Source organism: Caballeronia eucalypticola, assembly GCF_047608185.1.
Classification (GTDB): domain Bacteria; phylum Pseudomonadota; class Gammaproteobacteria; order Burkholderiales; family Burkholderiaceae; genus Caballeronia.
Map to the genome: position 1 here is coordinate 228,338 of NZ_JBLKRU010000001.1, position 57,671 is coordinate 286,008.

The 57,671-nt window shown below is 60.2% G+C and carries 51 protein-coding genes (1 of these 51 cut by a window edge); 33 read left to right on the top strand and 18 right to left on the bottom strand.

What is annotated here, in order from left to right:
- Positions 1 to 17 precede the first annotated feature (17 nt).
- The 6 genes from ada (at position 18) to ACMX25_RS01115 (ending at position 7,755) form a co-directional block, all read left to right on the top strand.
- Complete coding sequence (ada, locus tag ACMX25_RS01090) at positions 18 to 1,127, top strand: bifunctional DNA-binding transcriptional regulator/O6-methylguanine-DNA methyltransferase Ada (RefSeq protein WP_414947721.1); 1,110 nt, start codon at positions 18 to 20, stop codon at positions 1,125 to 1,127.
- Positions 1,128 to 1,179: 52 nt separating this feature from the next.
- Positions 1,180 to 2,142: a DNA-3-methyladenine glycosylase family protein gene (locus tag ACMX25_RS01095; RefSeq protein ID WP_414947933.1), complete on the top strand. Its 963-nt coding sequence runs from the start codon at positions 1,180 to 1,182 to the stop codon at positions 2,140 to 2,142.
- A 270-nt stretch (positions 2,143 to 2,412) separates the two neighbouring features.
- Positions 2,413 to 4,032: a glutamate--cysteine ligase gene (gshA, locus tag ACMX25_RS01100; protein WP_414947722.1), complete on the top strand. Its 1,620-nt coding sequence runs from the start codon at positions 2,413 to 2,415 to the stop codon at positions 4,030 to 4,032.
- A gap of 231 nt (positions 4,033 to 4,263) precedes the next feature.
- A complete protein-coding gene (locus ACMX25_RS01105) occupies positions 4,264 to 4,857 on the top strand; it encodes a hypothetical protein (RefSeq protein WP_414947723.1) in 594 nt (197 codons plus the stop codon).
- A gap of 783 nt (positions 4,858 to 5,640) precedes the next feature.
- Positions 5,641 to 5,901, top strand: a complete 261-nt coding sequence (locus ACMX25_RS01110; protein ID WP_414947724.1) for a hypothetical protein — start codon at positions 5,641 to 5,643, stop codon at positions 5,899 to 5,901.
- 267 nt (positions 5,902 to 6,168) lie between these two features.
- Complete coding sequence (locus ACMX25_RS01115) at positions 6,169 to 7,755, top strand: efflux transporter outer membrane subunit (RefSeq protein WP_414947725.1); 1,587 nt, start codon at positions 6,169 to 6,171, stop codon at positions 7,753 to 7,755.
- Positions 7,756 to 7,786: 31 nt separating this feature from the next.
- On the opposite strand, the gene ACMX25_RS01120 is transcribed toward ACMX25_RS01115, so the two are convergent.
- The 12 genes from ACMX25_RS01120 to gspD all read right to left on the bottom strand — a co-directional run bounded on the left by ACMX25_RS01120 (position 7,787) and on the right by gspD (position 19,468).
- Positions 7,787 to 8,578, bottom strand: coding sequence for a type II secretion system protein N (locus tag ACMX25_RS01120; protein WP_414947726.1), 792 nt, complete (start codon positions 8,576 to 8,578; stop codon positions 7,787 to 7,789).
- Positions 8,575 to 9,078 carry a type II secretion system protein GspM gene (gene gspM / locus ACMX25_RS01125; RefSeq protein WP_414947727.1) on the bottom strand — a complete coding sequence of 168 codons (504 nt, stop codon included), beginning with the start codon at positions 9,076 to 9,078 and terminating at the stop codon, positions 8,575 to 8,577. Before gspM ends, ACMX25_RS01120 begins: the two co-directional genes overlap by 4 nt.
- Positions 9,075 to 10,376: a type II secretion system protein GspL gene (gene gspL, locus ACMX25_RS01130; RefSeq protein WP_414947728.1), complete on the bottom strand. Its 1,302-nt coding sequence runs from the start codon at positions 10,374 to 10,376 to the stop codon at positions 9,075 to 9,077. The genes gspM and gspL overlap by 4 nt, the downstream gene beginning before the upstream one ends.
- Before the next feature lie 79 nt (positions 10,377 to 10,455).
- The gene (gene gspK / locus ACMX25_RS01135) at positions 10,456 to 11,604 is read right to left on the bottom strand and encodes a type II secretion system minor pseudopilin GspK (RefSeq protein WP_414947729.1); all 1,149 of its coding nucleotides are present in this window, start codon (positions 11,602 to 11,604) and stop codon (positions 10,456 to 10,458) included.
- A 2-nt stretch (positions 11,605 to 11,606) separates the two neighbouring features.
- Positions 11,607 to 12,296 (bottom strand): PulJ/GspJ family protein, encoded by a 690-nt coding sequence (locus tag ACMX25_RS01140; RefSeq protein ID WP_414947730.1) that lies wholly within the window; start codon positions 12,294 to 12,296, stop codon positions 11,607 to 11,609.
- Positions 12,274 to 12,669, bottom strand: coding sequence for a type II secretion system minor pseudopilin GspI (gene gspI, locus ACMX25_RS01145; RefSeq protein WP_414947731.1), 396 nt, complete (start codon positions 12,667 to 12,669; stop codon positions 12,274 to 12,276). The genes ACMX25_RS01140 and gspI overlap by 23 nt, the downstream gene beginning before the upstream one ends.
- Positions 12,669 to 13,181: a GspH/FimT family pseudopilin gene (locus ACMX25_RS01150; RefSeq protein ID WP_414947732.1), complete on the bottom strand. Its 513-nt coding sequence runs from the start codon at positions 13,179 to 13,181 to the stop codon at positions 12,669 to 12,671. Before ACMX25_RS01150 ends, gspI begins: the two co-directional genes overlap by 1 nt.
- Positions 13,182 to 13,233: 52 nt before the next feature.
- On the bottom strand, positions 13,234 to 13,710 hold the full coding sequence (gspG, locus tag ACMX25_RS01155) for a type II secretion system major pseudopilin GspG (protein ID WP_414947733.1): 477 nt from the start codon (positions 13,708 to 13,710) through the stop codon (positions 13,234 to 13,236).
- A 217-nt stretch (positions 13,711 to 13,927) separates the two neighbouring features.
- Positions 13,928 to 14,341, bottom strand: coding sequence for a type II secretion system protein N (locus ACMX25_RS01160; RefSeq protein ID WP_414947734.1), 414 nt, complete (start codon positions 14,339 to 14,341; stop codon positions 13,928 to 13,930).
- Between the two features lie 13 nt (positions 14,342 to 14,354).
- Entirely contained in the window at positions 14,355 to 15,572 is a 1,218-nt protein-coding gene (gspF, locus tag ACMX25_RS01165; protein WP_414947735.1) for a type II secretion system inner membrane protein GspF, read from the bottom strand.
- Positions 15,573 to 15,578: 6 nt separating this feature from the next.
- The gene (gene gspE, locus ACMX25_RS01170) at positions 15,579 to 17,066 is read right to left on the bottom strand and encodes a type II secretion system ATPase GspE (RefSeq protein WP_414947736.1); all 1,488 of its coding nucleotides are present in this window, start codon (positions 17,064 to 17,066) and stop codon (positions 15,579 to 15,581) included.
- A complete protein-coding gene (gene gspD, locus ACMX25_RS01175) occupies positions 17,063 to 19,468 on the bottom strand; it encodes a type II secretion system secretin GspD (RefSeq protein WP_414947737.1) in 2,406 nt (801 codons plus the stop codon). The genes gspE and gspD overlap by 4 nt, the downstream gene beginning before the upstream one ends.
- Before the next feature lie 608 nt (positions 19,469 to 20,076).
- Between gspD and ACMX25_RS01180 the strand changes: the two genes are divergently transcribed.
- Positions 20,077 to 20,523 (top strand): lytic transglycosylase domain-containing protein, encoded by a 447-nt coding sequence (locus ACMX25_RS01180; RefSeq protein WP_414947934.1) that lies wholly within the window; start codon positions 20,077 to 20,079, stop codon positions 20,521 to 20,523.
- A gap of 183 nt (positions 20,524 to 20,706) precedes the next feature.
- Positions 20,707 to 21,864, top strand: coding sequence for a GTP-binding protein (locus ACMX25_RS01185; RefSeq protein WP_414947738.1), 1,158 nt, complete (start codon positions 20,707 to 20,709; stop codon positions 21,862 to 21,864).
- Between the two features lie 85 nt (positions 21,865 to 21,949).
- Here the strand turns inward: ACMX25_RS01185 and ACMX25_RS01190 are convergent, their stop codons facing one another.
- Positions 21,950 to 22,228, bottom strand: a complete 279-nt coding sequence (locus ACMX25_RS01190; protein WP_031364544.1) for an HU family DNA-binding protein — start codon at positions 22,226 to 22,228, stop codon at positions 21,950 to 21,952.
- A gap of 436 nt (positions 22,229 to 22,664) precedes the next feature.
- Between ACMX25_RS01190 and mnmC the strand changes: the two genes are divergently transcribed.
- The 8 genes from mnmC (at position 22,665) to ACMX25_RS01230 (ending at position 32,721) form a co-directional block, all read left to right on the top strand.
- Positions 22,665 to 24,500, top strand: coding sequence for a bifunctional tRNA (5-methylaminomethyl-2-thiouridine)(34)-methyltransferase MnmC2/FAD-dependent 5-carboxymethylaminomethyl-2-thiouridine(34) oxidoreductase MnmC1 (gene mnmC / locus ACMX25_RS01195; RefSeq protein WP_414947739.1), 1,836 nt, complete (start codon positions 22,665 to 22,667; stop codon positions 24,498 to 24,500).
- 749 nt (positions 24,501 to 25,249) lie between these two features.
- The gene (locus tag ACMX25_RS01200) at positions 25,250 to 26,452 is read left to right on the top strand and encodes a cation:proton antiporter (RefSeq protein ID WP_299704014.1); all 1,203 of its coding nucleotides are present in this window, start codon (positions 25,250 to 25,252) and stop codon (positions 26,450 to 26,452) included.
- A 162-nt stretch (positions 26,453 to 26,614) separates the two neighbouring features.
- The gene (locus tag ACMX25_RS01205) at positions 26,615 to 27,730 is read left to right on the top strand and encodes a YbdK family carboxylate-amine ligase (protein WP_414947740.1); all 1,116 of its coding nucleotides are present in this window, start codon (positions 26,615 to 26,617) and stop codon (positions 27,728 to 27,730) included.
- Positions 27,731 to 28,424: 694 nt separating this feature from the next.
- On the top strand, positions 28,425 to 29,069 hold the full coding sequence (locus ACMX25_RS01210) for a MarR family winged helix-turn-helix transcriptional regulator (RefSeq protein WP_213765045.1): 645 nt from the start codon (positions 28,425 to 28,427) through the stop codon (positions 29,067 to 29,069).
- Positions 29,070 to 29,293: 224 nt separating this feature from the next.
- Positions 29,294 to 30,013 carry a glutamine amidotransferase gene (locus ACMX25_RS01215; protein ID WP_414947741.1) on the top strand — a complete coding sequence of 240 codons (720 nt, stop codon included), beginning with the start codon at positions 29,294 to 29,296 and terminating at the stop codon, positions 30,011 to 30,013.
- A gap of 29 nt (positions 30,014 to 30,042) precedes the next feature.
- On the top strand, positions 30,043 to 30,753 hold the full coding sequence (locus ACMX25_RS01220; protein ID WP_414947742.1) for an MOSC domain-containing protein: 711 nt from the start codon (positions 30,043 to 30,045) through the stop codon (positions 30,751 to 30,753).
- A gap of 112 nt (positions 30,754 to 30,865) precedes the next feature.
- Positions 30,866 to 31,978, top strand: a complete 1,113-nt coding sequence (locus tag ACMX25_RS01225) for an NADH:flavin oxidoreductase/NADH oxidase (RefSeq protein ID WP_414947743.1) — start codon at positions 30,866 to 30,868, stop codon at positions 31,976 to 31,978.
- A gap of 287 nt (positions 31,979 to 32,265) precedes the next feature.
- Positions 32,266 to 32,721 carry an SET domain-containing protein gene (locus ACMX25_RS01230; protein WP_414947744.1) on the top strand — a complete coding sequence of 152 codons (456 nt, stop codon included), beginning with the start codon at positions 32,266 to 32,268 and terminating at the stop codon, positions 32,719 to 32,721.
- Between the two features lie 59 nt (positions 32,722 to 32,780).
- Here ACMX25_RS01230 and ACMX25_RS01235 read toward each other — a convergent pair whose 3' ends face one another.
- The 3 genes from ACMX25_RS01235 to ACMX25_RS01245 form a co-directional block, all read right to left on the bottom strand.
- Positions 32,781 to 34,226 (bottom strand): sensor histidine kinase, encoded by a 1,446-nt coding sequence (locus tag ACMX25_RS01235; RefSeq protein ID WP_414947935.1) that lies wholly within the window; start codon positions 34,224 to 34,226, stop codon positions 32,781 to 32,783.
- Between the two features lie 115 nt (positions 34,227 to 34,341).
- Entirely contained in the window at positions 34,342 to 35,031 is a 690-nt protein-coding gene (locus tag ACMX25_RS01240) for a response regulator (RefSeq protein ID WP_031364554.1), read from the bottom strand.
- Positions 35,032 to 35,604: 573 nt separating this feature from the next.
- On the bottom strand, positions 35,605 to 35,892 hold the full coding sequence (locus ACMX25_RS01245) for a 4a-hydroxytetrahydrobiopterin dehydratase (protein ID WP_414947745.1): 288 nt from the start codon (positions 35,890 to 35,892) through the stop codon (positions 35,605 to 35,607).
- Positions 35,893 to 36,004: 112 nt separating this feature from the next.
- Here ACMX25_RS01245 and ACMX25_RS01250 point away from each other — a divergent pair, with 112 nt between their 5' ends.
- A complete protein-coding gene (locus ACMX25_RS01250) occupies positions 36,005 to 36,502 on the top strand; it encodes an Lrp/AsnC family transcriptional regulator (protein WP_414947746.1) in 498 nt (165 codons plus the stop codon).
- 10 nt (positions 36,503 to 36,512) lie between these two features.
- Here ACMX25_RS01250 and ACMX25_RS01255 read toward each other — a convergent pair whose 3' ends face one another.
- Positions 36,513 to 37,031 (bottom strand): class IV adenylate cyclase, encoded by a 519-nt coding sequence (locus tag ACMX25_RS01255; RefSeq protein ID WP_414947747.1) that lies wholly within the window; start codon positions 37,029 to 37,031, stop codon positions 36,513 to 36,515.
- Between the two features lie 116 nt (positions 37,032 to 37,147).
- Complete coding sequence (locus ACMX25_RS01260; RefSeq protein ID WP_414947748.1) at positions 37,148 to 38,068, bottom strand: LysR family transcriptional regulator; 921 nt, start codon at positions 38,066 to 38,068, stop codon at positions 37,148 to 37,150.
- Between the two features lie 127 nt (positions 38,069 to 38,195).
- Here ACMX25_RS01260 and ACMX25_RS01265 point away from each other — a divergent pair, with 127 nt between their 5' ends.
- The 16 genes from ACMX25_RS01265 to ACMX25_RS01340 all read left to right on the top strand — a co-directional run.
- The gene (locus tag ACMX25_RS01265) at positions 38,196 to 39,872 is read left to right on the top strand and encodes a GMC family oxidoreductase (protein ID WP_414947749.1); all 1,677 of its coding nucleotides are present in this window, start codon (positions 38,196 to 38,198) and stop codon (positions 39,870 to 39,872) included.
- 334 nt (positions 39,873 to 40,206) lie between these two features.
- Positions 40,207 to 40,986, top strand: a complete 780-nt coding sequence (locus ACMX25_RS01270; RefSeq protein WP_414947936.1) for an ABC transporter ATP-binding protein — start codon at positions 40,207 to 40,209, stop codon at positions 40,984 to 40,986.
- The gene (locus tag ACMX25_RS01275) at positions 40,983 to 41,744 is read left to right on the top strand and encodes an ABC transporter ATP-binding protein (RefSeq protein WP_414947750.1); all 762 of its coding nucleotides are present in this window, start codon (positions 40,983 to 40,985) and stop codon (positions 41,742 to 41,744) included. The genes ACMX25_RS01270 and ACMX25_RS01275 overlap by 4 nt, the downstream gene beginning before the upstream one ends.
- A gap of 70 nt (positions 41,745 to 41,814) precedes the next feature.
- A complete protein-coding gene (locus ACMX25_RS01280; RefSeq protein WP_414947751.1) occupies positions 41,815 to 43,038 on the top strand; it encodes an ABC transporter substrate-binding protein in 1,224 nt (407 codons plus the stop codon).
- Positions 43,039 to 43,199: 161 nt separating this feature from the next.
- Positions 43,200 to 44,084: a branched-chain amino acid ABC transporter permease gene (locus ACMX25_RS01285; RefSeq protein WP_165092952.1), complete on the top strand. Its 885-nt coding sequence runs from the start codon at positions 43,200 to 43,202 to the stop codon at positions 44,082 to 44,084.
- Positions 44,084 to 45,055: a branched-chain amino acid ABC transporter permease gene (locus ACMX25_RS01290; protein ID WP_414947937.1), complete on the top strand. Its 972-nt coding sequence runs from the start codon at positions 44,084 to 44,086 to the stop codon at positions 45,053 to 45,055. Before ACMX25_RS01285 ends, ACMX25_RS01290 begins: the two co-directional genes overlap by 1 nt.
- A 590-nt stretch (positions 45,056 to 45,645) precedes the next feature.
- Positions 45,646 to 46,812, top strand: coding sequence for an ABC transporter substrate-binding protein (locus ACMX25_RS01295; RefSeq protein WP_414947752.1), 1,167 nt, complete (start codon positions 45,646 to 45,648; stop codon positions 46,810 to 46,812).
- 273 nt (positions 46,813 to 47,085) lie between these two features.
- The gene (locus tag ACMX25_RS01300) at positions 47,086 to 48,264 is read left to right on the top strand and encodes an ABC transporter substrate-binding protein (RefSeq protein WP_414947753.1); all 1,179 of its coding nucleotides are present in this window, start codon (positions 47,086 to 47,088) and stop codon (positions 48,262 to 48,264) included.
- A 159-nt stretch (positions 48,265 to 48,423) separates the two neighbouring features.
- A complete protein-coding gene (locus tag ACMX25_RS01305; protein ID WP_414947754.1) occupies positions 48,424 to 49,479 on the top strand; it encodes a branched-chain amino acid ABC transporter permease in 1,056 nt (351 codons plus the stop codon).
- 4 nt (positions 49,480 to 49,483) lie between these two features.
- Positions 49,484 to 51,268, top strand: a complete 1,785-nt coding sequence (locus ACMX25_RS01310) for a branched-chain amino acid ABC transporter ATP-binding protein/permease (protein ID WP_414947755.1) — start codon at positions 49,484 to 49,486, stop codon at positions 51,266 to 51,268.
- Positions 51,268 to 52,014, top strand: a complete 747-nt coding sequence (locus ACMX25_RS01315; RefSeq protein ID WP_414947756.1) for an ABC transporter ATP-binding protein — start codon at positions 51,268 to 51,270, stop codon at positions 52,012 to 52,014. The genes ACMX25_RS01310 and ACMX25_RS01315 overlap by 1 nt, the downstream gene beginning before the upstream one ends.
- A 225-nt stretch (positions 52,015 to 52,239) precedes the next feature.
- Positions 52,240 to 54,216, top strand: a complete 1,977-nt coding sequence (mnmG, locus tag ACMX25_RS01320) for a tRNA uridine-5-carboxymethylaminomethyl(34) synthesis enzyme MnmG (protein WP_414947757.1) — start codon at positions 52,240 to 52,242, stop codon at positions 54,214 to 54,216.
- On the top strand, positions 54,216 to 54,896 hold the full coding sequence (rsmG, locus tag ACMX25_RS01325; RefSeq protein ID WP_414947938.1) for a 16S rRNA (guanine(527)-N(7))-methyltransferase RsmG: 681 nt from the start codon (positions 54,216 to 54,218) through the stop codon (positions 54,894 to 54,896). The genes mnmG and rsmG overlap by 1 nt, the downstream gene beginning before the upstream one ends.
- 62 nt (positions 54,897 to 54,958) lie before the next feature.
- Positions 54,959 to 55,729 (top strand): ParA family protein, encoded by a 771-nt coding sequence (locus tag ACMX25_RS01330; RefSeq protein ID WP_414947939.1) that lies wholly within the window; start codon positions 54,959 to 54,961, stop codon positions 55,727 to 55,729.
- 37 nt (positions 55,730 to 55,766) lie between these two features.
- Positions 55,767 to 56,693 (top strand): ParB/RepB/Spo0J family partition protein, encoded by a 927-nt coding sequence (locus ACMX25_RS01335; RefSeq protein ID WP_414947758.1) that lies wholly within the window; start codon positions 55,767 to 55,769, stop codon positions 56,691 to 56,693.
- 48 nt (positions 56,694 to 56,741) lie between these two features.
- Positions 56,742 to 57,671 carry the 5' portion of an SLC13 family permease gene (locus ACMX25_RS01340; protein ID WP_414947759.1) on the top strand. 168 nt of this gene lie beyond the right edge of the window, so only the first 930 of its 1,098 coding nucleotides appear in the window; it begins with the start codon at positions 56,742 to 56,744; the stop codon falls past the right edge of the window.

Below are 57,671 nucleotides of genomic sequence, written 5' to 3' on the forward strand. Positions count from 1 at the left end.
GCAAACCGAGGATTGTGATGAAAACCGAACACAGTGCCGCTACTTTTTCCAACGATGAAACCCGTTGGAACGCGTTGTTGAGCCGCGATTCAAGCGCCGACGGCGAATTCTTCTATGCCGTTCGCACGACCGGCGTGTTTTGCCGCCCATCGTGCGCGTCGCGGCAGCCGAAGCGTGAAAACGTCGAATTCTTCGATACCCCCAAGCAAGCCGAAGCCGCCGGTTATCGGGCGTGCAAGCGGTGTCAGCCGGGCAGCCTGTCGCGCGAATTGGCGATCGTGGAGCGGGCGTGCAAGGTGCTCGACGCCGACCCGCAGCAACGCGTGACGCTCGCGGAATTGAGCCGCGCCGTGCATGTCAGCGCATTTCATTTGCAGCGGCTGTTTTCACGCGTGGTTGGCGTGTCGCCGCGGCAATACCAGGCCGCCCGCCGCGCGGATACATTGCGCGGCGCGCTCCAGCGTGGCGACGACGTGACGCGCGCGATGCACGACGCCGGCTTCGGTTCGACATCGCGTATGTACGAAGCGGCGCCCGCCGAGCTGGGGATGACGCCGTCGACGTATCGACGCAAAGGAGCAGGGTTGGTCGTGCATTTCGCGACGGCGCAAACGGCGCTCGGGATCGTGCTGGTCGCCGCAACGGCCAAGGGCATCTGCAAGATCGCTTTCGGCGATATCCCCGCCGCGCTCGAAGCTGAACTCGCTCAAGAGTTGTCGGACGCGGAACGGATCAAGGACGAGGCGCGGCTCGCACCGTTTATCGTGCAGATTGATGCGTATCTGCGTGGCACGCGTGAGCACTTCGAGCTGCCGCTCGATATCAGCGCAACGGCTTTTCAGCAGCGCGTGTGGGACGCGTTGCAGAGGATTCCGTACGGGCAGACGCGCAGTTATACGGATATCGCCGAAACGCTTGGATCGCCGCGCGCGGTGCGTGCGGTGGCGAATGCGTGCGCGTCGAACCCGGTGGCGCTCGCGATCCCGTGTCATCGCGTGGTGCATAAGGACGGCGCGCTCGCGGGGTATCGATGGGGCACGGCGCGCAAGGTCGCGTTGTTATCGGCGGAAAAGGAACATCGGGAAACTGCGCCGCTTGAAACCGTTGGCGCGGAGGATCTGGGTTGATGGCGCGCTGCGGGTTTGTGGCATCACAATTACGTTAAACGATACGATGCCGATCAGCATCCTCGTTGCCCGATCCTCCTTGCTTTCGAACGCGCCTAAATTGCCACAAACCGAACCGACTCGCCTCCAGCTTCCCTACGTTGAACCCTACGATTGGCCGCGCGTCCTGCGATTTTTCGCGGGACGCGCGACGCTTGGCGTCGAAGCGGTGGAGGACGGTTCGTATCGGCGGGCTATTGAGTGGCTCGGTGATTCAGGCACGCTCAGCGTGACACAACACGCCAGCAAACCGTGTCTCGTCGCGACGCTCGAAGGCGCCGCGCGCCGCCATGCGAAAGCGATCGGCGAGCATCTGACGCGCATGTTCGATCTCCAGGCCGACGCGCCCGCCATCGCTGCGCATCTCGCCAAAGACCCGTGGTTCGCGCCGCTGACGCGAGCCGTGCCGGGCTTGCGCGTACCCGGCGCGTGGTCGGGCTTCGAGCTGGTCGTGCGCGCGATCGTTGGTCAACAGGTCAGCGTGAAAGCGGCATCGACTATTGTGGGAAGGCTCGTGGAACGCGCCGGTACGCCGCTTACCGATCACCCGCACGCCGGCACGGCCTGGCGTTTTCCCACGCCCGCCGCGCTGGCCGCGGTCGATCTCGAGAAGATCGGCATGCCCGGCAAACGCGTGGCCGCGCTGCAGGGTTTCGCCCGCGAGGTCGCGGCAGGCGCGCTGCCCCTGGACGATCCGACCGCGGACCGCACCGAATTGAGGGCAGCGTTGTTGGCTATGCCCGGTATCGGGCCGTGGACAGTGGAATATGTCGCGATGCGCGCCCTTCGCGATGCCGACGCGTGGCCCGGCACCGACCTGATCCTGATGCAGGCGTTGGTTGCACGCGATCCGTCGATGGCGAAAGCGGCCACGTTGCGCGCCCGTGCCGAGGCGTGGCGTCCGTATCGCGCGTATGCTGCTCTGCATGTGTGGAACGAGATTGCCGACCGGGCGGGATCGGCGAAAGGCGGATGACGCGCGGCATCGTTACATTGGCCCGAAGCCGATCCTGAAACCCACCGCGCTCACTGCTGCTTACGCAGCCAAATCGCCAACCCCGCATCGTCTATTTAAACCTGCCGCGGCGAACCGGCCCCAAACCACGCGTCAAACCGCTCGAATTCGCGCAAACCCTTATCCGATAAGGGTTCAAGCACGTCTTACACTGAGATGTTAAAGTGCCCGCTACCCAAAAATCTGGTTCGGCGCATTCTGTTCGGCGCCAGACACGCAACCGTCGCAGCAATGGCAAATACGAATTTCTCATCTCCGTCCGACAGCGCCTTCCAGCGCCGCTTATCCGCGCTGACCAGCGGCCCGCAAGGCGCTGCGTTGCGCCAGGGGCTGCGCGGCATCGAGAAGGAAAGCCTGCGGGTGACGCGCGACGGGACGCTTGCCACCACGCCGCATCCGCGCACGTTCGGTTCCGCGCTCACGCATCCGCTTATCACCACCGACTACTCCGAAGCGCTGATCGAACTGATCACGCCGGCCGAGCACGACGTCGCGCGCACGCTTGAGCAACTGGACGACTTGCATCGTTTCGCCTACGCGCATCTGGGCAGCGAACTGCTCTGGAACGACTCCATGCCCAACGTTCTTCCCGCCGATCAGGACATCCCGATCGGCTGGTATGGGACATCGAATATTGGCATGTTGAAGCACGTGTACCGGCGCGGTTTGTCGTTGCGATACGGCCGGACCATGCAATGTATTGCCGGGATTCACTATAACTATTCGCTGCATGAAGACGTGTGGCGCACGTGGGCCGCGCTCGATAACCGCAGCGCCGTGCCGCTCGTCGATTTCCAGTCCGAACGATATTTCGCGCTGATCCGGAATTTTAGGCGGACAAGCTGGCTGCTGATGTATTTGTTCGGCGCATCGCCGGCGCTCAACGAGCAGTTCCTGCGCGGCCGGCCGAATACGCTGGAGACGTTCGACGCCGCCACGCGTTATCTGCCGTACGCCACCAGCCTGCGGATGAGCGATCTCGGCTACACGAACAACCCCGCGCAATCCGCGCTGCTGCCGAGCTACGACACGCTCGACGGTTACCTCGACGTGCTCGCGAAAGCGGTCAGCGAGCCGTATCCGGCGTATGAAGCCATGGGCACGCAGCGTGACGGCGAGTGGGTACAGATCAACACGAACGTGTTGCAGATCGAAAACGAGTTCTACTCGACCATCCGGCCGAAGCGCATCACGCAACCTGGCGAGCGGCCGTTGCACGCGTTGTCGTCGCGTGGCGTGCAATACATCGAAGTGCGTTGTCTCGATATCGACCCGTTCCAGCCGACCGGGATTTCGCTCGAGACCACGCGGTTCATGGACGCGTATCTGCTGTATTGCGCGATCGAAGACAGCCCGCTTTTGCCGCGCGCCGCCAACGAAGAAGCCAACGAAAACTTCGCGCGCATCACGAAGGAGGGGCGCAAGCCCGGCCTGACGCTGGCACGCGATGGGCGCGAAGTTCCGATGCAAGGCTGGGCTGATTCGTTGCTCGATAACATCGAACCGGTCGCGCAGGCGCTCGACGCGCTGCATGGTATCGATGAACACATGACTGCCTTGAAGGCCCAGCGCGCGCGACTGGCCGATGTCTCGCTGACACCGTCCGCCCGCGTGCTCGAGACCATGCGCGAGAAGCATCAAAGCTTCAACGAATTCGCCCTGGAACTGAGCGCGAAGCACGCCGATTATTTCCGTGGCCGTCCGCTCAGCGCTGAAGCCGAGCGCGAAATGGCGGCGCTTGCTACAAAGTCACTGGACGATCAGGCAAGAATCGAACGTGAAGAAGTGGGTTCCTTCGATGCCTTCGTCGGTGCTTATCGTGCTTACACGCTGAATCGCATTAGCGTTTGAAGCGGCTGGGCGCCGGGTTAAAAACCGACGCCCATCAATCCAGCAGGTTTTTCCTCGCCGCACGGCCTCAGCAGCGGCAACCCTTACTTGTTTTGCAACAGTGCGCAACGCGTGGAAACGCTCGCGTGCGGGTCAGGTCTGAAAATAGCGACGTATCAGCTGAATCGGACCGATCAGCAGCTGGCCGGGTTAATCGGCCGGCCTGGACACATATCAAGGAGAGGAAGAACAATGAGAAAAAACCTGTTGGGGAACGCAAGCTTCGCCAAGACCGCGGCGACGAGTACGGTAGCGGCGGCAATCGCCCTGCTGGCCGGCTGCTCGACAACCGGCCAGGTAGCCGGCGAAACCATGGAGCAAGCCACCGCGCCGCTCACGTGTACGAATAAGGCCGAATGTGACGCGTGGTGGGCACGCGCGCAGGTTTGGGTCAGTAACCATTCCGAGTACAAGCTGCAGACCGTGACGGATTCGATCATCCAGACCGCCGGCCCGTCTGGCGGCAAACGCGCGCTCGCGTACCAGATCACGAAGACGCCGAGCAACGAAGGCACGGCGACGATCGGTTTCGCTGCTCATTGCGACAACATGCTCGGTTGCGAACCGAATCCGTGGAAGGCCGGCGCGGACTTCAAGCAGTTCGTACGCGGCGGCCCATCGCAGATGGGCACGCCGGGAGGCGCGACGGCGACCGGCAACGCTTTGCCTCCGGTTGCTCCCGCCCCGCCGACGCGGCCGATGCCGCAAAACCTGCCCGTGCAACCGATGCCGCCTACGCTTCAAAATCAGCCGGGGCAATCTGGTCAGGATCTGACGCCGCAATAGGGTTTTATCGATTATTGATTGCGAAGGCCGCGCTCTCGTCAGGAGGCGCGGCCTTTTTTTTTTGCGATCGGCTGATTTGGCCATCAACGGCGCAAATGTGGCGGCTACATACTAATTAGTGCATCGACAGACTCGTTACTATCGGTTCGATAGCTAAAACCCTTGCATAGGCATTGTTTTAATCCGCAGAGGTAATGCCGTGTCTTTTCGATATCCGACGCGCTTCCGGCGGCTCCGCTAAGCGTAAAACATCGGTTGATCTACTGAGCTGGAAGTGTCCGGATTGGCGTTGAACACATTCATTGCCTCACGTCCCCTCAGCTCTATGTTGCACATACGACTTCGGACGGAACGTGGACTTTCCAATGCACGCCGGTTTCCCGTTCGAAGCCGACCGTTCACAAAAAGCCCCTGTTCTAACGGGCTAAAAGCCGCAATTACCAACCTCGACAGCTCCGACTAACGGAATTCGCACGACGCTCAGACGCCCCGAACGATCCAACGAAGCACTGCTGGACACGGTACGCAAAACGGCAGCGGTGAAAGTCCCCAAACCGGAATGACGCGCTTAATTCGCCGACCAAACGGTACTCATGCAACGCAAGTCCGACTCTCGCGACTGAAAAACAACACTGCAAAAATTTGCTAAGGAACGCATCTTGAAAATCGATTGCATAGTCAATATTATTCTAAGCAACGAGTTACGCGCTGCGGCGCCACCCGAGACCATGTTCTGACCGAATAAAAGCATCGACCCATTCGATGCGTAAATGGATTTACCCGATGAACCGCGCTGCCCAAAACACCCTCCTCCTCGGCCGACGCTTCGGCCATTCAATATCCGCCGCCCTGGTGCACGTCCTGCCGCCCAACTTGAGTACATGGAAGTTGGCGCTATACGTGATCGTCTTCTTGCTGCCGGGTGGATCATTTGTCGTATTGGGCGCCGCGTGGTTCGAAAATCGCCGCTCGCGCAAACCAGAGCAATCGACTCCCGCCGCGAAGACTCCGCTGCTCTGTCGTCCCAAACATTGCGACGCCTGATATTCCCGTCGCCGTTCCTGGCAGGTCTTTACGCAACTCGCGCAGCACCGGGTGAGAGGCCCGCGTGCCGCGTAACCGTTGCGTAATCACCCGTAACCGATTCCGCACGGCGCGTAACACCCAGCTTCCTTTCAAACCGTTACCCTAACGCCTGCCCGACGCCCGCCCTACACGGGCGTTCAGTTACCATTCCGGACCGGTCGCACGAAACGCTTCGCACCGCATTGTGCTGAAGCACCCGCGCCCTCCGACAGGAATCCAGAGCAGATGCCGTTCACCCGAATACCCGTTTTTCCCGCCAAGTCCGCAATCGTCCTCGCATTGGCACTGACCATCGCCGGTTGTGCCGTCGGTCCGAACTACCAACGCCCCGATACCGCCGTTCCTGCATCGTATAAAGAAGCGCCGGAAGGCTGGAAAGTCGCGCAGCCTTCCGACCGGGTGGATCGTGGAAACTGGTGGGCGATTTATAACGACCCGCAGCTGAACGACCTCGAAACGCGACTGAACGCGTCGAACCAGACTATCGCGCAATTCGCGGCGGCTTATCGGCAATCGCGGGCGCTGGTCTCGGAAGCGCGCGCGGCGTATTTCCCTACGCTGGGGTTATCGGCGTCGGGCTCGCGGGCAGGTTCCTCGAGCCGCTCGACCAGCACGGTGTCGACTGGCCGCGGAATCACCAATAGCTACGATCTTTCCCTCGATGCGTCGTGGGAACCGGATTTGTGGGGCACCGTCAGCCGGACGGTCGGCGCGCAGCGCGCCGGTGAGCAAAGCGCCGCAGCCGATCTCGCCAACGCACGCCTCTCGGCGCAGGGTACGCTCGCGCAAACGTACTTCCAGTTGCGTTCGCTCGACACGCAGCAAAAGCTCCTCGACGATACCGTCGCCGCCTACCAGCGCACGCTGCAACTCACGCAGAACCAGTATGCGCAAGGCACGGCCGCCCGTTCGGACGTGATCCAGGCGCAGACGCAGTTGCAATCGGCACAAGCGTCGGCCATTGATAACGGCGTCGCGCGGGCGCAATACGAACACGCGATCGCCGTGCTGGTCGGCGAACCGGCGTCAACGTTTGCTCTCGCGCCATCGCCGCTGGACGCCACGCCGCCCGACGTGCCGCTGCAACTGCCGTCTGCCATCCTCGAACGGCGGCCCGATATTGCATCGGCCGAGCGCAAGGCGGCGCAGGCGAACGAGCAGATCGGCGTGGCCATTGCGGCGTTTTTCCCGACGTTGACGTTGTCGGCAACGGGCGGTTTTCAAAGCTCGATATTCTCGCAATTGCTGAGCGCGCCGTCGCGGTTCTGGACGCTCGGGCCGGATCTCGCCGCCACTATTTTCGATGGCGGCTTGCGGGCCGCCCAGACCGAAGCGGCGCGCGCGTCATATGACTCGGCGGTGGCGACGTACCGGCAAGCTGTACTGACCGCCTTCCAGGACGTCGAGGACAACCTGGCATCGCAGAGAATTCTGGCGAACGAGATCGGTATCCAGCAGCAAGCGGTGGCGTCGGCGCAGCAGGCGCTGGCGATTGTGACCAATCAGTACAAGTCGGGCACGGTCGGGTTTATCAACGTGCTCACCGCGCAGACCACGGCGTTCACCGCCGAGCAGAAGCTGGCGAATATCGCCGGGCAGCGGATGGTGTCGTCGGTAGGATTGATCAAGGCGCTCGGCGGCGGCTGGGATAGCGCGCAAATGGATCACGAAACCGGCAGCGCAGCGGCGCCTGAAGCAGCAGTTCCGGCCCCGGCGAGCGGCGTCGCAGTGAAGGGGTCGAGCGCTGCGGTGAGTCCCGCGCGGGGCTCGTCGACTGTTGCGGTCGCGAACGGCGATACGGCCAAAGAGTAAGGCCCTGAACTGAAAACTGCAGCGCCTCGCGTTATCGAACGAAGGTCAGCTCGACGGTATCCGGTCCGGTATGCCGTCCGAGCAGGTTCAACAATCCCGCCAGGTTTTCCCGGGCCTCCGGTGTGGCCGTTGCCACGCCGTTGAACGCGCTCGATGTCTTCGATACCGTCCCTTGCCCGCTCAACAATAACGGCCCCGGCGACGTCGTCGTCAGGTTGATCGTCCCGGCCTGGCCTTCCGCCTGAAACACCACTCGATAGGACCCCAACGGCTTCACGCGCGACACGCTGGACGCCATGTCGGCGAGCGTCACGATCACCTGCCCGTACGTGTTCTGCCCCAAGATCCGCCATTCGGTCCACGTCAGCCGTACATTGCCTTCCATGTTGAGCGTGTTGAACGGCGCGCCCAGACCCGCGAGCAGGCTCGCCGGCACGGCAATCGCGCCCGGGGAAACCGTCGAACTGGACAGGCTGGCATCGACGAAAACCGAGTCCGGCATGGATTGCGTCTGGCGCATCTCCATGCGCACGTGGCCGGTGAACAAGGGCCAGAAAGCCGTGTGCCACTCGATCCGTCCCGGCAGCAGCGTCGCGCCGTCGGCAGCGCCCGCGCCGCCGCCTGTTGCCAGCATCAGCGTGGCCGAACCCTTCCAGAGCGAACCGGCCGGATCGACGAGATTGACGTGGCCGTCCGTCGACTTCGCGAATTGCGGCACGATCCAGGCGGCCGGCAGCATGACGGCCAGCGTCACGACCACCGATATTCCCGCCACCACGAACCACGGCCAAGCCGCGAGAAGCCGCCGCATGCCGTAGTTCATGGCGCCTGGGCCGGTTGCAGCGATGCCGTCAGATCCACCTGGCCGTCGGGTTTGAGCGCCGTGATGTGCGCCTCGCTGACTTGCACCTTGAACTGCTTCCTGACGCTGTCGAGCCACACCGTCCATTCCGGGAACGATGCGTTCTTCAACTGGATCTGCACGCCCGCGGCGACCACCTGGACTTGGGCGGGGGGCATGTTGTTATCGGTGAGGGACTTTGACAGCGCGTCGCGCAACGCGGGGCCGGTCGGGGTGACGCCCTGGCCGCCGCCCGCAAGCGAGCGCGCCTCGTTCGCTTGCGCGGTCATCTGCGCGAGCTGGAGCTGCATGGCGGGCAGCGAGTTGCGAAGCCGCGCGCGGCCTTCGTAGGCAGGCGCCCACAGGACGAGATAAACCACGGCGATGGCCGCCACGAGGCCACCCCACATCAGGATGGTTTTTTCACGCTGGGTGCGTGCGTTCCAGAACTCGCCCCATGTGTCGATGATGGCTTGTTTCATTGGGCGCTCCTGACGGTCCACTTGCCGGAATTACTGTCGATACCACCAGCCAGTCCGTTCGCCTCCAACCGTCTTTGCAAGCCCGGATCGACCTTGGTTTCCGGCTTGAAAGTCACTTCCAGCCGCCGGTCGTGGTAATCCAGCCCTGCGATCCCGTTCACCGGGATCGGGCCGAGCGCACGGGCGAGGGCATCGGCGAGAGAAAGGAAATCGGACGGCGACAGTTGCCCGGAAACCAGCCGCAAGCGGTCGAGCTGACGCGACATCTGGTCGGGTGCGTCGAGTACGACCGTGGTTTTCGGGAACGTGTTGAGGAGCGTTTCGGTCATCTGCGCGTTGATCGCGTCGCGTTGCCGGGCGAGCTGCAGCCACTGGATGTTGATACCGATCATCGATATCACCAGCGCGCCGGCCAGCAGCGCCACCGGCAGTCTCAGGCGCCGCATGGTCGCGCGGTCGAGCCGCCACGGCTGCGCGGCGAACTCGAACTGGCACAAGTCGAAGTGGTTCGCGAGCGCGTTGCGTGCAAGGGTTTCGAACGTCAGCGGCTGAGCGCCGGGAAACGCGGGCCGCGTCGACGCCATCCGTGGCTCGGAGCCAGGAACGTCGCGCAGGCTGTACAGCGTTGCCGGCTGTGCGCCCGCGAGTGCGGTAAGCGTGGATGTCACGGCGTCGGCGGGAATTGCAAGGCCTTCGCCCAGCGCCGCGTGTTCGCCGCGCGCAATGGCGATCTCGACGCGCGTCGTCGCGCTTTCGGCTGGCCGGAGGGTATCGCCGCCGAGCAAAGCCGGGGCCGTTGCCACCACGTCACCCAGGATGCCCGCGACGAACGGATTCGGGGTATCGGCGACGCTTTCGTGCAGCGGCAGGCAGCGCATGGCCGGCACGGCCTTCACGTTCCGATGACCCGCGTTCGCAAACGCCTCGAGCACGAAGCGGAACCAGCCGCGGTCGATCACCGCCAGCACGCGCCGGCCGCTCGCGAGCGCGACCGGATCGACGGCGATATGGCACGTCTGCGGATCCTGGATCAGCTGGTCCTCGACCACGTTCGGCAAGGCCTGGCGCAAACGCGGCCCTTTCAGCGGCGGCATTTGCGCCGCCGTCAGCAACAGGTCGCGCGCAGCGACAATCAGCACCGTCGCGCTCGCGCGCGGCAGCAGCGACAGCGCGGAACGGCCGGACCGCTGCGTGACATTGCGCTTGTCGAGCAGCAGAAACGGCAGCTCCGGCAAATTCCACTCTTCGGAGCGCACCGCCGGGTCGCGCGGCGGCAGTAGGACGATCAATGTGCTCAAGGCCGCTCTCTAGTGTTCTGTATCGAAAGTTATTTACTGTACTGCGCGTACTACGAGATCGGTACGCATTAAAAACGCATCAAAGCTGGTCGCGTACATAGACGATACGCGTGGAATGCGTCGCCGGATCGCGATACAGCAAGGTCGTCCGGTCGACTTCCGACCGCTCGTGCTGCACGCGGCCGTGGATCAGGAAATATTTCGTGGTGACGTCCATCTGATTCGGGTCGATGTTCGTCGTTTGCGCACCCGCGCCGGTCAGCGCGAGATCCACATTGCTGACATCGTGGAAAAACACGGTCTCGCGGCGCGCGACAAACGCCTGCGCCTGCGACACCGACATGCCGGGCACCGTCGCGGCAATCACTTCGGCCGACGCGGTATTCATGTTCACCGATGTCGTGGTTGGCAGCACCGTCACGAACGGCCGCAATTTCTCCACGGCTTCCGGCGAAAAACCGGGAATATCGAGCAGCGACTCCACGTCGATCATCTGGAGCGGCGCGACTGGCGCGTTGCTGTCGGCATCGGCGAGGCCGGGGTCGTCGGTGAAATTGCCGCCGCCCGTTCCGCCACCCTGCGCGATCGCGGCCAGCGTGGAGGACGGTGTGCTGTTCGCGGCCGCGGTTGTCGATTGCGTCTGGAACCGCGTCGCCGATTGCGCCAATCCTGAGCGAATCCGCAGGGCGACGTTTTTCGCCAGCGACGCATCGAGCCCGAGCAGCGTCAGCAGCCGCTGGAACGACGCGATCTCCTGCACATTGATGATCAGCAAGCCCGGCGTGGGCGTGGAAACCAGGTTGCGCAGGTTGAACTTGGCCTGCGCGTCCTCAATCGATCCCGACAGATAAGTGGACGCGCCCTGCTGCGCCCGGACATCGCCAATCTGTCCGAGAAAGTCCGACAGCCGCGTTTTAGCGATCGGCACGCCCCACACGCCGCCGAGATAGGTGACATTCGGCGCGGAATCGGCTTCGGAACGCAGGATCAGCCGGGTCCAGTCGAGCGCGCTGCGCGAAATCCACTGTGCCTGCGCGAGCAGCCGCTGGTTCTCGATACGGCGGACCTGCACTTGCTGGCGCCACAACAAGCCCGACACGATGATCGCCGACAGCGCCACGACCAGCAGGGCGCTGATGATCGCCACGCCGCGCTGACGCTGCTGCCGCAAATGCCTGGAAGGCGTCGCTGGCCTGAGCCGTTTCGCCTGAGCCGATGAAGAATGCATGGTCATTCTCCGATCAGGAACACGCGCGTGATCGGCAGCGCCAGATTGCGCGCGCCGACCGCGACCTGAATACCCGTCACTGCGCGCGGCAACGGCTCGTTGCCGAGCTGCGGCACTTTCAGGTTGTTATCGTTCTGCGTGATTCGCGCAGCCACGTCGCCCATGCGCATCGTCCAGCCGGTTTGGGGCACATAGGCGCGCGTGGCGAAGGTCGAGACGCCGCCCATCAGCGGGATCGAGGTCCACCCATCCGAATTGTCCGACGCCGATAACGCCCGCCGCAGGTCACCCACATTTGCGACCAGCGGCGATGCAAAACGGACCACGCGGCCGCTTTCGGTCAAGCGGTAGCGCACGACCTGCAAGCGCGGCGCCACGCCTTGTGTGTAGACGCCGCGAACAATCTGCAGCGCATTCCCGCCGATAGCGACCGCGGCCTCGCCGGCTTCGTCGTCGGTGGCGGCCTGGCGGGCGTCGATGCGCATCTGGTCGAACAATTGCGCCACCACGCGTTCATCTTCCATCGCGTTCGTGATGGTCGTGCGGCCGCGCATGATCTGGTCGAGGCCACGCCACGAGAGCACCGCGATCACCGCGAGGATCGCGATAGCGACCAGCATCTCGATCAGCGTAAAGCCGTGAGCGCCACGATGGCCACGACCGCTGCGCCTAGAGCGAACGATTGGTTTCATTCGCCACCACCATGACCATTTGCGCGAGGTTGCCGGAGATTCCCGGCGACTCCACGACGACTTCCACGCGCCGGAAAATTGGATTCGGCGTGGGCGACACGCGGTCGGTACAAATCAGCTTGAGATTGCCCTGCGAGCAATCGAACGTGCGCGTTCCAATGTCCGGCCACTTATGCGTAAGACGCAATTGTGCGAGTTCGTTATCGGCGCTCCACCCGGCCAGCAGCCGCCGATGCAAATCCAACTCGCCGTTGGCAAGCGCGCCCACGGCGCGCAGCGACGCCGCCAGCGCCACCGCAATGATCGCCAGCGCGACGAGCACTTCGATCATGGTGAAACCACGCGTTGACCTTGGCTTTGACGGAGTCGACATCAGCGCACCTGATAACGGCCGTTGCCCGTTCCCACGATCGACACGCTCCCCGATGCCGAGATGAGCGTCACTTCCATCGGGGTATCGATAGCTTCAGTGCCGAACACCACCCGCGCCGCCGATTGATCCGAACCCACATACTGGATGGTTACGCCCGTCACGCCGCCTTCCCAGCGGCGCGGGCGCAGCAGGTCGTCGCGTAACGGCCGCCAGCCGTCTTCCGTGCGCATATCGAAGCGAAAACCGCCGTCGAGCGGCTGCCAAGCGATAGGCCGTGCCCGCACCTGCGCTTCGTCGCCCGCGGATTCGAACAGGAGCGCAAGACGCTGCGCTTCCTCATTCAGGTCCGTGCGCGGATTGCGCGTGAGCTTCACCGACGCCAGTCCCACCAGCAATCCCGCGATCACCAGCACCACCAGCATTTCCAGCAGCGTAAAACCGGCCTGCGGCCGCACCTTCGCGCGACGCGCCGCCTCGGCATCGGGTGCTGAACAGTCCGGCTTGTGCTGCATGTTCACGTCGATTAGCTTCTGTTAAAGAGCGGCAAGGAGAGGCTCAAAAAGCCTATTGCCACGAGCCGATATCGGAGTCATTACCCTCGCCGCCTGGTTTGCTGTCGGCGCCGTAGCTGAATACGTCCACCTCGCCATGCACACCCGGGTTCAGGTACTGATATTCCTTGCCCCAGGGATCCATTGGAACGCGATCCATATAACCGCCGCCTTTCCAGTTGTTCGGGATCGGTTCGGTGGTCGGCTTTTCGACCAGCGCACGCAGCCCCTGCTCCTGGGTCGGGTAACGGCCGTTATCGAGTCGATAAAGATTCAACGACTGCATGATCGAGCCAATATCCGCCTTCGCCGCCACGCGACGCGCTTCGTCCGGTCGGCTCATGATCTTCGGCACGATCAACGCGGCGAGAATGCCGAGAATCGCGATCACGACCATGATTTCGATCAGCGTAAAGCCGCGCTGGCGACGCGACTGCTGAGTACCTTGCGCCATTTGCAGCTCATAGCGGCGCTTCATCCACATTTGCATGACTTGATCTTCCTTTCCAATTGATTCGTAAAGCCCTCAGGCCCGAAACGATGTTCGATGCCCATCCGCCGCCCTGATCTGGACCATGGACTATTCGTCTGAACAATCAACGGTCGCGAAGGGCAGGCAAGCATTCTATAGCTCCGGCCTGGCAGGTTTCATTTCGTAAGCGGCGCCTCGTCCGATTGGCTTGATCTCGAACGGCTTCAGCGCACATTCAGCGCACATAAATGGTTGGGCCGGGCGCATTTGGCGGCAGGAAGATTTCCGAGCGCTTGCCGCCTCTGTCGATGATGATCGAACGCGCGCGCACTTCCTTGATCGTCACGCCCTGCGTCAGCGGCCCGCCCAGCGAGATCGCTTTCGCCGGTTCGCCGCCGTAGCTGACGATCGCCGCCGCGCCGTGTTGCAGCGCGAGGATCCCGAACAGGTGCACGTCCTGGTTTTCCTGATGCTGCAACTGCCCGCCGAACAAGGTAGCCGCCTGTTCCACCGATGGCGCGCGCCCTGCCGCCGCCGCCGGCAACGGCGCGCTTTGGTGAGTCGTCAGCGTGATCACCCACCACGTCAGCGTCGCGCAAAAAATGGCGAGCGCGATAAGCGATAGCAGGCGGGTCTGGAATGCATTCATGGGATGGGCTTCTTCACTGCACCAGATTATTCAATTCGATGATCGGCAGCATCACCGCCAGCACGATCACCAGTACGACGCCGCCCATCGCCAGGATCAGCAGCGGTTCCAGCAGGCTCGTGAGAAACATCGTGCGGCGTTCAAGTTCGCGCGCTTCGCCTTCGGAGGCGCGGTCGAGCATGGTGGTGACGTCGCCGGTCGCTTCGCCCGAGCGGATCAAGTGCACCAGCACGGGCGGAAACGTCCGCGTGTTACCGAGCGCGCGCGACAGCGACGTGCCTTCGCGCACCCGGATGATCGCGTCGTCGACGTTCGCGCTCATCGCGCGGTTGCTCAGCGTTTCGCCCGCGGCTTGCAGCGCGCGCAAGATCGGCACGCCGGCTGCGGTCAGGATCGCGAGCGTGCTGGCAAAACGCACGGTGTTATACCCGCGCACGAGTTTGCCGAGCAGCGGCGCGGTGAGCAGCCATCGGTCGAACGCCATGCGCGGCCCGGGCCGCGCGAGGAGACTCTTGATGATCCAGCTCAGCAACGCCACGCCGATCAACCCCGCCCACCACCAGTTCCGCACGAAGCCGGAGAGCGCCATCATCGCGATGGTGAGGAACGGCAGCGCCTGCTTCGTGCTGGCGAACACGTTCACGACTTGCGGGACCACGTAGCTCAGCAGGAACGTGACGATCCCGAAGGCAATCAGCGTGACGATCGCCGGATAGGTGAACGCGAGCACGATCTTCTGCTTCAGCGCATTGCGTTGCTCGATGTAATCCGCGAGCCGCGACAGCACCAGTCCAAGCTTGCCGGTATGTTCCCCGGCCGCCACCAGCGCGCGATAAATTTCGGGGAAATCACGCGGATGTTCCGCCAGCGCATTGGCGAACGAATGGCCGCCGAGCACTTCGCCGCGGATCGCGGCCATCAGCTCGCGAACGTAATCGCGCTCCGATTGATCGGTCAGCACCGACAGCGTCTCGCCCAGCGGCAAACCCGCTGTCAGTAAGCTGGCGATCTGCCGCGTGAGAATGGCCTGCTCGCGTTGCGACAAGCGTTTTCCCAGCGATAACCGCTGTTTGCGCTCGCCCCGCGTGCGAGTAGCCGCCGCTTCGACCACGAGCGGCGTCAGCCCCTGCGTCCTCAGTTGGCTGCGCGCGGCACGGGCGCTGTCGGCATCGAGTACGCCTTTCTGCGACTTGCCCGCCTGATCGATTGCCTCAAAACGAAACGCCGGCATGGATGTTTAATCTCCGCCCGTCACACGCAGCACTTCTTCCAGCGACGTTGCGCCGGTCGCGAGCCACCGGTTTGCATCCTCGCGCAGCGTGCGCATGCCCTGCTCTCGGCCGGCCGCCAATATTTCGGCATCCGATGCATTTCGATGAATCAACGCGCGCAGCGGATCGTCGAGCAGCAGCAGTTCATACACGCCGCGACGCCCCGCATAACCCGAGTGGCCGCACTTGTCGCAACCGACCGCGTGCCAATGAATGTGGCCATCTTCCGAGCTTTCTACCTTGCACACGGGGCACAACTGCCGCACCAGCCGCTGCGCCAGCACGCCGAGCAACGATGACGCGAGCAGATACGGTTCGACGCCCATATCGGTAAGACGCGTGACCGCCGATGCCGCGTCGTTCGTATGCAGCGTTGCGAGCACGAGGTGACCCGTCAGCGAAGCCTGCACCGCGATCTGCGCTGTTTCCAGATCGCGGATTTCGCCGATCATGATGATGTCGGGGTCCTGCCGCAAAATGGATCGCAACGCACGCGCGAAGGTCATGCCAATGCGCTCGTTCACCTGCGTCTGGCCAATCCCGCCGAGGTCATATTCGATCGGATCTTCCACCGTCATGATGTTGGTGGTGGCCGTTTCGAGCCGTGACATCGCGGCATAAAGCGTGGTCGTTTTACCGGAACCCGTTGGCCCGGTCACCAGCACGATGCCGTGCGGGCGGCCAATCAGCTTGTCGAAGTGAACCAGCGTGTCGCGCGCCATGCCCAGTGTTTCGAGATTCAGCCGCTGCGCATCTTTTTCCAGCAGACGCAGCACCGCGCGTTCGCCATGCCCGGTCGGCAGCGTGGACACACGCACGTCCACCGGCCTGCCGCCTACGCGCAGCGTAATGCGGCCATCCTGCGGCAGCCGTTTTTCCGCAATGTCCAACTGCGCCATGATCTTGATACGCGAGATCAGCGCGCCATGCAGCGCCTTCTTCGGGCGCACGACGTCGCGCAAGGTGCCATCGACACGAAAACGCACCACCGAAGACGTCTCGAACGGTTCGATATGAATATCCGATGCCTGCTCGCGCGCCGCTTGCGTCAGCAGCGCGTTGATCATGCGGATGATCGGCGCGTCGTCTTCCGATTCGAGCAAGTCCTCGATCTCGGGAATGTCCTGCATCAGCCGCGACAGATCGACTTCGCCTTCCACTTCACCGACGACCTGCGCCGCGCTGCCATCGTTTCGCGAGTACGCCGAATTGATTGCAGCCGAGAGTTCGGCCACCGGCAAACGCACGATCGAAAGCGCGCCGAAGTTGCGAGCGACTTCGGCGAGTGCGGCGTCGCTGGTTTTATCGCTGATCCACACTTCAATACTGTCCGCGTGCTGGTGCGCGACCAGGATCTGCCCGGTCCGCGCGAACGCGTAAGGAATCAGCCGTGCCGCGAGCGGCGACGGCGTGCTCGTGGCGACGTTCGCGACGGACGCGCTCAGCGTATTCACGGCTTGGCTCCCGCGTCGCCGTTGAGCGGCACGCCCGGCGCCGAATTATTCGGCACAGCGTAATTATTCACGTTCGCCGGCTGCCCCTGATACTGGCCCGGCGGCTGCGCCGTCTGATATTGCTGCTGGCCTTGATACTGTCCCTGTTGACCCTGCACCTTCGGAGGCGCCACTTGCGGCAACGTGGTGCTGCCGCCGCGTGACGGCGAGCGTGTCATGTTGTCCAGGTCGAACAGGTTCTGCGACGGCACGCCGCCCTGGCTCGGGCCGATCGGCGCCGGCGGCAAAACCGGCACGTCCTTATCCTTTTCGATGCGGTTATCGGAGGTGGAGTTGTACTGTTGCTGGCGCAGATATTCGTAGCGATCGTTCGAGATTTGCGAACTGGTCGCCTGATCACGCACGATCACCGGGCGCAGGAACACCATCAGGTTCGTCTTGGTCCGCGTCTTCGCTTCGCTGCGGAACAACTGGCCGATCCACGGAATATCGCCGAGCAAAGGCACCTTGCTGTTGCTCGTCGAATACTGGTCCTGCATCAAGCCGCCGAGCACGACGATTTCGCCGTCGTCCGCCAGGATGGTCGACTGGATCGAGCGCGTGTTGATCGTCACGCCGCCGGGATTGTTGATCGTGGTGTTATCGACGCTGGAATCTTCCTGATACAGCTGGAGCTTCAGGATGCCGCCGGTCGTGATCTGCGGTTTCACGTGCAGCGTCACCCCCACGTCGCGCCGGTCGAACGTATTGAACGCGGAGACCGACGTGCCCGTATTGGCGGTCGGCGTGGCGTACGAACCGGTGACCACCGGGACGTTCTGGCCGACCACGATCTTCGCTTCCTCGTTATCCAGCGTGATGAGGTTAGGCGTGGAAAGAATGTTCGCATCCGCCGACGTCGACAGTGCCTGAAGCAAACCGCCCAGGCCGAAGAAGTTGCCGAACTTGTGCAGCAGGCCGATGTTCAGGCCTTGCGTGAGGATGTTCGTCTGGCCCGCCAGCGCCGCCGGATTGTTCGCGATCGTGGCGCCGGCTGCCGTCAAGTCGACAATGCTCGACGTACCCGAGCCCAGGTTCGTGCTGCCGTACACGCCGTTGTTGCCGCTGTTTGAAAGCAGCGCGCCTTGCCACTGAATGCCGAGATTCGCGCCCGTCGTTGCCGACAGCTCCACAATCAGCGCTTCGATATAAACCTGCGCGCGGCGGGCATCGAGCTGGTCGATCACTGCGCGCAAGTTGCGGTACACGGGATCCGACGCGGTAATGATCAGCGAGTTCGTGGCCGTATCGGCCTGGATCATGCCGTTGCCGGGTTGATCGCTGGAACCGCTGCTGTTGTCGTTGTTGTTACCGAAGCCGGAGTCCTTGCTCTGGCCGCCGCCGCCCATCGGATTGCTGCCCGACGACGAACTGCTGCTGCCGAGTCCACCCGGCAGCGGCGGCAAGCCGTTGGTGCCGGTGGACGAACCAGAACCGTTCTGGCCAAATGAACTTGAACTGCTCGACGACCCCGATCCCGATGACGACGAACTGTCACTGCCGCCCTTGCCCATCATCGCGCGCAAGGTTTTGGCGAGACGCGTGGCGTCGGCGTTGCGCAGGGCGACCACGTGCATGTTGCCCGGCTGCGTGGTAGCTGCGTCAAGGCTGCGCGCAAGCTGCCTGGCCGCGGCGAGCCGTGCGCCGCTGGAGGCTTTCAACAGCAGCGAGTTCGTGCGCGGATCGGCGGTGACGGTGACTTTCAGCGTGGCGTCGGTGCTGCCCACCGAGCCCGGATCGAGCAGCTTGTTCAGTTGCTCCGCAACGTCGAGCGCGTTTGCGTTCTTCAGCGGTACCACGGCGACTTGCCGGCCCGCTTCTGTGTCGATGCCCGCGATGATGCTCGCGATACGCCGCACGTTGTCGGCATAGTCGGTGACGACCAGCGTGTTGTTCGCCGGGTAGGCCGCGATCGTGTTGTTCGGCGAGATCAGCGGACGCAGAACCGGCAACACGTTGTTGGCCGATTCGTTGTGCAGCTCGAACACTTGCGTGATGACCTGGTCGCCTCTCGCGGTGGGCGCATTACCGACGTAAGTCGGCACGCCCTGCAGCTTCGCGTCGGCTTCAGGCACAACCTTGAGCACGCCGTGATCTTGCACGAGCGAGAAGCCCTGCATTCTCAATGCGGACTGCAGCGTTTTCAAAGCCTGATCCTCTGGCACCGGATTTTCCGATACGAGGTTCAACTGCCCTTTGACCCGGGGGTCGACGATGATCGTCTTTCCGGTCGCTGCACCGATCGCCTTCGCAACCTGATCGATATCCGCGTTGACGAAATTAAGCGTTACCTGTGCGTGCGCAATTTGCGTGGTGGCAAGACCGGCCACCAGCAAAGCCATCGCGACGCGACGCAATGCCATACGTTTTCTTCTCATGGAGTGTGATGTCTAGACCTGCTGATCACGTCGCTGCAAGCCGCCGTGTCGTGCGTCTTTCGACGCTCTTAACACCATGAAGGCTTAAAACAGACGTTTCCAGGGCCGGTGCCCGGGCAATGCCATAACCCAAAAACGTGAACCATAGCAGCTTTTCATGTCAGGTTTGTCACAAAAGCACTAATCTCTGGCCGACTATCCTGAAAAATCAAAGCGTCACAAATCTGCGCAAAACTTCTGATAAAAAGCGATCTGCCTTGACCCTTACTCAGCCCTTTCCATATAGGGAAGAGGTTGAATTTGTCATATTTGTTCGCTTTCGCCCGTCCAGTAGAGCGATTCGGAGTTCATGCGCCTATAAAGACAAACGCGTTCGATTTGTCTAACTTTCTGATGCCTTTCGGACTAAATGGCGTCACGGGGCTTGGCTATGTCGGATAGAGAAATTTAAAACCCCATAGTCTGCCGGGTATGATACGAGCGCTGCGGCGCGCCGGATGCGTGGGTTTTCCCGTGTTTACCAAGCCTTACCGCGTCTTACCAAGTTTTCCGCGGACGCAGGGCGCACAGTCGATCAGGTGGTACCCAACATGATGAAAATATTCTTGCGACTCTTTCCGATTGGCTTCGGCGCCTTATTGGCAGCCGCGCCCGCGCACGCCGACTGCTTCGACGAAGCCGCCAAGTATCAAAAGGTCAATCCGCTGATCCTGCGGGCGATTGCCTGGCAAGAGTCGCACAATCAGCCAGACGCAATGAACAAGAACGCGAATGGTTCCATCGACTATGGTCTGATGCAGATCAATTCCGTTCACCTGACGCAGCTCGCCCAGTATGGGATCTCGACCACCACGCTGATGCAGCCGTGCAAGTCGGTTTATATCGCCGCGTGGCATTTGCGCCAGAAGATGAACAAGTATGGCAACACGTGGCAGGCGGTGGGTGCTTACCATTCGGAAACGCCAACGCTGCGCGATCAATACTCCAGGCAGATCATCGCTATCCTCGGCAAGTGGAAGTTGCTGACGGCATCGCGCTGATTCAGGTTCGCTTCACTTCGTCTGTTTCTTCTGTATTTCATCGCACGGCGCGGCGTTCCAGCCGCGTTTGATGCACAATTCCGCGTTCCAGTTCGCCGCTATTCGAGGCGGGTTTCCTTAAAAGCGCCACCGTTTTCAACGGCCGCTCGCGCGACTTCGCGCCCTCTTTCGATGCCAAACGCGATGAATCAACCCCTGCCCGTTACCGTGCTTGCCGGTTTGCCAGGCGTAGGCAAAACCACGCTGCTCGAGCATCTGCTCGCCCATCATGCCGGCACGTCCATCGCGGTGGTTCGCGGCCGGATCGATGATCTATCGAATGAAATCAGCAGCGCCGCGGCCGAAGCGCGCTTCAATGCGATCGTGGTGGAAGCGTCCGGTACCGACGACCCGCAGCTGATCGCCGAAAGCCTGGTCTTCGATAACGACATCGCGCATCTCGACACAATTGTGACGGTTGTCGACGCGGAGAGCTTTTCGCGCGATTACGCGTCGACTGATGCGCTGAGCGAGCGCGGCCTGGCAAGCAATGAACCTTGCGATGAACAGAATGACCGCACGATCGTGGAAGTGCTGATCGCGCAAATCGAGTTCTGCGACGTGATCGTGATCAACAAGACGGATCTCGTCGATGCCGAAACGCTCGCCAAACTTCGGCGCATCCTGCATGCGCTCAATCCGCACGCCGAGCTGATCGATGCCCTTCATGGTGCGGTCGCAGCGAGCGAATTGGTCAACGCGGATCGCTTCGACTTCGATGCAACGTCGAGCGCGCCCGGCTGGCTGGCGATGCTGAACGCCGATCCGGATGCGGCATCAGAATCCGGTGACGCCTATATCATCGGCTTTGTTTATCGTGCACGCCGGCCGTTTCATCCTGAACGGCTATGGTCGCTCGTGCATCAGGAATGGCCGGGTGTATTGCGTTGCAAGGGCTTTTTCTGGCTGGCGACACGCAGTGATATTGGCGGCTCATTGTCGCAAGCGGGTGGCGCGCTGCGTCATGGTCCAGCGGGCATGTGGTGGGCGGCGCAGGAGCGCAGCGAATGGCCGACGGGCGATGCCGAACTCGAAGCTGAAATTGCCGCGGACTGGTACGGTGAAGCGGACGATATGACTATCGGCGACCGTCGTCAGGAACTGGCGATGATCGGAACCGATCTGGACGAACCGCATTGGCGCGCGGCTTTCGACGCCTGCCTTGTCACCGATACGGAATGGTCGCAAGCGTCGGAGGGATTGCTGGCTGACCCGTTTCCATCGTGGGAGATGGATGACCATGATGATCACCACGATCATGACCACGGCGATGATTGCGACTGCGGCGCCCACGGCCACTAGCGCAGTCACAACCGCTGAGACAGACAAAACGCGAGCGAAAAAAAACCCGCCAAAGGCGGGTTTCATACTCACAATCGGCTAGCACTTACCGCTTGTTCACTGCGTCCTTGAATGCCTTCCCAGCCGTGAACTTGACGGTCTTGGCGGCCGGAATCTTAATGGATTCGCCGGTCTTCGGGTTACGGCCGGTGCGCGCTGCGCGCTTGCCCGAACCGAAGCTTCCGAAGCCAATCAACTGCACGGCGTCACCCTTCGAGACGGCCTTCTTGACCACTTCGAGCAACGTATCCAGCGTTTCGCCGGTTTGAGCCTTACTGGCGCCGGTCTGAGCGGCCACGGCGTCGATCAGTTCCTGTTTATTCATTAAGGTTCCTTTATCAGTTTAGGTTGACACGAACAGCGCGAACGCGCCGATTATACGTGCGCAGGCCTTGCAGTCGAGCACTGGCGCGGGTCCAGCTCCCTGGCCCACTATTCCGGCAAACCCTCGCATCCCAGTCGCCGGGCCTCCTCCTTACTCGGCGGTTGTTATCATAACGCAGCGCAAACCCAAGCGGGACAAGGGTTTCCAAGAGTTACGCATGATCTGAGGCAAACCGAAACCCTTTCCTTTACCCTTTTCATGCAAGCAATCCTTTCGTACTGTTCATTTCACGCTTCGTTGGTTTTTGCCAACGGTTAAGAGACGATCCGGTGTATCACGCGCTCAGCCTTACCCCTATTAGCTTTAAGGGATCGCGGCGCTTGGCCCGAGATCCACGGCGACGGTCATATCATCAGTTTGCTTTCAAACCTTTCGAATGACCCATTCCTTTTTTAGCGCAAACGTGCTTGGCGATCGCGCTCGCTGGGCCCGGCAGCGCACTTTCACGGTTCTACAAGCGGAATTCGACGCTGGGCGGCTGTTTATCGAAACATGGGCGGCTTGGCGCGCGGACCCGCAGCGCTCCGAGCGTCTGCATTTCGTCGCGGTCGGGCCGCTGGCGTCGATGAAACTCCCCGACGAACTCGCTGAGCAGCCCACGCTTTTCCAGTCGCTGATCCATGCATGGCCGATGCCGGTGACCGGCCTTCACAGGCTCGAGTTTGAAAACGGGCGCGTGGTGTTGACGCTGGCCATCGGCGAAATAGAAAGCATGCTGCCGAAAATCTGGCTGCGTGCCGATGCCTTTTATCTGCAGCTATCTCACGCCGATGCGAAGCTGGCCTATATCGCCAAAGCGCTGGCACGTATCGCCGGAAATGAAGCGACGTTATGCGCCGAAGCGCATCCGCAACTTCCAGACGCGCTCAAAGAGGCAGGCTTTATCTGCGATGAAACTCCGGATGGCGCTTATGTGAAAGCGTATTTCGCTCCACGCTGGCGGGTGCGGCGTCATGAGCCGCCGCTTCCGTTAGTAATAGAGAAAGAGAACGCCTCCACACATCAAACGCCGCGCCATGCAATTGTCATCGGTGCTGGCCTTGCTGGATGTGCGATCACCGAGCGCCTTGCATCGCGTGGATGGCGAGTCAGCCTGATCGAGCGCCACGACGATCTCGCCCGCGATGCGTCCGGCAACCCGGCAGGCGTCTTTCACCCGATCGTCTGGCGCGACGACAGCATCGCTGCCCGCCTGACACGCACTGGATTTCTCTACGCGTTGCATCGATGGTCCGAACTCGAGCGCGCTGGTCACCCCTTGGAACGCAGTCACCAGGGCTTGCTGCAAATCGCAGATTCCGTCGACGATGCGCGCGCAATCGCATCCGCGATCAAGCGATTCGGCTTGCCGCCGTCGTATGTCATCGCCGTCGATGAACGCGAAGCTTCTCGGTTGGCGGGCCAACCCGTCGCACGTCCCGGATGGTTTTTCCCTCACGGCGGCTGGATTTCCCCCGCCGCGATATGCGCCGCGCAATGCAAGGTTGCGGGAGATTTGCTAAACACGCGTTTTGGGACGGAAGTTGCGCGTATCGATCGGGAAGACGGCATGTGGACCGCCTTCGACGCAGCCGGCCACGTCTTGGCCCAAGCCCCCGTCCTGATCCTTGCCAATGCCGGCGATGCACAGCGCCTCGCCGGGCTTCACGGCGTGCCGACGCGCGGTGTGCGCGGCCAGCTAACGGTATTGGAGTCGAGCCCGCTCGATGGCTTGCGCGTACCCATCGTTGGTGATGGCTACGCCGTGCCGCTCGGTGCGCATCGCACGCTGACGGGCGCGACCTACGATATCGACGACATCAACACGCAGATTCAGGCGGCCGGTCACATCGAAAACATGGAACGTGTTTCGATGATGCTCCCCGCGCTGGCCGGGTTTGCCCCTCAAGCGCAAACACTGGAAGGTCGTGTGGCGTTCCGGTCGGTGACGATTGATCGCATGCCCATGATCGGCGCCCTCGCCGAAGAAACCGCCGCGCGTGCCGACGCCAGCCGCCTTTCCGGCGCATGGCCTCTCGATCTGCCGCGCACGCCCGGCTTGTACGGCGCATTTGCTTTCGGTTCGCGCGGTTTGGTGTGGTCGGCGCTCGCCGCCGAACTGATCGCGGCGCAAATCGAGGGCGAACCATGGCCGGTCGAGCGTGAACTAGCCGATGCCATCGATCCCGCACGCTTCCTTCTGCGAGCGTTAAGACAAGGCGAATTCAGTTAAAACGTCCGGCTGACAAGCTATCCACCGAAGCCTGTGGATAACGCGTCGAATTTCGCGCAAATGACCTGTGTACTCGCTGTGGGCGTAAACGGGACAACTCGATCACGCCGCACATCCGGCCAAAGTTGTTCCGGGTTCACCCTCCGGCGCCCACACGTTCACGCTCTGCTTATGCGCCCTTCAAGCTTTTGTAAACGTTGATGAAAAAAGAGTTATCCACAGAAATCGTCCGGCCTTGTTAACTACTACTACGTATATATAAACAAAACTTGTAAACCTTAAAACAAGCGTCATCGGCAGCGCTCAAAGTGGAAAAACCACGTTATCGCGGACGAACCGATGTGAAGATCCAACCCGCTAAAAGGTAGATTTTTCCTCGTACCGACACGCTAAAACTCATTGTTACCGCTTGGTCTCAACGGCTGTGGGGATTGAACAGGCGCAGCCGGGAGCTATGGCACAATCGCCGTTCTTTCGTTTGGCCGCCTTGCCGGCTTATCGCTTCAAACCGCGCTTTGCACCCGCGCGTGGATTGAAAAAAACGCTGTGATCCCTTGTCTCGCCGGCAATGGGCCGACTGGCCAAGCAGCGAATCAGCTGTCAATGGGCCGCCGTGTCCCAACGCGACTCGACGGAGCCTGAAGAATGATCCGGCCACGAACCTTTCCGGCAACGCGCACCATTGCCGCGCACTATCTGTCTGTCATTCACTGTCTATCCACACTAGCTGCGAAGGAGAAGTCCTCACGATGAAGTCGGCCTTTTCATTTTTACCGGTTTGGCCACTCACACCCGACGCCATTTTCTGGGCTGGCTTGGCGCTGGTCGCTGCGGGTCTATGCGGTGAACTGCTCTGGCGTGCATGGCGTTTGCCGCGGATCACGGGCTACGCCATCATTGGCCTGATTGCAGGCAACGCAGGTTTTGGTGTAATCGATGTCAGCTCGGCCGGAATTTCACGGCCTTTACTCGATGTCGCGCTCGGCCTGCTCCTGTTCGAACTCGGCAGCCGGCTCGACCTGCGATGGATTCGCCGCAATCCCTATCTGATCTTGTCGAGCATTGCTGAAAGCACGCTCACATTCGGCTTCGTCCTGATCGCGCTGACGCTGTGCAAAGTGCCGACGATGCCGTCAGTGGTGATTGCCGCGATCGCCATGGCAACGTCGCCGGCGATGGTGATTCAACTGCGTACCGAACTACGCGCCGAAGGCCAGGTCACACAACGACTGCTTACGCTGACCGCGCTCAACAGCATGTACGCGGTGATCGTGGAAAAACTCGCGGCCGGCGTTCTGCATCAGGAAATCTACGGCAATACGCTCGCGACGATCGTCCAGCCGCTTTATCTGTTACTCGGTTCGCTCGTGCTGGCGCTGCTCCTGGCGCTGGCTTGCAATCTGCTGTATCGAAGGCTGAATACCAACGACGAGCACTCGTTCGTCGCGCTGTTCGGTCTCGTGCTGCTCGCGATTGCGATCGCACATGTGTTCAAGCTGTCGACCATTCTTGCGTTACTGGCGGCTGGCATCATCGTGAAGAATTCGAATGAGCGGCCGCAATTGTGGCCGACGCATTTCGGGACGGCAGGCTGGTTGCTGACGGTGATCTTGTTTGCGTTGACGCTGACATCGTTTGAATGGCGCGATATCGCGCTGGGCGGACTGGCTGCGCTGGCGCTGATCGTGGCGCGGTTCATCGGCAAGCTGGCCGGTGTGCTGATCTTTGCAAAACCGAGCGGTCTGAACTGGAAACAGGGCGCGGCGCTCGGGGTGTCGTTGACGCCAATGTCCGCGCTTGCGTATCTGCTCGTCGACGATATGTACGTGCTGTATCCCGACTACGATCCCACGCTGCGGGCAATCGTGATGTGCTCGATCGTCGTGCTGCAAATTGTTACGCCGTTCCTCGTGTATCGAAGTTTGTCGGCGATCGGCGAACGCCGCGAGTAGCGTTTCAACCCGTCTTTTTTCTCGTTTTCATCGGGTCGCCGGGCGGGTCATCGAGCCGGTCATTGAGCGCTTGAGCGTGCTTTGAAGCTGCTGAGCTACCCGGCGCTTCGTGCCGATAAGCTCGTCCGCTGGCGACCCAGGCTTTGTCAATCAAGAGGCACCATGTCACTCGAACCTTTCATCAACTCGGAGCCGTTCACCTTTGGCGTCGAACTCGAGATCCAGGTCGTCAACACGCACGACTACGACCTGACCAAGGCCGCCTCCGATCTCATGCGGCTCGTCAAGGACGAAAAGATCCCCGGCAGCATCACGCCGGAGATCACCGAAAGCATGATCGAGTTGTCCACCGGCATCTGTACGACGCATGAACAGGCTGTAACGGACCTCCGCGCCATCCGCGACACCCTGGTGTCCGCTGCTGACCACCTCAACGTCGGGCTGTGTGGCGGTGGCACACACGCCTTCCAGCAGTGGAGCGATCGCCAGATCTTCGATACACCGCGCTTTCAGTATCTTTCCGAGCTCTACGGGTACCTCGCGAAGCAGTTCACGGTATTCGGCCAGCACGTGCACATTGGCTGCCCGGACCCGGACAGCGCGTTGTTCCTGCTGCATTCCATGTCGCGTTTCATTCCGCACTTCATCGCGTTGTCGGCTTCGTCGCCGTACGTGCAAGGCGTGGATACCGGCTTTCATTCCGCGCGCCTCAATTCGGTCTTTGCATTTCCGTTATCCGGCCGCGCGCCGTTCACGCTCACGTGGGACAGCTTCGAGGAATATTTCTCGAAGATGGTCAGCACCGGCGTGGTCAACAGCATGAAAGATTTTTACTGGGACATCCGGCCAAAACCAGGTTTTGGGACGATTGAAGTCCGGGTGATGGACACGCCGCTGTCAGTCGATCGCGCAGCGGCCATTGCTTGCTACATCCAGACGCTCGCGCGCTACCTGCTGCTTGACAAGCCCTTGACGCTGAAAGAGGACGACTATCTCGTCTACACGTTCAACCGGTTCGAGGCTTGCCGTTTTGGGCTGGAAGGCAGTTGCATCGATCCTCAGACGGGCGAGCGCCGCACGATTGCGGAAGACATCCTCGCGACGCTCGACATCATCGCGCCGCATGCCGACGCGCTCGGTTCGAACGAAGCGCTGCGCCAGGTCGGCGATATCGCCCGTAGCAACATGAACGACGCTACCTGGTTACGCGGTGTTTTCGACCGCGAGCGCTCGCTGCATGAAGCGGTTCGTCAGCAGTGCCTGCAGTGGCGCGAGTGACGGATCGGCCTTGGCTTCATTGGTTCGACCGCCAGCAAAAAAATAAACCTGCTTCCCCGGCAGGTTTTTTTTGTCATTTTCTTTCAGACCGATGCCGATAACATGTCTCTAAGGTTTGCTGTCATGAGTTCGTATACATACGTAATAGTAGTTAACAAGCAGCGTGCAATTCTGTGGACAACCGATAAAATCTCCACAAACTCAACAGTTTGGAGTGCGCATAACTTCGGTGCGGAGCCTTGCATCGAAAGGGTCAACGCGGGATAACAAGCGGGTGCTTTTGCACACTTGGGGGGTTATCAAGAATCGGCGCACATCGAATAATGTGGTTATCCACTGCGTTGTCCACACTGTTTTGTGAATAACTAAGGTGTACGTTTGGTTCCAGTCGCTTAGAATGTCGGTTTTACCGGCAGGGAGATGTAACGCCGGTGAAACAAACGAAGCGCTCGACGGTCTAGAACAGGCGCCACGGAAAAACGTAGATGTCCTTATCCGGACGACGAACTAGCTGCATCGGTTTGATCGCCCGAATTTTGAGACGGTAGTTGATACGAAAGGATTCGCCGGTCGGATAAGTCGGCGATTGAGCCAGCAGCGGTTTGGGTAAAACGAGCGGGGTCTGACGTTTTACCGGTTTTCAAGCCGTTGCCGAACCATCAGATAAGCATCAAGAAAGACGAAGCGAACGACTATGAGCGAAGGCGTATACGGAGAGCAGGCCACAGGGCGGGTGACCCATGGCTTACTGCGGTTGAGCACGGCGATGCGTAGCCAGGCATGGGAATGGGCTGAGGGTGCGGGCTTGACGCCGACCCAGGGCGAAATTCTCGTGCTGCTGATGCAGCGGCGCGGTCCAATGCGGCTTGGCGAGATCGCACGGGAAACGGCGTTGACCGCTGCGACCACCAGCGATGCCGTCAGCACACTGGAAGGCAAGGGTCTGGTCGAAAAGCGCCGTGCGCTGGACGACGGGCGCGCGCTGGCTGTACGCTTGACCGCACGCGGAAAGACGGCGGCCAAGAAGGCGCTGGTATGGCCGGAGTTCTTGTCGAAGGCAGTCGGCACGTTGAAGGTCGATGAGCAATCACAGCTTTATCGCAGCTTGCTCAAGACCATTCGGCAACTGGAAGTGGTGCAGCAGATTCCACCGCACCGCATGTGCCTGAGCTGCACGCATCTCGAAGCGAGCAAGAACCCGAAGAAGACGCCGCATCACTGCGCGTTGCTGAACATCGACATGGCCGATACTGACCTGCGCCTCGATTGTTCGGTATACGAAGAAGGCGATCTCGCCAAGCAGAAGAAGAACTGGAAGATCTTCGCGCAAGTCGCGTAAGCGGCGCTGCCTGAAGCTTCACGTTTCGCTTCACGTCTCTCTTCGCTGCCCGAGTTTCGCGCCTTGAGCGCGAAGCTCGGCGCTGTCGGTTAGACTTGGCTGACGGGCTATTCGAGCCGCGCGCCCGTTGGCGGTGCGCTGATCGACCGTGCCTCTCCTTTGTGTGCGCCGCCTGATGCCGCGTGCGCCGATCCCAGCTTGCCGGCTCTCTTGGGTGACCGCCGATGAAACGTGAAGTCCTGGCGATACGCCACGTCTATTTCGAAGATCTCGGCAGCCTGGAACTAGTGCTGGGCGACCGTGGCCAACTGGTGCGTTATCTCGACGTGGGCCGCGCTCGCATCGACGCTCCTGATCCGCTCGATACTTCCCTGATGGTCGTCCTCGGCGGCCCGATCGGCGCTTATGATGACGCGCTGTTTCCCCATCTGAATCCATTGCTCGCCATGCTGGAAAAGCGCATTGCGGCGGGCCTGCCGACTATCGGTATCTGCCTGGGTGCGCAATTGATTGCCCGCGCGCTGGGGGCGAAGGTTTATCCGGCGGCGCAAAAAGAACTCGGCTGGAAAGCGCTGACGCTGACCAACGCGGGAAGGGCTTCCGCTCTACGGCATTTCGAAGCCGAAGGTCAGTCGACGCCGGTGCTCCATTGGCATGGAGATACCTTCGATCTTCCCGATGGCGCCACGCTGCTTGCATCTACGGATCTCTGTGAAAATCAGGCCTTCAGCTGGGGCGAGCACGTCCTGGGTTTGCAATGCCATCCTGAAGTGCTCGTCGACCGTTTTGAAAGCTGGCTGGTGGCGTACCCGGGCGAAGTGGCGGAAAGCGGTACTACGGTGACTGCTTTACGCGCCGATACCGCCCGGCACGGCCCAGCGCTCGAACGCGCCGCGCGCAAGATGTTTGGCGAATGGCTGGACCGTTTCGAAACAGCCAAATAAAGACTTAGACGAACTGAAGGTAGTGCACCATGAATCCTGTGATTGACGCCGTGCTTGCCGGAGAAGTTGCGCCGCTCGGCACGCAAGGCAAATACAGCGCGATTCACAAAGTGCCGCTGGCGTCGCGTGTTCGCGTGGGCGAAACCGGGCTGGAAGGTGACCACCAGTACGAGCGCAAACATCACGGCGGTCCCGAGAAAGCGCTGCATCACTATAGCCGCGACCACTACGCCGTCTGGCGTGACGAATGGCCGGCATTGTCTACGGGGCTGACTCGTTTTAATGCACCCGGCGCATTTGGTGAAAACATCTCGACGCACGGTTTGAATGAAGCAGATGTATGCGTCGGCGATGTGTTTCGTCTTGGCACCGTGATCGTGCAGGTGTCGCAGCCGCGCCAGCCGTGCTGGAAACTCAATCTCCATTTTTCACGCCATGACATGTCTCGACGCGTGCAGGACACGCGTCGTACGGGCTGGTATTACCGCGTGCTTGAACCTGGCGAAACCGGTGCCGGCGATCTCATGGAACGGCTCGCGCGGCCGCATCCCGAATGGACGATCGAACGATTGCTGCGGGTGTTTTACATTGATCGGGATGATCGCCCGGCGCTGGAACAAATGGCTGGGCTCGCGGCACTCACGCCATCGTGGCGAAGCACGGCGGCAAAGCGGCTCGATACCGGCAAGGTTGAATCATGGGCGATGAGATTGAATACGCCTGCAGGCCAGATGAAATAAGGGGCGAGGGCGCCGGCGTTGTTTGTCCGGGTGACCGGACTTGCTGTCAACACGGAAAAAACCGAAGTGCTATTCTAATTCGCCCCCTTTCCCTTCCTTCGGAAACTCCCCCATGAGCGCTCTGTTTTCGCCTTTCACGCTGCGAGGCGTGACGCTTCCGAACCGCATCGTGGTCTCGCCGATGTGCCAATACTCAGCCGTTCGCGGCGAAGCCACCGCGTGGCACATGATCCACCTCGGACACCTCGCGCTCTCCGGCGCCGGCATGCTCTGTCTCGAAGCAACGTCGGTGGAGCCTGATGGCCGTATCACGCCGGGCGATCTCGGACTTTGGGACGACGTGACTGAAGCCGCGCTCAAGCCGGTCATCGACGCGATCCGGCAATATTCGCCTATCGCCATCACGATGCAGATCAGCCACGCTGGCCGGAAAGCATCGAGTGCGGCACCTTGGGAAGGCGGTCAGTTGATCGAGGTTTCGAACGGCGGCTGGTTACCTTCGGCACCGTCGGCGATTCCCCACAAGGAAGGCGAAACGCCGCCTCTCGCACTCGATGCCGCCGGCCTGATCCGTATCCGCGATGCCTTCGTGGCGACGGCAAAACGTGCCGCGCGCCTTGGAATGGATGCGCTTGAAGTGCATGCGGCCCACGGTTATCTGCTGCACCAGTTCCTCTCGCCGCTTGCCAACCAGCGCACCGATGAATACGGCGGTTCACTCGAAAATCGCATGCGTTTTCCGCTCGAAGTCTTCGACGCGGTGCGTGCCGCTTTTCCCGCCGATAAACCCGTCGGCCTGCGTGTGTCGGCATCGGATTGGGTGGAGGGCGGATGGGATCTCGAGCAGACCATTGTGTTCGTGAAGGAGTTGCAGAAACACAAGGTTGACTGGATCGATGTGTCGTCGGGCGGTGTATCGCCGTTGCAAAAGATTCCCTTGTCGCCGGGATATCAACTGCCGTTCGCAAAAGCCATCAAGGAAGCCACGGGCGTGAACACCATGGGCGTGGGTCTGATCACCGATCCGCAGCATGCCGAAGAAATTATTGAGTCGGGCGAGGCGGATCTCGTCGCGTTGGCACGCGCGCTGCTCTACAATCCGCGCTGGCCGTGGCACGCGGCCGCGCAACTGGGTGCGACCGTCGTAGCGCCGCCGCAATACTGGCGCTCGCAGCCGCGCGAACAGAAGGCGTTGTTCGGCGATATCTCGTTCGGTCAGCGCTGAAACGCCCAGCTTGAATTTATGGAGCGGTTGAATTCGTGCGCGGCTAACGTGTACGATGCCGTTGTTTGCCTGTATGGTTTGAACTTCACACGTGCAGCAGATGAAGCACACGAAGTACCGAAACAATCAGTGCATTGAGAAAGACAGCAACGCGGCGGCGCCTCGCATTCAGGCCGCCGCGTTTTTTTAAGCCACGTTCCGGTTTGTCACCGTTCGCGTGAAACCGGGACGGGGCGAAGTTGAAGCGTCTGCTAAGCCAAACCGATTCGTTTTAAAGGATTCGTTCGATGAGTTCACGGAGGGTCGCCGTCCGCCGTTCGGGCATACACGGCAAGGGCGTGTTCGCCGCGATGCCGCTCGCCAAGGGCGAACGGATTATCGAGTACAAAGGCGAACGCATTTCGTGGAAAGAGGCGTTGCGCCGTCATCCCCACAACCCTGACGAGCCGAACCATACGTTCTATTTCGCGCTCGAAAACGGCAAGGTGATCGACGGCAAGGTCGACGGCAACAGCGCACGCTACATCAACCATTCGTGCGCGCCGAATTGCGAAGCGGAAGAGAAGGAAGGGCGTGTGTTCATTCACGCGCTGCGTGCGATCAAGCAAGATGAAGAGCTGTACTACGACTACGGTCTCGTCATCGACGGTCGCATTACCAAGAAGCTCAAGAAGGAATACGAGTGCCGCTGCGGAGCCAAGAAGTGCCGCGGCACCATGCTGGCATTGAAGAAGAAAAAGTAGGAATTTGCAGAAGGTGTCAGCTTAAAAAACGCCACGGCCCAAACTGCCGTGGCGTTTTTTCATGCCGTTTTCAAAGGCATCCGCACGATGAATCGCGCACCGCCTTCGGGCGCTGGAGCGTCTTCATAATGCACGCTGCCGTTGTGCAGGACCATGATGTCGTGGACGATCGCAAGACCCAGTCCGGCGCCACCTTCCACGCCGTGGCCATCGCCGCGAAAGAAGCGCTTGAATAGATCCGGCTGCTGTTCCAGCGGCACGCCCGGGCCGTTGTCTTCCACTACGATTTCGCCCATCTTCCGGCCGGTTTCGTCGATAGTCTGCGTCACCGTAACAGTCACCAGTGCGCCTTCGGCACGGGAAGTGGGGACGTATTTCAGCGCGTTATCGATCAGATTGCCAATCACCTCACGCACCAGCACGAGATTGCCGCGCACGAGCAGGGGATGCTCGTTATCAGGGTCATCGAGACGCTGGAAGCCCATGTCGATACCCACGGCCAGCGCGCGCGGCACCCATTCGGCGCCGGTTTCAAACGCGAGATTGGCGTAATCGAAGTCAATGAAACGCGCGGCCTGTTCGCCCGGTTCGGCGCGTGCGAGCGAGAGCAGCTGGTTCGACAAGCGCACGGCCCGATCCGCCGACGCCCGCAGCTCCTTGACCGCTTCCAGCACCTTGGCCGGATCCTTGGCGCTCGCCGCCTGCTCGGCGTGCAGCTTCACGGCGGTGAGTGGCGTACGCAACTGGTGCGCCGCGTCGGCGATAAATTTGCGCTGTCCGTCCAGCGCCGTTTTCAGGCGGTCGAGGAGGGCGTTCATCGCGCTCGTCAGAGGACGAATTTCGATGGGAACGAACGACTCATCGACCGGTTCGAGCGACGTATGCGTCTGCCGGTTGAGGGTATCGGCGAGATCGGTCAGCGGGTTGAGCTGCTGGTTCACCACGCGCCACACGATCACCCAGCCCGCCAGCAGCAGGAGCAGCAGCGGCATCATGATGGCGACCATGAACTCGACCGCTATTCGATACCGCGAGCCCACGCGCTGCGCCACTTCCACCACGATCGGATTGCCGTGCAACTGGTCGACGCGCACCTGTGCCGCTCGCACGCTCGTGCCCTGGTAGTTCGTTTCGAAGACGTATGCGTAGTGGATCCGGCGCACGTTCGTGCCGGTCAACGGCAGATCGCGTTCGCCGGCGATCTCGGTATCGCCGTCGCTGATCCGGTAGATCAGTTGCTCGATAGGATCCGAAAACATCGCGCGGGCAAGCGGCGGCACCGTGAGCGGTGCATCGACGCCTGCTAGCTGGATTTGCTTGGAGATAGCCGTGGCGAGGTCGGCCAGCGAGCGGTCGACTACGTGCTGCGTGTATTGCCACGCAAGCCAGTACGCCATCAATCCGCTCATCAACGCGAGCAGCGACAGCGGCGCGGCCAGGCGGCGCAACAGCGAGCGCCGCAGACTGGGCGGCACGCGTGCAGACGTGGTTGTCGAGCGCGCCAGATGCAGCCAGTCGGCGCGGTCGAAACGTTCGTCAAGCGTGCGCCGGGGTGGGAATCGCAAGGTGCTGGTTACCGCTCGTCAGGCTGGTTACGTGATTACGCCATCGACAAACCGCTTACGCGGCTGTCTGCCGGATTTCCTGCAGCAGGTAGCCGAACCCTCGCACCGTCACGATTTCCACGCGGCAGTTTTCGAGTTTTTTGCGAACCCGGTGCACGTAGACTTCAATGGCGGTGTCGCCGAGATCGCCGCCGAAGTGCGTCAGGTGATCCTGCAATTGCGCCTTGCTGACCACGCGGCCGTGGCGCAGCAACAGCATTTCGAGCACAGCGAATTCACGCGGCGACAGTTCAAGGGGTTTTTCATCGTTGAAAATGCGGCGATCCACACCCGACAGACGCAATCCGCCCAGCGATACTTCCGGACGCGGGACGTCGCCATGCGGGCCGCTGCGGCGCATCACGGCGCGAATGCGCGCTTCGAGTTCGGCGGGTTCAAACGGCTTGAGCATGTAGTCGTCGGCGCCGCTATTCAGGCCCTGGACGCGGTCATGCAGTTCGTCGCGTGCGGTCAGGATAATCACTGGCGTGTGGCGATTGCCCTGGCGGAAACGCGATAGCAGCGTCATGCCGTCGATACCCGGCAAGCCGAGATCGAGAATCACCAGTTCATGGCGATTTTGCGTGAGCGCTTGCTCCGCGAAAATGCCGTCGTGGACCATATCGACGGTAAAGCCGGCTTGTTCAAGGCTACTTTGAATGCCGCGCGCGATGGGGCGGTCATCTTCGATCAGAAGGATTCGCATGGAAGTCGCTCTTATACGATGAATTGGGCTCGATTGCATGCCGCGGCCGCCGGCCGGAATTGCTCACCTTTCTATACCGCGGCGCCGTCCGAGTTATATCAGCAATCTTTTTACGCCAAACGCTGCACCGCGCCTTGCTGTGCAGCAATTCTCCTGTGGCCGGACACGCCAAAATTCCCCGCTTCACGGATGCCACTCCGCGATCGGTCTCCAGCACGTCCGCCAAGCCCCTGTGGCGACCAAACCAGTCGTTGCAAGGGGTAAAACGGACTGTCCAAACCGTATGCGTTGCTGATTGTACAGTGTCGGTCTGTGCCGCCGATGGACTGGAGCCGTCAGAGCGCGCAGGGTCTGGTGAAAGATTACGCCTGTATTATAAGTTTTCTTTCTTGATGAAAGTTTTCGTTGCCGCAGACTTGCAAACACCTTTGTTTCTGCTTTCGAATAAGCGAGTTTTGGCCTCTGGCAGCTCTTTTCGGCCCCGCTTATTGCGGAATTTGAATGTCATTGTTTGTAATACGGCTGTTACGCATTTGTCGCAGTGATCAGGGTAGCGAGCGGCTTTCAGGTGCTTCAGGTTATGGCGTCGATGAATCTCGCAAGCGTTATATCGCGTTCCGTCAGACCTTTTGCCGTATGCGTCGAGAGCGTGATTTCCACTTTGTCGTACACATTCGACCATTCTGGATGGTGATCCATTTCCTGTGCCTTTATTGCCACGCGGGTCATGAAACCGAATGCCTCGTTGAAATCAGCGAACTTGATACTTCGCTGAATTGAGCTGTTATCCGCGCTAGCTTGCCATTGCTTTAATTCGCCGAGAAGCTTGGGCAATTCGTCAGCTGTAAGTTTCTTGATCATGCCGGTTCTCCTTACATGAGTGGTTGAGGTCAGCGACGCGAGGGCCTAAGAAGATCACGCGAGGATCACGCGGTAAGCTTGCGTCTTTCAGCTTTTCACGCAGGATATCCCCATGGTCGACCTTGATCACTTCGATCTCGCGCTACTTGACGTTCTTCAGCGCTTCGGCCGCGCGACGCATCAGCAACTCGGCGAGGAAGTGCCGCTGTCGCCATCGCAAATCGGGCGCCGTTTGCAACGCCTGGAGGCTACTGGTGTGATCGATGGCTACCGGGTTGTGCTGCGCCCCGAAAAACTCGGCCTCGGCGTCACCGCTTTTACGAGCCTCAAGCTGAAGCATCATGGCGATACCGTTATCGACCAGTTCCGGCAGCAGATTGAAGCGCTGCCCGAAGTGCTCGAATGCCATGCGACGGTTGGCGACGCCGATTACCTGTTGCGCATCGTCGCGCCGGATTTGAACGCGCTGTCGACGTTCGTCATGAAGAAACTGATGCGAGTTCCCGGCGTGGACAGCGTGCGCTCCAATATCGTATTGACCACATTCAAGCGCAACGGGCCGCTGCCGCTTGGGCATCTGGCGGCCAATCCACCGGATTCTGCCAATTAAGCCGGGCGGTTTAAGCCGGCTCGCTCAACAAGTCGACGTACGCAACCGGCACAAGGTCGCTCGCCGACACGCCAAGCTTCGCAAACAATTCCTCAGCTTCTTTCTCGCCGCCGGCTTCGTCGTCATCCTGGCCGAGCAGCACTTCGAGCTCGATGAAATCTCCCAGCCCGTCCACGCGGTCCAGATGAATCCGCGTGCGCCCGACGATATACACATGCCGTTCCTTATTCACGATGCCGCGCGTGTTCAGCGCTTGAGCGAGCAGCGCGTGGGTGGCTTCGGGATTGGTTACCGGGCTGCGTGAGTAGTACGACACCTTCGGGCCGTCGCGGTCATCGCGTTGATAGAAAATCAGTTCGGCTGGCGTGTTGTCATCGAATTGACGCAGTTTGAGGCGGCCGTTTGGCACATCGTAGAAAAAATCTTGCTGGCGGTAGATCATCGGCGGTTCGCTGGCTAGCGCAGCGGCGCTGGCCAGGAGCTGGTCGAATTGATGCGCGCGAGCCTTGATTTCGATATTGCGTGCCATGTTGAAATTTCCTGTTCACGTGGGCGCCAGATGCGCGTCCCTCAGACTAACAAAATTTAATGACCGGAAGATTCATCGGCTTCCGGTCACGACGTTCAAAACGGTGGTTCAGGCGACTATGTCGCCCATTGATCTTCAATCAGACGTAACGCCGCCGCGATGCTCGGCTCCTCACGGCGCTCCGCGAGCACGATGAACGAAAGCTGCGTAGGCACCGTGACGCCTTCCACGATTGTCAGCGCATGCGCGTGCGCTTCGGCCAGCGCGATGGAATCGCGCACGAGCGTCAGGCCCACGCCCGACTTGACCAGGTCGAGCATCGACGGCTCCTGATCCACCTCGGCCACTTTCACGGGCTGAACGCCGTGGGCATCGAAGATCCGCGTGAGCAAGCGGTTATGCGCCGACTCCGGCGGCGTCCAGATCCAGGGCAGCCGGGCAAGCGCGGCCCAGCCACTGTCGCCGCCCTCCAAACGCTCCGGCCGGTTCACGCGATCGTTCCAACCCGCTGGCGCCAGCACGCGATACAGATAAGGCTTCAGTTGCACGACATAAAAGCGGTCCGGATCGCGGGGTTCATCGATAACCGGATCGCCGATATAAAACCCCACATCGAGATCGCGCGCCTTGATGCGCTCGAGCACCCAGCCTGACATGCCGTGCCGCAGCGCGGTTTCAATGCGCGGATACGTCTCCACGAGCGCGCGCAAGAAACCCCCCAGGCGCAGGAATTCGGGATCAAGAATGGTCCCGATGGTCAGGCGCCCGCTGACCTCGTGGCGAAGCGCGGCGGCCACGCGCTGCACTTCGCTCGCGGCCGTGAGAGCCCGTTCAGCGTGCGGCAGGAGGGTTTCACCATCGCGCGTGAGGATCAGGCCGTGCGACGTCCGCGAAAACAACGTAATGCCCAGCGTCTCCTGCAGGTTCTTGATTTGCAGGCTGACGGCCGGCTGCGACACGTGCAGCAACACGGCGGCGCGCGTGAGATTGCCTTCGCGGGCGACGGTGACAAAAGCACGGAGAAGAGTCAGGTCCATGCCTGATATTAGCGCAGCTTATAAAGCTATTGAAGATATCTGATTGGATTGCTGCACTGCGTCCGCAGTAGCTTGTGCGTTTGTGACAAAGTGAAAGCCGCCTGAAGCGGCTTGGGCAGGAGACAAAATGAAACAGGACGCGCGCAAGCTTGAGGGCGAGTTTGATTACATTATCGTCGGTGCGGGAACGGCTGGTTGCGTGCTGGCAAACCGGCTGACCGAAGATGCCGATGTCAGCGTGCTGCTGCTCGAAGCCGGCGGCAGAGATAACTACCACTGGATTCACGTGCCGGTCGGCTATCTGTATTGCATCGGCAATCCGCGCACCGACTGGCTTTATAAAACCCAGGCTGAGGCGGGACTCGATGGCCGCTCGCTTTCGTATCCGCGAGGCCGCGTGCTGGGTGGTTGCTCATCGATCAACGGCATGATTTACATGCGCGGCCAACGCGAGGATTACGACGATTGGGCGCGCATTTCCGGCGATCGCGACTGGTCCTGGGATTCAGTGCTGCCGGTATTCAAGCGCAGTGAAGATCATCATGGCGGTGGGAATCAATGGCATGGCGCCGGGGGCGAATGGCGTGTCGAGAAGCAGCGATTGAAGTGGAAGGTGCTGGAAACATTCGCACAGGCGGCTCAGGAAAGCGGCCTTCCCGCTACTGACGATTTCAATCGGGGCGACAACACGGGCGTCGGTTATTTCGATGTGAACCAGCGCAGCGGAATTCGATGGAATGCATCGAAGGCATTCTTGCGGCCCGCGATGAAGCGGCCGAATCTCACCATCATCACGGGCGCGCATACGCAACGGCTAGTGATGGAGGACAAGCGCTGCGTTGGAGTTGAATATCGTGGCGGCGATACGGACTATCTAGCCAAGTCCCGTTGCGAAGTGATCCTGAGCGCGGGCGCGGTCAATTCGCCGCAATTACTGGAACTATCCGGCATTGGGAACGGCGCGCGGCTGCAGCGGCTGGGTATCGATGTCGTGCAGGACCTGCGCGGTGTAGGCGAGAATTTGCAGGATCATCTACAGCTTAGGATGGCTTACAAAGTGCGTGGTGTACGAACGTTGAACACGCTGTCGGCGCATTGGTGGGGTAAGGCGTGGATCGGCTTGCAGTACATGTTGATGCGAAGCGGGCCAATGTCGATGGCGCCCTCGCAACTCGGGGCGTTCGCGAAGTCCAATCCGGATGATTTGACCATTACGCGGCCGGATGTGGAGTACCACGTGCAGCCGTTATCGCTCGACCGGTTTGGAGAGCCGCTGCATGCGTTCAATGCGTTCACCGCGTCGGTGTGTCCACTGCGGCCGACGTCGCGGGGAAGTGTTCATATCGCAACGCCGGACGCGCGCGACGCGCCTTTGATTGCGCCTAATTATTTGTCGACAGATCGTGATCGCGAGGTGGCGGTCAATGCGATGCGCTTGACTCGGCGGATTGCGAGCGCGCCCGCGTTGGCGAAGTATTCGCCGGAGGAGATTTTGCCGGGTCCGGCTTTCCAGACGGACGCGGAACTTGCTGTTGCGGCGGGAAAAGTTGGGACGACTATTTTTCATCCGGTAGGAACGTGCCGGATGGGGACGGATAACGACCCGGCTGCGGTCGTTGATGCGCGTTTGCGCGTGATCGGGGTGAGTGGCTTGCGAGTGGTCGATGCCTCGGTGATGCCGACAATTACCTCGGGCAACACAAATTCCCCGACATTGATGATCGCTGAGCGGGCTAGCGAAATGATTCGCGCCGATCGACGGTTTTTGTTTTCGCTCGCGCCGGTGGAGGGGGTTCCTGGCTGACTTTAGCCGTAATCAACGGCATAAACCCCGGCCTCCAGGCCGGGTACCGGTGCGAACGACATTCAAATGCCATCCGGTGCTATCGAAAACCAGGCTCAAAACTAAGTGCAAATCCCGATGATTGCGCTGCATCATTGGCGCGACAATAACGCCAGCGCGCTTGTTGCACCGCAGGTCTGCATCACGATTGTGCAGCACGCAAGAAATGCAACAACGAGGCAGCAAAATCGCAACGGCAATTGCGCATGCACCTACACAAACACCGCCAGCAAAATCACGGGGCATGCGCCAAAAGCGCACCGAGCTGAAGCTGAAACAAAGCACGGAAGGGGACATGATTCTCGGCGATACGATTCTGGAAACCCGCGGCCTGACAAAAGAGTTCAAAGGCTTCACCGCCGTCAACGGCGTGAACCTGCGCGTGCGTCGCGGCTCCATCCACGCCTTGATCGGCCCTAACGGCGCGGGCAAAACGACCTGCTTCAACCTGCTTACGAAGTTCCTGGAACCGACCGCAGGACAAATCGTCTTCAACGGCATCGACATCACGGGTGAGCGGCCTGCGCAAATTGCTCGTCGTGGTGTCATTCGTTCGTTTCAGATTTCTGCTGTGTTCCCGCATCTGACAGTGATGCAGAACGTGCGCATCGGCTTGCAGCGTTCGCTCGGGACATCGTTCAAATTCTGGAAAAGCGAACGCGTTCTCGACGAACTCAATGATCGCGCGATGGACTTGCTCACGCAGGTCGGCTTGACCGATTTCGCCGACACCACCACGGTCGAACTTTCCTATGGCCGCAAACGCGCGCTTGAAATAGCCACCACGCTGTCGATGGAACCCGAACTCATGCTCCTCGATGAACCCACGCAAGGCATGGGTCACGAAGACGTCGACCGCGTGACGGCACTGATCAAGAAAGTATCGGCGGGACGCACCATCTTGATGGTTGAACACAACATGAACGTGATCGCAGGCATCTCGGACACCATCACCGTCTTGCAACGCGGCGAAGTGCTGGCGGAAGGCAGTTACTCCGAGGTATCGAAGAACGCGCTGGTGATGGAAGCCTACATGGGCAGCGCCGACGCATCCCTCGCCGGAGCGCACGCATGAGCACGATCGTGGAAGAACGCCGCGCGGAACAATTGCCTGGAGCATCGACTCAGGAGCCGGCGCTCGAGCTTGTCGGCGCACAAGCCTGGTACGGCGAATCGCACATCCTGCACGGCGTGGATCTGACCGTGCATCGAGGCGAAGTCGTCACGCTGCTCGGACGCAATGGCGCAGGACGCACCACAACGCTGCGCGCCATCATGGGCCTCACCGGTCGTCGCACGGGGTCGATTCGTATCGGCGGACATGAAACCATTGGCATGTCGACGCACAAGATCGCGCATTACGGCGTGGGGTATTGCCCGGAAGAACGCGGCATCTTTTCAAGCCTCTCTTGCGAAGAGAACCTGCTTTTGCCGCCGCTTGTAGGCCCCGCGAAAGACGCCATGTCGATCGATGAAATCTATTCGATGTTCCCCAATCTCAAGGAGCGCTGCAGCAGCCAAGGCACGCGCTTGTCGGGCGGCGAGCAGCAAATGCTGGCGGTCGCGCGCATCTTGCGCACCGGCGCAAACCTGCTGCTGCTCGATGAAATATCGGAAGGGCTTGCGCCTGTCATTGTCCAGACGCTCGCGCGAATGATCATGATGCTGAAAGCGCGTGGCTACACCATCGTGATGGTCGAACAGAATTTTCGGTTTGCCGCCCCGCTCGCCGATCGCTTTTATGTCATGGAGCACGGGAAGATCGTCGAGCATTTCAACTCCGGCGAACTCGAAGCGAAAATGCCGGTGTTGCACGAGCTGCTCGGGGTTTAGAACGTCAAACGCAAGTTCAACACATCAGCATGCGGCCCGCCGCAAGAACAACAACTCAACGGAGACTGTAATGAAGAAGAAGACCCTCGCGCGCCTGTCGGGACTCTGCGTAGCGATTGCGGCGGCCACGGCCTCGCTGATGGCTGGCAACGTCCAGGCAGCCCCCGGCGACACGGTGAAGATCGGCTATATCACGGACTTGTCCGGCCTGTACGCGGACATCGACGGGCAAGGCGGCCTCGAATCCATCCGCATGGCGATTGCGGATTTCGGCGGCAAGGTGAACGGTAAGCCGATTGAACTGGTCTACGCGGATCACCAGAACAAGGCGGATATTGCGGCATCGCGGGCGCGTGAATGGATTGATCGCGATGGCGTAAATGTGATCATCGGCGGCACGAATTCGGCAACGGCATTGTCGACGAATCAAGTCGCCGGCGAGAAGAAGATCCCGTACATCAACATTGGCGCAGGCGCGGACAACCTCACCAACGAGCAGTGCACGCCGTACACGGTTCACTACGCCTATGACACCATGGCGCTCGCCAAGGGCACGGGCTCAGCGGTGACGAAGCAGGGCGGCAAGACGTGGTTCTTCCTGACGGCTGATTACGCGTTCGGCAAGGCGCTGGAAAAGAACACGTCGGATGTCGTGAAGGCGAATGGCGGCCAGGTGCTCGGCGCGGTTCGTCATCCTTTGTCGGCCTCTGACTTCTCGTCGTTCCTGTTGCAGGCGCAAGGATCGAAAGCGCAGGTGCTGGGTCTGGCGAACGCAGGCGGTGACACGATCAACTCGATCAAGGCGGCGAAGGAATTCGGCATCACCAAGACGATGAAGATTGCCGCACTGCTGATCTTCTTGACCGACATCCACAGCCTGGGTCTCGAAACCACGCAAGGCCTGGTTGCAACGGACAGCTGGTACTGGAACAAGGACGCCACCACCCGCGCATGGGCACAGCGCTACTTCGCCAAGATGAAGAAGATGCCGACGAGTCTGCATGCAGCCGATTACTCCGCGGTCACCACGTACCTGAAGGCGGTGCAAGCGGCGGGATCGACGGACAGCGACAAGGTGATGGACCAGTTGCACAAGATGAAGATCAACGACTTCTACACGCAAAACGGCTACATCCGCGCGGACGGCAGCATGATCCACGACATGTACCTGATGCAAGTGAAGACGCCGGCGGAATCGAAGGAACCGTGGGACTACTACAAGATCACGGCGACCATTCCGGGTGAGCAGGCTTTCGACACCAAGGCGGAATCACGCTGCCCTTTGTGGAAGTAAGCGGCCGGGTTTAGTGGCACTGCTAGCGGCACTGCGGAGTCACGCGTAACGCCGATGGCTTGAATGGCCGCTACACGTTTCCGCATGATCGATCGACGCATGACGACTTGCTCACCTTGAGCCAGGCGGCATGCGTCGACACTACTCTGACGGCAGATTCGATGGAAATTTTCGGCATTCCGCTCGCGGCGATGATGAGCCAGTTGCTGCTCGGGCTGGTGAACGGATCGTTCTACGCCATCCTGAGCCTTGGCCTCGCGGTGATCTTCGGCCTGCTCAACGTGATCAACTTCGCCCACGGCGCATTGTTCATGCTTGGCGCGATGCTCACATGGATGGGTTTCTCGTATTTCAATGTGCCGTACTGGGCCATGCTCGTGCTCGCGCCGCTGATTGTGGGCGTGTTTGGCATCGTGATCGAACGGACGATGTTGCGCTGGCTCTACAAGCTCGATCATCTGTACGGGTTGCTGCTGACGTTCGGTTTGACGCTGGTGATTGAAGGCGTGTTTCGCTCGATCTACGGTTCATCCGGCCAGCCCTACGATGTCCCCGCGCTGCTGTCCGGCGCGACGAATCTCGGCTTCATGTACCTGCCGAACTATCGCGCGTGGGTCGTGCTGGCATCGCTGGTCGTGTGCTTCGCGACGTGGTTCGTGATCGAGAAAACGCGGCTCGGTGCGTATCTTCGCGCAGGCACCGAGAACCCGAAGATGGTCGAGGCGTTCGGCATCAATGTGCCGCTGATGGTCACGCTCACCTACGGTTTCGGCGTGGCGCTCGCGGCCTTCGCGGGCGTGCTTGCCGCGCCCGTGATCCAGGTCTCGCCGCTGATGGGGCAATCGATGATCATCACCGTATTCGCGGTGGTTGTTATCGGCGGAATGGGTTCGATCATGGGCTCGATCCTGACCGGCCTCGGACTCGGCGTGATTGAAGGCCTGACGCGCGTGTTCTATCCGGAAGCCTCTGCAACGGTGGTTTTCGTGATCATGGCGCTGGTGCTGCTCGTGCGCCCGGCGGGACTTTTCGGCAAGGAAAAATGATGGTTAGGAAAGTGCTCTACGGCGTGTTGCTTGCCGGCCTGATCGCGGCGCCGTTCCTCGGCGTGTACCCGGTCTTCATGATGAAAGTCCTGTGCTTCGCGCTGTTAGCGGCGGCCTTCAATTTGTTGATCGGCTACACGGGCCTGCTTTCGTTCGGCCACGCGATGTTCCTTGCCAGCGCCGGTTATTCTGCTGGTTACGCGATCCAGACGCTTGGTTTTACGCCGGAACTAGGCGTGATCGCGGGCACGGCGATCGCAACGTTACTGGGTCTCGTCGTCGGCTTGTTCGCGATCCGTCGCCAAGGCATTTACTTCGCGATGGTCACGCTGGCGCTCGCGCAGATGGTCTATTTCGTGTTCCTGCAGGCGCCGTTCACGCATGGCGAAGACGGGATGCAAGGCGTGCCGCGCGGCAAGTTGTTCGGTGCGATCAGCCTCAGTTCCGATCTGACGCTCTATTACGTCGTGCTGTTGGTGATGGTGCTGGCGTTCGGATTTATCGTGCGCGTGGTGCATTCGCCGTTCGGGCAAGTGTTGATTGCGATCAAGGAGAACGAACCGCGCGCGATCTCGCTGGGTTACGACACATCGCGTTTCAAGCTGCTCGCGTTCGTGTTGTCGGCGGGATTGGCGGGACTGGCTGGCGCGCTTCAAACGCTGGTGCTCGGATTCGAAACGCTCGGCGATGCTTACTGGACCATGTCCGGCCTGGTCGTGCTGATGACCCTGGTGGGCGGCATGAGCACCATGTTCGGGCCTTTGCTTGGCGCGTTCATTATTGTGGCGCTGGAAAATCGTCTCGGCGATATTGGCGCCGGGTTGTCATCGCTTACCGGGATTGACTGGTTCAACTCGCTCGGAGAGTCGGTGACGATCGTGACGGGTCTGATCTTTATTGCATGCGTGCTGCTGTTCAGGCGGGGGATTGTGGGAGAAATCATCGCACGGGTGAGGCCATTGCGCGGCTAAAACGGTATACGTGAAAGTCACGCAATTTAGTTGGTGATCCGAACTATATACTTCAGGATGTGCGGTTAACTTCCGCATTTGACAAGACTCGGATAAACGAGCGCCCAATAAAGGTGCCAACGTGCACCACTAGGGTAAATGCTAGGTTGTCGGTATTGGTTGCACAATCTAATATCCGTTTCAGTTCTGTTGCACCCGAATTTTGAGGTGGAGAACGAGGAGACAACGAGGCATCAAGTGCCCGACCGAAAGCGCTGTTGGATGATTCCAACAGCGCTTTTTATTTGTGCTCCGCGCTTTTGCTTAACTCTCGGATTCTCACGTCCAAATCGATTTATTTTGCCGCGATTAAGGGCCAGATAAATGGCCGCCGACTCTCGCCAATCAAATCAAATTAATCAATTTCATACGGGTTTTCCCGGGCATTTTTCATTACGTGCTTTAGCGCGCATTCGCTCGTTCAAATTCCTTCAAAACGCTTGCTCCGCGCGCTTCTCGTCCGCTACACTCCGGATTCACCGACCGCGTGGTCGGGATATAAAAATCGTAAAATCGCGCCGGTGAACAAAACACATTTACGGGGCATATCAATGAAGTTGGCTTTACGCTCGATCTCGAAGGCGGCACTCATCGCGAGCATGTCCGCAGTAGTCAGTACGCACGCTTTTGCAGACATAAAGATTGGTGTGACAGTGTCCGCGACTGGACCGGCTGCATCGCTGGGAATTCCGGAAAAGAACACCATTGCGCTGCTGCCGAAGGAGATTGCCGGGCAGAAGATGGATTACATCGTCCTGGATGATGCGACCGATTCCACGCAAGCCGTCAAGAACGCCCGCAAGCTGACGAGTGAAGATCACGTCGATGCCCTGATTGGTTCCACGGTAGTCCCGAATTCGCTTGCGATGATCGACGTCGCATCTGAGACATCCACGCCCATGATCTCCATGGCTGCGGCGGCTACCATCGTGGAACCGATGGATGCAAAACGCGCGTGGGTGTTCAAGACGCCGCAAAACGACATCCTGATGGCGACCGCGATCGCGCAGCATATGTCGAATCATGGCGTGAAGTCGGTGGCGTTTATCGGTTTCAGCGACGCTTACGGCGAAAGCTGGTTCAAGGAATTCACCAAGGCAGCCGATCTCGCGAAGATCAAGGTCGTCGCTAATGAACGGTTCGCGCGCAACGATACATCGGTGACCGGGCAGGTTCTTAAAGCCATGTCGCAGAACCCCGATGCGGTGCTGATCGCGGGTGCGGGCACGCCGGCCGCGTTGCCGCAAAAGACGCTGAAGGAGCGGGGCTACAAGGGCAAGATCTATCAGACGCACGGCGTGGCGAACAACGACTTCCTGCGTGTGTGCGGAAAGGATTGCGAGGGCACGTTCCTGCCGGCCGGGCCGTTGCTGGTCGCCGCGCAATTGCCCGATTCGAACCCCGTGAAGAAGTCCGCGCTGACTTATAAGCAGGCTTATGAAAACGCTTACGGTGCGGGTTCCATTTCCACGTTCGGCGGTCACGCATGGGACGCCGGCCTGTTGCTGCAACGAGCGATTCCGATTGCGTTGAAGAAGGGGCAGCCGGGCTCGCAGGCGTTTCGTGAAGCGTTGCGTGCGGCTATCGAAAGCACCCAGGATTTGCCCGGCTCGCACGGGATCTTCAACATGAGCGCGAACGATCACTCAGGACTCGATCAGCGGGCGCGCGTGATGGTGGAGATCGTCGGCGGGCAGTGGAAGCTCGCCAAAGACTGACGGGAACCTGGACAACAAGATAAATCGACTAAAGGCGCGTTGCTTCGAACGCGCCTTTTTTTCGACGTGTTATCGAGATGTTTACGAGTGTTTTAGATGGGCTCGGCAGCGCTGGCCTGATGGCTAACGTTGAGGGAAACCGGGTTCAGATACAGGTAATGACCGAAAATAGATTGAGCGGCAATCAAGCCAAGACCGCACGACAAAAGATTCATAACAACTCGCTGCAGCGCACAAGGCGTGCGCGATGGCATAGCGTCTGGAGACGATGCAATGAAAAAGACTACCTCGGTGAAATGGAAGGGACGGCTGACGAGCGCGGCGCTCGGCGTGACGCTGGCCCTGGGCGCCGGCGCCGCGATCGCGCAGGTGAAGATTGGCGTGACGTTGTCGGCAACAGGGCCGGCGGCATCGCTTGGCATTCCCGAGAAAAATACAATCGCGTTATTGCCGAAGGAGATTGGTGGGAAGAGCGTGGAGTACATCGTGCTCGACGATGGTTCGGACACCAGCCGCGCAGTGCAGAACACGCGCAAGCTGATCGATGAAGACCATGTTGACGCTATCGTGGGCTCGACCGTCACGCCGAATTCGCTTGCCATGCTCGACGCTGCAAGTCAGGGCAAGACGCCCATGATCTCGATGGCCGCATCGGCCGCAATCATCTCGCCTATGGATGCGAAGCGCTCGTGGGCCTTCAAGACGCCGCAGAACGACAGCCTGATGGCTGACGCCATTGCCGAGTATATGGAGAAGCACGGCGTGAAGACGGTGGGTTTCATCGGCTTCGCGGATGCGTATGGCGACGGCTGGTATAGCGTGTTCAACACGGCTGCGGCCGCGCACAACCTGAAGATTGTCGCGAACGAGCGGTATGCCCGCACCGATACCTCCGTCACCGGCCAGGTGCTGAAGACCATGAGCGCTAATCCGGATGCCGTGCTGATCGCGGGCGCAGGCACGCCTTCGGCGTTGCCCGCCAAGGCGTTGAAGGAGCGTGGTTACAAGGGCAAGGTCTATCAGACGCACGGTGTGGCGAACAACGATTTCCTGCGCGTGTGCGGCAATGATTGCGATGGCGAATTGCTGCCGGCGGGGCCAATCCTCGTGGCGGATCAATTGCCGGATAGCAACCCGGTGAAGAAGTCATCGCTGGCTTATAAGCAGGCTTATGAGAAGGCGTATGGCGTGGGGTCGGTCTCCACGTTTGGCGGCCACGCGTGGGACGCCGGACGCATGCTGGAGCAAGCCATTCCCGAAGCGCTCAAGACGGCTCAACCGGGTACGGATGCATTCCGTTCAGCGCTGCGTAGCGCGCTGGAAAACCTGAAGGATGTACCGCTTGCGCATGGCGTGATGAACACAACGCCGGCCGATCACAACGGCTTCGACAAGCGCGCCCGCGTGATGGTGCAGATCGTCGATGGCAAGTGGAAGCTGCAGAACGACTAGCTTGCGACATGGACCGCGCTCGCGCGCCTGCAATTTGGCGAGTTAGCGTTCCGGGGTTTCAACCATGGCTGGAGGCCGCGTTTTTCTGGCGGCATCAAGCCATATTTTCGATGGGCTGACCCGGCAGCCCCACCAGCAGATCGTTCCTAAAGAGGAAGTATGGACTTATCGATTGCGGCGATTCTCGCGCAAGACGGCATCACCACGGGCGCGATCTACGCATTGCTCGCGCTCGCGCTGGTCCTCGTGTTTTCGGTGACGCGCGTCATTTTCATCCCGCAGGGCGAGTTCGTCGCGTACGGTGCGCTGACGTTGGCCGCGCTGCAAACGCAGAAGCTGCCGGCAACGTGCTGGCTGCTGATCGCCATGGGCGTGGGGTGCTTCGTCGCGGAGATCGCGGGCATGGTGCGCCATCCGTCGCGACACCGGCACCTAGCGCGCACGCTCGCCGTGCTGGCGGGCAAGTATCTGCTGTTCCCAGTGGCAGTCTATGGGCTGACGCAGAGCGTGGTGATGCAGCCGCTGCCCATGATCTTGCAAGTTGCGCTCGCGTTGCTGATCGTGATTCCGATGGGACCGTTCGTGTACCGGTTGGCCTACGAACCCATCGCCGAAGCGAGCACGCTGTTGCTGCTGATCGTGGCGGTCGCGGTGCATTTCGCGATGGTCGGCCTTGGCCTCGTGATGTTCGGAGCAGAAGGCTCGCGCACAAATGCTTTCTCCGATGCCACGGTCAACCTCGGCAGCGTGTCCATCTCCGGGCAGAGCCTCTGGGTAGTCGGGACGGCCGCGGTGCTGATCGTTGCGCTGTATCTGTATTTCGACCGCACGATCTCCGGGAAGGCGCTGCGCGCGACCTCGGTAAACCGGCTTGGCGCGCGTCTGGTGGGCATCGGCACGACGCAGGCTGGACGGCTTGCCTTCACGCTCGCGGCCGGCCTGGGCGCGCTCTGCGGCGTCCTGGTGGCGCCAATCACGACCATCTACTACGACTCGGGCTTCCTGATCGGACTGAAGGGCTTCGTGGGTGCGATCGTGGGCGGCCTGGTGAGCTATCCGCTCGCCGCGGCGGGTTCGCTGCTGGTGGGGCTGCTTGAATCGTATTCGTCGTTCTGGGCGAGCGCTTACAAAGAGGTGATCGTCTTCACGCTGATCATTCCGGTGCTGCTGTGGCGGAGTCTGGCGAGTCCGCAGTCAGACGAAGACGAGGAGTGACGCGATGAAATTCGTCATGCGAAACAAGTTTTTCTGGGTATTCCTGCTGGTCGTGTTCGCGTTGCCGGTGCTGCCTCATCCAATCCGCACGCCCGAGTACTGGATCACGCTGCTGAACTACATCGGTTTGTATTCGATCGTTGCTATCGGACTCGTGCTGTTGACGGGTATTGGCGGGATGACAAGCTTTGGGCAAGCGGCCTTCGTAGGTGTGGGCGCTTATTCAACGGCTTATCTCACGACGCAGTTCGGCGTGTCGCCGTGGCTTGCACTGATAGTAGGCGTCGTGCTGACAGCGCTGATCGCGCTGCTGCTCGGGATGGTGACTATGCGTCTTTCCGGCCACTTCTTGCCGCTCGGGACAATCGCGTGGGGGTTGTCGCTGTTCTTCCTCTTCGGGAACCTGGAATTTCTTGGTAAATACGATGGCATCAACGGCATTCCAGTGCTCAACCTGCTTGGATGGCATCTGGAATCCGGAAGGTCGATCTACTACCTGATCTGGGCCGTCGTGTTGCTCGCGGTCATATCTGTTCAGAATCTGCTTAATAGTCGTCCGGGACGAGCGATTCGGGCACTGCGTGGCGGCGGCACAATGGCCGAAGCCATGGGCGTCAACACCGCGTGGATGCGCGTGGTGATCTTCGTCTACGCCGCCGTGCTGGCCGCAATTTCAGGCTTCCTGTACGCGCATTTGCAGCGGGCGGTGAATCCGACGCCGTTCGGCTTGAATCACGGCATCGAATTCCTGTTCATGGCGGTGGTAGGGGGCGTATCGCATGTCTGGGGTGCAGTGCTGGGCGCGACGATCCTCACCGTTCTACAGGATTATCTGCAGACCTTGCTGCCCAAGTTGCTGGGATCGAACGGCAATTTTGAGATCATCGTGTTCGGGATATTGATGGTCTTGCTGCTTCAATATGCACGGCAAGGGGTTTGGCCGTTCGTCGCCCGGCTTTTTCCCAGTGGACCGCGCGCCCATGCTCCTGAGCAGGCGGAAGCGTTGCCACAACGACCAAAGCCTGTTGTCGGCGAGCCTTTGCTGGTCGTCGATAAAGCGCGCAAGGAGTTCGGCGGACTGGTCGCGGTCAACGACGTTAGCTTCCAGGTGAAAGCGGGCGAGATCATCGGATTAATCGGGCCGAACGGCGCGGGAAAATCGACGACATTCAATCTAGTCACCGGTGTACTGCAAGCCACCAGCGGGTCAATCACGTTTCAGGGCGAACGTATCGATGCCCTGACTTCACGTGAAATCGTCAAACGCGGTATTGGCCGGACTTTCCAGCACGTGCGGTTGTTATCGGGCATGACGGTTCTGGAGAACGTTGCGATTGGCGCGCACTTGCGGGGAAAGACGGGCGTCTGGCGGAGCGTCGCGCGATTGAATGCTGCGGAAGAAGGGCGTTTGATGGCGGAAGCGGCTAAGCAGATCAAACGTGTTGGCCTGGAAAAGCATCTCTACGATGAAGCCGGCAGTCTGGCGCTCGGACAACAACGCATTTTGGAGATAGCTCGCGCCCTGTGCTGCGATCCGACTTTGCTATTACTCGATGAGCCCGCTGCAGGTTTGCGCTATCAGGAGAAACAACAATTGGCGGAGTTGTTACGCCGCCTGAAGGGCGAAGGCATGAGCATCCTGCTGGTAGAGCACGACATGGATTTCGTGATGAATTTAACTGACCGGTTGGTGGTGATGGAATTTGGAACCCGAATCGCGGAGGGATTGCCAGAGGATGTGCAGAAAGATCCGGTGGTGTTGGAAGCGTATCTAGGCGGGGTGGACTGATGGCAGACGCAATTCTTCAAGTCTCTGGTTTGTCCGTCCGTTATGGCAAGGTCGAGGCGCTTCACGACGGGAAGCTCAACGTTGGCGCCGGGCAGATCGTTTCGGTTATTGGGCCCAACGGCGCCGGTAAGTCCACATTGCTTAATGCCGTCATGGGCGCGCTGCCTTCCACGGGCTATGCGAAGGGAATCGTTCTTTATCGAGGCGAGGATGTCTCTGTGCTGCCGATAGAGAAGCGCGTTTCACGTGGAATGTGTCTGGTTCCGGAGAAGCGCGAGTTGTTCGCGAGCATGACGGTAGAGGACAACCTGGTTCTGGGCGCGTATCGAAGGAAGCGTGCGGGTGAACGCAATTTTCTCGATCAGCTCGATCACGTATTCGACTTGTTTCCCCGCTTGAAGCAGCGTCGGAAGCAGGCAGCCGGAACATTGTCAGGCGGTGAGCGGCAAATGCTGGCGGTGGGTCGTGCGCTGATGGGCAAGCCCGATTTGCTGATGTTGGATGAACCTAGCCTCGGCCTCGCGCCGCTGATCGTGAAGGAGATATTCCGCATCATTAGTGCGCTGCGGGAAACGGGCGTCGCGACGCTGTTGATCGAGCAAAATGCGCGGGCCGCGCTGCAGATATCCGACTATGGCTACGTGCTGGAAACCGGTGAATTTGCGATGGAAGGTGTTGCTAGCGAATTGGCTCACAATCCGAAGGTTATCGAAACGTACTTGGGGTTGGCTAAGAAGGTTGCTTAGCGTATTTGCCACTTGGTTGTCGTAGACGGCGTGTTTCACGTGAAACACGCTATTTTTTCGCCTTGGATATTCCCAGTGGATTCCACGCGCCGATCGCTGGCGTGTTTCACGTGAAACATGCCAATTTTTTCAGCGTTAGTCATTCGGCTTGAATCGCCGCAAAAGCTAACCGGCTATAATTCTTCGATATCTCTTTCGAAGGTCCGCCATCTCGTGCGGAAACCCATGCTTTATCCAACTGAATTCGATGTGATCGTCGTTGGCGGCGGTCACGCTGGAACTGAAGCTGCTTTAGCCTCGGCTCGAACAGGCGCAACCACGCTTTTATTGACTCATAACATCGAAACGCTAGGTCAGATGAGCTGCAATCCCTCTATCGGCGGGATTGGGAAGGGCCATTTAGTTAAGGAAATCGACGCGCTCGGCGGCGCAATGGCCGCGGCAACGGATGAAGCGGGCATCCAGTTTCGGATTCTGAATTCATCGAAAGGGCCGGCTGTCCGCGCTACGCGAGCGCAGGCGGATCGGGTCTTGTACAAGCAAGCGATTCGGCATCGGCTCGAAAATCAACCGAATCTTTGGTTGTTCCAGCAGTCAGTGGACGATTTGATTGTCGAAGGTGACCGAGTTGTTGGGGCCGTGACTCAGGTTGGAGTGAAGTTTCGCGCCAAAGCAGTCGTGTTGACGGCCGGGACTTTCCTCGGCGGAAAGATTCACGTGGGTTTGAACAATTACACGGGCGGCAGGGCAGGTGACCCAGCCGCGGTGTCGTTGTCGGCGCGACTTAAAGAGCTTCAACTTCCGCAAGGTCGCCTGAAAACCGGTACGCCGCCGCGTATTGATGGTCGCACCATCGATTTTTCGAAGCTTGGAGAACAGCCGGGCGATCTCGATCCCATCCCGGTGTTCTCATTCCTTGGCCGCGTTGAGCAGCATCCACGACAAGTGCCGTGCTGGGTGACCCATACCAACGAGCGCACGCACGACATCATCCGGGCTGGTCTCGATCGTTCGCCGATGTACACAGGCGTTATCGAAGGCGTCGGTCCGCGTTACTGCCCATCGATTGAAGACAAAATCCATCGATTTGCGTCCAAGGATTCGCATCAAATCTTCCTGGAACCCGAAGGCCTGACGACAAACGAGTTCTATCCGAACGGTATCTCCACGAGCTTGCCATTCGATGTCCAACTCGAATTGGTCCGGTCCATGAAGGGATTGGAGCATGCGCACATCCTTCGTCCTGGATACGCGATTGAATACGATTACTTCGATCCGCGCGCATTGAAGGCATCGTTGGAGACGAAGGCGATCGGTGGCCTGTTCTTCGCCGGCCAGATCAATGGCACAACGGGATATGAAGAAGCTGCCGCGCAGGGCTTGCTGGCGGGTCTTAACGCCGCGCTGCAAGTTAGCGGCAAAGAAGCATGGTGTCCGCGTCGCGACGAAGCCTATTTAGGCGTGCTGGTGGACGACTTGGTCACGCAAGGCGTATCCGAGCCGTATCGTATGTTCACCAGCCGTGCTGAGTACCGCCTTTCATTGCGCGAAGACAATGCGGACATGCGTTTGACCGAAGCGGGCAGGGCGCTCGGCGTCGTGGATGACGTGCGCTGGAGCGTGTTCAATGAAAAGCGCGACGCTGTTTCACGTGAAACACAGCGTTTGAAATCGACTTGGGTTAACCCTAAAACGTTGCCTGTGGAAGAAGCCGTCGCATTACTCGGCAAACCGATTGAACACGAATACAGTTTGGCGGATTTGTTGCGTCGACCGAGCGTCACCTATGCGGATGTTTGTGCACTGCGGAATCACACATCTGGTCCGGAAACGCCGCTGGCCCAAGATCCAATTTTGCTTGGCCAAATTGAAGAGCAGGTCGAGATCGCGGTGAAGTACCAAGGCTACATCGATCGCCAAGCTGGCGAGATCGAGCGGAATGGCACACACGAAAATACGCGTTTGCCAGAGGCATTCGATTACGCAGAAGTGCGTGGATTGTCGTTCGAGGCCCGTCAAAAGCTGATGCAGCACCGACCGGAAACGATTGGCCAGGCATCGCGTATCTCGGGCATTACGCCAGCCACCATCTCCTTGCTCATGGTTCACCTCAAGCGGGCAATGGGCCGGCGCGATGGGACAACGGCTCAAGCGTCGGGAAATAACCGGGCAGGGCGTAACAGCGCTCGCTCCGCTTCGTGATGCAGCGTGAAGCCGGGGATGCCGGACTATCAACACTTCTAAACGAAGGAATCGAGCAACTCGGCATGGCCGTCACCGACGCGCAGCGCCAGAAGTTGCTCGATTACGTGGCCCTGCTGGGTAAGTGGAACGCGGTGTACAACCTGACGGCGATCCGCGATCCGCGCCAGATGCTGATCCAGCACATTCTCGATTCGCTCGCGATCATCCCGTTTCTCACGCGCCGCACAGGGCCTCAGTCGGCGCTCGATGTCGGCTCCGGTGGTGGCCTGCCGGGGATCGTCATGGCGATCGTCTTGCCCGCTTGGCAAGTCACGCTGAACGACATTGTTCACAAGAAAACGGCCTTCCAATCCCAGGCGAAGCTGCACCTCGGCCTGACCAATTTGTCGGTTGTGACAGGACGTGTCGAGAACCTGCACCCGGGCGTAGAAGTCCCAGCTCTTTTCGATGTAATCGTCTCGCGCGCATTCGCAGAGCTCTCTGACTTCGTTACACTTGCGCGTCATCTGGTTGTTGGCAACGGCCGCATCTGGGCGATGAAAGGAATCAGGCCGGACGCCGAGATTGCTCGCCTTCCCGCCGACGCGAAAGTCTGCAGTATCGAACGTCTCCGCGTGCCCATGCTCGACGCCGAGCGCCACCTGATCGAAATTGAAATCGGAGCGGCCCCACATTGAACACTGCAGTCGACATCTCACGCGCACCTGAAATCCAGTCAGGAAAGAAGGGACACATCACGATGGCAAAAATCTTCTGCGTCGCGAACCAGAAGGGCGGCGTCGGAAAGACGACGACAGCAGTCAACCTCGCGGCCAGTCTGGCGGCGCTCGACCAGCGGGTTTTGCTGGTCGACCTGGACCCGCAGGGCAACGCAACGATGGGCAGTGGCGTCGACAAAGCGGCGGTCGAAAGCACCGTGTACGACGTGCTGGTCAACGGAGTCACGGTACTTGAAGCGCGTACTCGCACCGATGCCGTCGGCTACGACGTCTTGCCGGCTAATCGCGAACTGGCGGGCGCCGAGGTGGAACTGGTCAGCGTCGAAAACCGGGAACGCGTGCTACGTAAGGCGTTGACCGAAGTTGAAGCCGAATATGACTTCATTCTCATCGATTGCCCGCCGGCTTTGTCGTTACTCACGCTGAACGGGTTGTGCGCTGCTCACGGCGTCGTCATTCCGATGCAGTGCGAGTATTTCGCGCTGGAAGGCTTGTCCGATCTCGTCAACACGATCAAGCAGGTTCACGCGAATCTCAACCGCGACCTGAAGGTAATCGGTTTATTGCGCGTCATGTTCGATCCGCGTATTACATTGCAGCAACAGGTATCGGATCAACTGAAACAGCATTTCGGCGACAAGCTCTTCGACGTCGTCATCCCCCGCAACGTCCGTCTGGCCGAAGCGCCCAGTTACGGTCTGCCCGGCGTCGTGTTTGATCGGGCATCGCGTGGCGCGCAGGCGTATATCCAGTTCGGTACGGAAATGATCGAGCGCGTACGCGCGCTTTAACGGACACAGCGTCAAGATGGCAGAACGAGGAAGCAAGATGAGCGCGACGATGAAGAAGAAGGGCCTTGGGCGTGGTCTGGAGGCCCTGCTGGGCGGAAGTTCGGATATCACCGAGGCCGTGCGCAGCGAAGGGTTGCCGAGCGCTCTGCGCCTCGACGTGATGCAGGCAGGCAAGTATCAGCCGCGTACGCGAATGGACGAAGGCGCGCTGCAGGAGCTGGCCGCGAGTATCCGTGCGCAAGGTGTGATGCAGCCAATCCTGGTGCGTTCGATTGGCAACGACCGGTACGAGATCATTGCCGGCGAACGCCGCTTCCGGGCGGCGAAATTGGCTGGCCTTGAAGAAGTGCCGGTGCTGGTGAAGAACGTGCCGGATCAGGCCGCGGCCGCCATGGCCCTGATCGAAAACATTCAGCGCGAGGATCTGAATCCGCTTGAAGAAGCGCAGGGTATTCAGCGTCTGCTCGATGAATTCGATTTCACGCATGAGCAAGCTGCAGAGTCAGTCGGGCGTTCGCGCAGTGCCGTATCGAATTTGCTGCGCTTGCTGAACCTGGCTACGCCGGTTCAAACCATGCTGCTTGCAGGCGATCTCGACATGGGTCATGCCCGCGCACTGCTTGCCGTCGATGCCGCCACGCAGATCCAGTTGGCCAACCAGGTGGTCAACCGGCGCATGTCGGTGCGTGAAACCGAGAAGCTGGTTTCATCGACGACCAAGGAAGCGCCCGCGACAAAAGCGCGCACCGCGCACGATGGCGGCCGCGACACGCGCCGGCTCGAAGAGGAGTTGTCCGACCTGCTGTCGGCGAACGTGAAGATCAAGATGGGCGGGCGAGGGCGCGGCAAGTTGCAGATCGACTTCGGTGACCTCGACGCGCTCGAAGGCATTTTGGGACGGCTGCGCACGGGCGCAGTCAACGGCAAGGCGACTACTGACAACACATCCGCAGCGCAGGCCTAGGCCGCAATGCAGTTGCCCGCCGAAGCCAAGCCCGCTCAGACGAACCCAATGTCCAAAGCGTGGGCGCTCGTCAGCAAAGAACCCGTCTTGGCGATCCTGATTGTTGCGCTCATCGCGCTGCAAATCCTGCATCCCAAGCCGTGGGCATCGTTGCCTGCGCTGATCGACTGGCAGACCGTGCTGACGCTCGCTGGTTTGCTGATGTTGACCAAGGCGGTGGAGCTGTCCGGCTTCCTCATGTGGATGGCGCACCGCGTTGTGCATCGGATTCATGGCGAACGCGGCTTGGCGTTCTTGCTGATCGGTCTCGCCGCAGTGCTCTCGACCTTGCTCACCAACGACGTCGCATTGTTCGCCGTCGTGCCATTGACCTTGTCGCTGCACAAACTGGCGCCGCTTCCTATCAAGCGGCTGGTGATCTTCATTGCGATTTCGGTGAATGCCGGATCGATCCTGACACCGCTCGGCAACCCGCAGAACCTGTTTCTCTGGCAGACGAGCGGCGTGTCCTTCGGCGGCTTCGTCTGGGCGTTGCTGCCGTTATGTGCGGCGCTGATGGCGATGCTTTACGTGCTGGCCGCCGTGATGTTCCGCAACAAGCCACTCGATCTTTCCGGCGACACAGAAGCGCATTCCGTCGATATCCCGCTTTGCACGGTCGCGGGCATTGCGTTCGTCGCTTTCGTGGTTCTCGCCGATGCGCACTATGCCGGCATCGGCCTGGCCGCCGTTGCTGTCGGTTTCCTGTTGTGGCGACGTCAAGTCGTGCTGAAGATCGACTGGTTGCTGTTGCTGATCTTCGTGCTGATGTTCATCGTGCTGCGCAGCGTGGCCGCGTTGCCGTGGGTGCATCACGCAATAGCCGGTCTGGGCCTGAATACGCCGCTCAAGGCATACGCAGCCGGCGCCGTGTTGTCCCAGGGAATCAGCAACGTTCCGGCAGCGATCATGCTCGCCGAGTTCTCGAAAGACTGGCGC

Excerpts from the sequence above, each read along its gene's own strand:
- ada (WP_414947721.1), top strand. The coding sequence starts at position 18 with ATGAAAACCGAACACAGTGCCGCTACTTTTTCCAACGATGAAACCCGT.
- gshA (WP_414947722.1), top strand. The coding sequence starts at position 2,413 with ATGGCAAATACGAATTTCTCATCTCCGTCCGACAGCGCCTTCCAGCGC.
- ACMX25_RS01105 (WP_414947723.1), top strand. The coding sequence starts at position 4,264 with ATGAGAAAAAACCTGTTGGGGAACGCAAGCTTCGCCAAGACCGCGGCG.
- ACMX25_RS01110 (WP_414947724.1), top strand. The coding sequence starts at position 5,641 with ATGAACCGCGCTGCCCAAAACACCCTCCTCCTCGGCCGACGCTTCGGC.
- ACMX25_RS01115 (WP_414947725.1), top strand. The coding sequence starts at position 6,169 with ATGCCGTTCACCCGAATACCCGTTTTTCCCGCCAAGTCCGCAATCGTC.
- ACMX25_RS01120 (WP_414947726.1), bottom strand. The coding sequence starts at position 8,578 with ATGAACTACGGCATGCGGCGGCTTCTCGCGGCTTGGCCGTGGTTCGTG.
- gspM (WP_414947727.1), bottom strand. The coding sequence starts at position 9,078 with ATGAAACAAGCCATCATCGACACATGGGGCGAGTTCTGGAACGCACGC.
- gspK (WP_414947729.1), bottom strand. The coding sequence starts at position 11,604 with ATGCATTCTTCATCGGCTCAGGCGAAACGGCTCAGGCCAGCGACGCCT.
- ACMX25_RS01140 (WP_414947730.1), bottom strand. The coding sequence starts at position 12,296 with ATGAAACCAATCGTTCGCTCTAGGCGCAGCGGTCGTGGCCATCGTGGC.
- gspI (WP_414947731.1), bottom strand. The coding sequence starts at position 12,669 with ATGTCGACTCCGTCAAAGCCAAGGTCAACGCGTGGTTTCACCATGATC.
- ACMX25_RS01150 (WP_414947732.1), bottom strand. The coding sequence starts at position 13,181 with ATGCAGCACAAGCCGGACTGTTCAGCACCCGATGCCGAGGCGGCGCGT.
- gspG (WP_414947733.1), bottom strand. The coding sequence starts at position 13,710 with ATGCAAATGTGGATGAAGCGCCGCTATGAGCTGCAAATGGCGCAAGGT.
- ACMX25_RS01160 (WP_414947734.1), bottom strand. The coding sequence starts at position 14,341 with ATGAATGCATTCCAGACCCGCCTGCTATCGCTTATCGCGCTCGCCATT.
- gspF (WP_414947735.1), bottom strand. The coding sequence starts at position 15,572 with ATGCCGGCGTTTCGTTTTGAGGCAATCGATCAGGCGGGCAAGTCGCAG.
- gspD (WP_414947737.1), bottom strand. The coding sequence starts at position 19,468 with ATGGCATTGCGTCGCGTCGCGATGGCTTTGCTGGTGGCCGGTCTTGCC.
- ACMX25_RS01180 (WP_414947934.1), top strand. The coding sequence starts at position 20,077 with ATGAAAATATTCTTGCGACTCTTTCCGATTGGCTTCGGCGCCTTATTG.
- ACMX25_RS01185 (WP_414947738.1), top strand. The coding sequence starts at position 20,707 with ATGAATCAACCCCTGCCCGTTACCGTGCTTGCCGGTTTGCCAGGCGTA.
- ACMX25_RS01190 (WP_031364544.1), bottom strand. The coding sequence starts at position 22,228 with ATGAATAAACAGGAACTGATCGACGCCGTGGCCGCTCAGACCGGCGCC.
- mnmC (WP_414947739.1), top strand. The coding sequence starts at position 22,665 with ATGACCCATTCCTTTTTTAGCGCAAACGTGCTTGGCGATCGCGCTCGC.
- ACMX25_RS01200 (WP_299704014.1), top strand. The coding sequence starts at position 25,250 with ATGAAGTCGGCCTTTTCATTTTTACCGGTTTGGCCACTCACACCCGAC.
- ACMX25_RS01205 (WP_414947740.1), top strand. The coding sequence starts at position 26,615 with ATGTCACTCGAACCTTTCATCAACTCGGAGCCGTTCACCTTTGGCGTC.
- ACMX25_RS01210 (WP_213765045.1), top strand. The coding sequence starts at position 28,425 with ATGAGCGAAGGCGTATACGGAGAGCAGGCCACAGGGCGGGTGACCCAT.
- ACMX25_RS01215 (WP_414947741.1), top strand. The coding sequence starts at position 29,294 with ATGAAACGTGAAGTCCTGGCGATACGCCACGTCTATTTCGAAGATCTC.
- ACMX25_RS01220 (WP_414947742.1), top strand. The coding sequence starts at position 30,043 with ATGAATCCTGTGATTGACGCCGTGCTTGCCGGAGAAGTTGCGCCGCTC.
- ACMX25_RS01225 (WP_414947743.1), top strand. The coding sequence starts at position 30,866 with ATGAGCGCTCTGTTTTCGCCTTTCACGCTGCGAGGCGTGACGCTTCCG.
- ACMX25_RS01230 (WP_414947744.1), top strand. The coding sequence starts at position 32,266 with ATGAGTTCACGGAGGGTCGCCGTCCGCCGTTCGGGCATACACGGCAAG.
- ACMX25_RS01240 (WP_031364554.1), bottom strand. The coding sequence starts at position 35,031 with ATGCGAATCCTTCTGATCGAAGATGACCGCCCCATCGCGCGCGGCATT.
- ACMX25_RS01245 (WP_414947745.1), bottom strand. The coding sequence starts at position 35,892 with ATGATCAAGAAACTTACAGCTGACGAATTGCCCAAGCTTCTCGGCGAA.
- ACMX25_RS01250 (WP_414947746.1), top strand. The coding sequence starts at position 36,005 with ATGGTCGACCTTGATCACTTCGATCTCGCGCTACTTGACGTTCTTCAG.
- ACMX25_RS01255 (WP_414947747.1), bottom strand. The coding sequence starts at position 37,031 with ATGGCACGCAATATCGAAATCAAGGCTCGCGCGCATCAATTCGACCAG.
- ACMX25_RS01260 (WP_414947748.1), bottom strand. The coding sequence starts at position 38,068 with ATGGACCTGACTCTTCTCCGTGCTTTTGTCACCGTCGCCCGCGAAGGC.
- ACMX25_RS01265 (WP_414947749.1), top strand. The coding sequence starts at position 38,196 with ATGAAACAGGACGCGCGCAAGCTTGAGGGCGAGTTTGATTACATTATC.
- ACMX25_RS01270 (WP_414947936.1), top strand. The coding sequence starts at position 40,207 with ATGATTCTCGGCGATACGATTCTGGAAACCCGCGGCCTGACAAAAGAG.
- ACMX25_RS01275 (WP_414947750.1), top strand. The coding sequence starts at position 40,983 with ATGAGCACGATCGTGGAAGAACGCCGCGCGGAACAATTGCCTGGAGCA.
- ACMX25_RS01280 (WP_414947751.1), top strand. The coding sequence starts at position 41,815 with ATGAAGAAGAAGACCCTCGCGCGCCTGTCGGGACTCTGCGTAGCGATT.
- ACMX25_RS01285 (WP_165092952.1), top strand. The coding sequence starts at position 43,200 with ATGGAAATTTTCGGCATTCCGCTCGCGGCGATGATGAGCCAGTTGCTG.
- ACMX25_RS01290 (WP_414947937.1), top strand. The coding sequence starts at position 44,084 with ATGGTTAGGAAAGTGCTCTACGGCGTGTTGCTTGCCGGCCTGATCGCG.
- ACMX25_RS01295 (WP_414947752.1), top strand. The coding sequence starts at position 45,646 with ATGAAGTTGGCTTTACGCTCGATCTCGAAGGCGGCACTCATCGCGAGC.
- ACMX25_RS01300 (WP_414947753.1), top strand. The coding sequence starts at position 47,086 with ATGAAAAAGACTACCTCGGTGAAATGGAAGGGACGGCTGACGAGCGCG.
- ACMX25_RS01305 (WP_414947754.1), top strand. The coding sequence starts at position 48,424 with ATGGACTTATCGATTGCGGCGATTCTCGCGCAAGACGGCATCACCACG.
- ACMX25_RS01310 (WP_414947755.1), top strand. The coding sequence starts at position 49,484 with ATGAAATTCGTCATGCGAAACAAGTTTTTCTGGGTATTCCTGCTGGTC.
- ACMX25_RS01315 (WP_414947756.1), top strand. The coding sequence starts at position 51,268 with ATGGCAGACGCAATTCTTCAAGTCTCTGGTTTGTCCGTCCGTTATGGC.
- mnmG (WP_414947757.1), top strand. The coding sequence starts at position 52,240 with ATGCTTTATCCAACTGAATTCGATGTGATCGTCGTTGGCGGCGGTCAC.
- rsmG (WP_414947938.1), top strand. The coding sequence starts at position 54,216 with ATGCAGCGTGAAGCCGGGGATGCCGGACTATCAACACTTCTAAACGAA.
- ACMX25_RS01330 (WP_414947939.1), top strand. The coding sequence starts at position 54,959 with ATGGCAAAAATCTTCTGCGTCGCGAACCAGAAGGGCGGCGTCGGAAAG.
- ACMX25_RS01335 (WP_414947758.1), top strand. The coding sequence starts at position 55,767 with ATGAGCGCGACGATGAAGAAGAAGGGCCTTGGGCGTGGTCTGGAGGCC.